This is a genomic window from Gottfriedia sp. NPDC057948, assembly GCF_042887255.1.
GTDB lineage: Bacteria > Bacillota > Bacilli > Bacillales > Bacillaceae_G > Gottfriedia.
Genome location: NZ_JBHVPN010000001.1, coordinates 539,070 through 596,740, shown reverse-complemented (window position 1 = coordinate 596,740; position 57,671 = coordinate 539,070). Strand labels below are relative to the sequence as shown.

The window sequence follows — 57,671 nt, the reverse complement described above, 5'->3', positions numbered from 1 at the left end:
AATTTAAATAGTCTGATAATCCACTATCTTTTAGAGCCTGGATCATTTCATCATCTGTCACCAATTCATTTCCTATACGAATATTATCAGCTAAACTACCATTTCTAAGTTGCACATCTTGCGAAACAAACGAGATCGCATCTCTAATCCACTTTGCATTTGCTTTTTCAATTGGTAAACCATCTACTTCAATTGTTCCCTGATTTAACGGATAGAAACCTAATAATAAATCTACAATTGTTGATTTTCCAGCACCACTTGGTCCTACTACAGCCACTGCTTCCCCTGGTTTCACATGAAATGACAATCCATTTAACACAAATTCTTCCTTCGTTGGATAGGCAAATTTAACATCTTTAAATTCAATTAACCCATTAACAGAATTTAATTTTTCCCCCTCTTGTACTTCAAATTCCGAAACTTCTTCAGCTAACAATTTTTCAGAACGATCTAATGCTGGACCAGTTCTACGTACTGATAGCCAGTTTCTTAGCATTCTTTGAATTTCATTAGCCGCAATGGTCACAAGTCCCCCTGCCGTATACATTTGTCCCGTTGTGATTTGATCATTTGAAATTAGTAAAACACTTATAAAATAGACTGCAGCTAAAGCAAATCCATTATAGCTACCGATTACGACAATTGATTGCATTCTTGCTTTTAATTCGATAATTGATTCCTTCATAAATGATTTACGGATATCGGCAACACTTTGAATCTCATAATCCGTTGCACCAAGAATTCTCGAAAGTTGGATTCCTGTTACAGATTCTCGTAATCTTTCTAAATAACGTGACGCTTCATTTCTAGCTTTAGCTGAAGCAATTCTAGTACGAGCTCCGACTTTATTAGAGGTCCAGTAAAATAAAACACCTAAAACTACACTCGTAATCATTAAATAAGGATTAATCCAAAGTAAGACAATACTATAAATCAATACTCCTTGCACAGAAGCCATAAAAGTAGAGCCTTCCCATGCTAAAAAGTTATGCAGAGTATCTGGGTCATCAGAAACTCGTGCTAATAATTCACCAGATTTAGATTGATGAAAATATGAATAAGGTAAAATTTGCAAGTGCTTAAATAAGCGTAGTTTTTGCCAGTTTGTAACAGATTTAGCAATATGATGACAAAAATATTCATCAATGACCATTAAAATTAAATCAAGGATTGCAGCAATTACAAGCAACCACATTAATCCCCATAGTAATGCATTGTCATGATTTGGGAGTATATGATCAATTAACCAACCAGTTCCTAGTGTTGGTATTAATGCTGCACAAACTTGACTTAAAGCAATGACAAATGAATCTGCAAATACCCATTTTTTATGAGGCTTGAGAAAGTTTATGACTCTTTTCCCATCGCCTATTTTTTTTGTATTTTTCTGCATCATACAGCACTCTCCTTTTCTAGTTCACTGTATTGTGCCATATATAATTGATAGTACTGACCTTTTAATGATAATAAATCTTCATGTGTACCTTGTTCAGCAATACGTCCTTTATCTAATAATAAAATACAGTCCGCATCCTTTACTGTTACAAGTCGATGTGCAATTGTAATTGTTGTACGTCCTGGGATTAACTTTTCAAGTGAAGATTGTACCTTTTCCTCTGTTTCTCCATCTAATGATGATGTAGCCTCATCGAAAATTAATACTGGAGGATGACGTAATATTGCTCTTGCAAGAGCTACTCGTTGTCTTTGACCACCAGATAATTTTAGGCCTCTCTCACCAACAATCGTTTCAAAACCTTCCTGTAGTGACTCAACTAAATCAGATAAGTCCGCTGCTTCAACAGCAAGCCCAAGTTCTTCATCAGTTGCATTAGGTTTGGCATATAGTAAATTTTGCTTTAATGTACTATTTAAAAGAAACGTTTCTTGAGAAACAACACCAATATTTTGGCGTAAAGATTGATAATCATGAGAAGATAAATCTTTATGATCAACAAAAATCGTTCCAGAAGAAGGCTCGTATAATCCGAGTAATAACTGAATTAAAGTACTTTTTCCCCCACCGCTTGAACCAACAATCCCAATATGTTGACCTGCTTTAATTGAGAATGAAACATCTTTCAGGACTTCTTCAGTTGAATTTGGATAAGTAAATCGAATATTATTAACTTCTATATCACCTTTCACTTCTCCAAATTCCGGTAAATCATCAGGTTGTTCTGCTGGTAAGTCGAAGTACTCATAAATTCTTTGAAGTGCTGGAATTGCTTGTTGAATTGTTAATGCATTTTCAGCTAACGAGCGGACAGGCATAAACATTGTTGGGATAAAACCTAGAACAGCAATTAATGTACCAACTGTAATTTCATGCTGCCAGATCGAGTATCCACCAATTAACATAATGACCCCTGGTGCACCATTATTAAACACATTTCCTAAACGCCAATTAACCTTCCCAATTAAAGCCAATCGAATAGCAAATCTTTTCCAAACAGACAGCTTATCTTCTAATTTTTTATTTTCTTTATCCTGTGTTTGAAATGTTCTTACTAGACGAACAGATTCAATACTTTCTTGCGTGTGATTATATAAATCAGCACTCATATCACGAGCTATAGCCCCCATTTTCCTTACTTTTTTACCAATCATAAAAGAAGGAACTAAATAAATTGCAAATACAATCAGCATGACTACAGCGGCTGGCCAATATAAAGGAAACACCGCTATAAATGCCGCAATTGCCGCAATTACTTGTTGAATAAAACGTGGTATAACTGTATTATTCAAATTTTGAACAGACTCTACATCATGCGTTAACCGATATAACATATCCCCGCGAGGTGTAGTTGAAAAAAACGTCATCGGTGCTTTTTGAAGCTTTGTAAATGCACGTAATTGCATATCTGTAATAACATCTAAACCAATTCTTACTTGAATAAATTCTTGTAATGATTCAAAACCGACCTTAAATAAGAATGAAAGCATAATCCCTAAAATTAAATAAAAGATAATTTTTGAATCAGGACCCCCAACAATCTCATCAACCAATTTACCAGTTAAAATCGGCGGAATAATCGCAAATGCGCCAGCAATTAATGAGCATGCAAAAGCAATGAGAAATACTTTCCAATACGGTTTAAAATGATTAACTGTTTCGATTAAAATTTTCATCTATTGCCATCCCCCTAACCTGTAACATTTTACAATATTTTCGAACTATTTTCACTATTTTAAATTCAGAAATTAGGTAAATAGGTTGTAGTAAAAAGAAAAAAACTTAATTCTTTATGCTAGTAACTTTCCTGTCCTTCCTGCCTCTCACGCCTTTCCTTATATTCTAATATTTAATAAAGTAACTTTCCTCAGTAAATTGATTGAATTTTCATACACTATTAGTCTTTAAAAACATAAAAAAATCTACAACTTAAGTCGTAGATTTTAAGATTTTATATTTGCTTCATTTTCTATTTCAATATTTTAAAATCATAAGAATGAACTGATTTCCCTTTTACTGACGACAAAATTTCCTCTACTCCATTCATTTGAACTACCTTTGTCTTTTAACCAGTTTCTAAAGAATATTGTTCAAAATAATATTTAACTTTCTTTTTTGAATCATACCTTACCACAAACATTGAATCATTTTTGAAATATGTTTGTTCTCCATAGCGATACGGACCTTTTCGTGGACTTTCAATCGTAAATTTCTTTTTTACTATATTCCTAGTAGTGTCAACTGTGTAAACATCCCCTAATCCATTTGCGAAGAAAAGCTCTTTTCCATAAATATAGATTGAATGATCAAGGCTGTAAGGACTTGTTGCATTCAATTGATTGATGGTTTTATTTTTATAGGAAACAAGATGTGATCATATCTTGCTTTAATGTTTTTTTATTTATTCGAACTAGTACTTCATTCTCATCCTTCAAATTCTCTTGTTTACTTTCCCCAAGTACAATGTAGTAATAATTTTCATCACTAACAATCTGTGACCTAGGACCGTAGCTGTTATAACCAGATCGCTTTTTAAGCTGAGTTAAATCTTTTATTTTTAGTTTGTTGTCGTCGAAACCAACTTTACGTAAATGACAAGTCTCATTATCTTCTGTTAAAATAATTATGTCATTTTTATCTACACCCGATGTATAAATATAATGGGGGATATTTCCTTTTTTAAATCCTTTGTCATTTCCATATAAAACATTTGAGGCATAACCATTTTTTACAAAACCTGAATTAAAAATAGTAAAATAAAGATTTGAACTTCTTAAATATCCTGTTATTTCCCCTGTATGTTGATACTTCATTTTAACTTCTTTATATTTATTCCCAATTAAACGTAGTGTTTCCTTATCCTCTAATAAAAGGTCAGATTCTCCTAACCCAACACTACCAAGTTCTAATCCTTTCATTTTATACCCTCTAGCAACACCTTCATCATCAACAAAGATCGCGATACTAATCCCTCTATCATCCATATCTTGATCCGCAGTAGAAGAATAATATAAGACGGCTTGTTTATCATCTAAAAAGTTACTCTTACGAATGGTCTCCTCTTTTACTATATTTGGAGAAACTCTAATCTTGTTAACAATAAAATAACAACTGAAAATAACAAGTAAGCAAGTTAAACATAGTATGATCTATTTATTTTTTCTTTTCATTTTTTTCCTAGACTATACTAGAAGGTAACTATTATTTTTTTGTTTGTATTTAAATATAAACAATGTTCATTTATAAAATAATAATTCCTTTTTTTATTTCAATATTTTAAAATCATAAGAATGAACTGATTTCCCTTTTACTGACGACAAAATTTCCTCTACTCCAAAAGGCAATAAGTCAAACTATTCAACTTATCGCCTTATAAAATTTATATTTTACGGACTAGAGTTGTATCTTTTGCATCACGAACATCCCTCGGATATACACCTGATCCTTTGTCTTTATCTAAATCTAAGTCAGCTTTTAACTTATATGCAGACCATACTAACTTTGCACAATTTTTATCACCAGTATGACTTGTATTACGATTATTTGCGAAATTGTAAGAATAGTCATCTTTACCTACTCGACTGTTTGCCCAATCGGCAGCTGCATTTCGTTTAGCAGTTGTAGTGTTAACGGATTTGACTTGTGCATCACCTTTGTCTACTAGTCTTTTTAAGTAATCTAATTTTCGAACTCCCACTTTTGGAACAGATTCGACTACTTTTTCAGCACTATAATACATTCCTACATGTCCATGATTTAAATAAGCAGTTTGTGATGCCGTATAGTAAATCTGGCCTTTTACTCCTTTTCCAACAGAATCAGTACCACCACCGCCCCCTCTAGCTTGCAATTTTTTTTCTGACAATCCCTGAGCTTCGTCTTGTTTAAGTTCACTAAAAAGTTGTTTTAATATAGCTTCTTGCGTATCACCAGTGTTTTTAGAAATGGATTCTACATCCTTTAACAATTCTTTTTCTGAAACATTAGGTTGTAATGCTAAAATTACTTTTACATAAGGTAAGTCGTTTGTATTAGCATAGCTAATAGGTGTGATAGAAAGGACTAAACTTGCAGATAAGACACTTACTCCGATTAATTTTTTAATTTAAACATCTCCTTTTACAAATATTTTCTGTATTTGAAATAGAGAGTGATAAGTGTTGTTTATTATTTTTACTGTCGAATCATTCTTCACAATTCTATACAAGAATATTATATAAGGAAAAGTTTACTAATATTTACTAAATTTTAGTCTCTTTTGTGACACTTTTTAACTTTTTGAAATTTGGATAAACACACTTCAATCCGTCATAGTACAGAGTGAAGTGAAAGATAAAGCTAGTAATTTTTAAAGAAAACTCGCGAATTTGAGAGTTTTTAGGCAAAGACAGAGGGTGTAGTTGCAATTATATTTTTACTAAAATTGGCTACTACGAGGAGCTTGCTTCACCGCTGCAAATTTATACTTTCTTTATGCGTAAAAAAATCTACAACCTAAGTCGTAGATTTATTTGTTTCATTCAGTTTGTACTCTAAGAATTCTTGAGATTTTCCTTTTGGGATACTCAAACTCTTAAATTCATCATTTTTTATTAATTTAGCAATATAAACAATTTGACCAATATGATTTCCGTAATGACTAATTTGTCTATGTATTGCTTGTAAAACAGTATGATCTTCACCACGAATTTTAATGGTTTTTAATACATCTTCTTCTTGTAGACTCTTTAGCGTGTTAAAAACAACATTCCATCCTTTATTCCAATCAGCTAATAACTCATCTTTTGATTGGTAAATCCCCTCGAACTCAACATCACGATTTCGCCATGGTTTTTCACCATCAGTCGTAAGAAAATCCGTCCATCTAGAAATCATATTACCACTCAAATGCTTTACAATTATGGAAATACTATTTGATTCACTAGATGGTTGTATGTGTAACTCCTCATTATTTAGCTGATCCATCGAACGATCACCAAGATTTTTTATCCCTTTGAATTCCTTTAAACTATTCGAAAGAAATTGTTTTGCGATTGACATACTTGACCCTCCAATTTTAAAGTTTCTTTCAATCAATTTTATGAATAGTTTAAAAACTTATTAATTATTTATCAAATAATTTGTTTGGGTATAAGATGTGAAAGAACAGTAATTTCGTTAGATTTTCAGGTGAAAGGTTATCATTTTGTATGATTTTTCTTGTGAATTCTGATCATTATAGGTGATTTTTAAGTTTATAAGCTTCTTTTATATGAATTTTCTATTGAGGAGCAGTCGGTTGAATGTGACTTTTATGGTTAATTAGCGATTTTACTATTTTTATTTACGGTTTCCGTTTTTTAATTTCTATTATCAAATTTAATTGCGATGGCCCAATTCTATTTGCCATTTCCGGTGCAGTCTACTTTCTAATTGCGCTCCAAATTATTTATCTGAATCCCAAATTCACCCCACAAAAAAAAGATGACTCAAAAAAGTCATCTTTTATTCTAAGTATTAAACTTCAACAGTCATCCAACTAGCATCTTGTGGATTTTTTCTCCATGCAGTTAGTTTTGCTACATGCTCTGCTTCAATTGAGCCTTGTTCTTTTGCTACTTCTACTAGTGTGTCATAGTCAGTTAGAGAATAGTAAGTTACGTCGTTTGCATCGAACTTCTCTACTGCTGCTGGTAGATTGTATGTGAAGATTGAGACTACTCCTAGTACTTCGCAGCCCGCTTCGCGTAAAGCTTCAACGCATGTTATTACGCTGCCGCCAGTTGAGATTAGATCTTCTACTACCACTACTTTTTGTCCAGTTTTAATTGGACCTTCGATTTGATTTCCTTTGCCGTGGCCTTTTGCAGAGCTACGTACATAAACCATTGGTAATTCCATTAAATCACTTGTCCATGCTGCGTGTGGAATTCCAGCAGTTGCAGTTCCAGCGATTACATCTACGTTACCAAATTTAGTTTGGATTAGTTCTACTAAGCCTTTTGCAATGTTTTTACGAATTTCTGGATAGCCAAGAGTAAGGCGATTATCACAATAGATTGGAGATTTGATTCCTGATGCCCATGTAAATGGTGTTTCAGGTTGAAGGCTTACTGCCCCAATGCTTAATAAGTTTGCTGCGATATTTTTTTTCATATTGTTACGCCCTCCCATTGTGCAATTACTTCTTCATATGCTTCTACTGGATTTTCGCTTTTTGTAATACTGCGTCCTACTACAATATAGCTACTTCCATATTGTCTAGCTTTCGCTGGAGTTGTTACACGTACTTGATCATCTACACTATTGTCTGCTAGGCGAATACCCGGTGTTACAGTAAGGAAGTTCTCACCTTTAACTGCTGTTTGAACTAACTCTACATCAAGTGGAGAGCAAACTACACCGTCAAGACCGCTTTCTTCTGTTATAGCAGCATATAGTTTAATCGAATCCTGTAAAGAAGATATTCCTTGTTCATGGATTACTTGTTCTTCTGAAGTGCTTGTCAGTTGAGTTACTGCAATTAGTAAAGGTCTTTTTTTACCATCTGGAGTGCCTTCTTCTAGCCCTTCTAATGCTGCCTTCATCATTTTCGTTCCACCAGCTGCATGAACATTAACCATGTCTACTTCTAGAGATGCGATATTTTTCATTGCATGTTTTACTGTATTTGGAATATCATGAAGTTTCAAATCTAGGAAGATTTGATGTCCTAATTCTTTTAATTCCTTTATGATCGCTGGACCCTCTTTGTAAAATAGCTCCATCCCTACCTTTACATATAGAGACTTTTGAAATTTTTTTACAAAATTCATTACTTCATCTTTTGATGAAAAATCAAGCGCGATGACCACTTGTGATGACATGTTGTTTCCAGCTCCTTCCAATACATTCTTCAATTGACTGATAACCATATTTTTGTAGCACTTCAGGTAGTTCATCAATGATTGTTGGACAAACAAATGGATCAACAAAGTTCGCTGTACCTACACCGATAGCACTTGCTCCTGCTAGGAAAAACTCTAGTGCGTCTTCTGCATTCATAACCCCGCCCATTCCAATGATTGGGATGTTTACTACTTGGCTCACATCATGAATCATTCGAATCGCTACTGGTTTTATTGCAGGACCTGATAATCCACCAGTTTTATTAGCTAGAATTGGTTTACCAGTTCTTAAATCTAATCTCATCCCTAGTAATGTATTGATCATTGTTAAACCATCTGCTCCTGCATTTTCAATTGCTTTTGCGATTTCAACAATATTCGTTACATTCGGAGATAATTTTACGTATAGCGGAACTTCGCTTACTTCTTTAACTTTCTTAGTTACTTCAGCCGCTGTTGCAGCATCCGTTCCAAATGCAATCCCACCACATTTTACGTTTGGACAAGAAATGTTTAATTCCAGTGCTTTTACATTACTTACTTTTGAAATTTCTTTTGCGACTGTTACATAGTCTTCAATAGTTGATCCAGCAATATTTGCAACGATTGGTACATCAAAATTTGATAACCATTTTAATTCACCGTTAATTACTTTTTCTAAACCAGGATTTTGAAGTCCTATCGCATTTAACATCCCCGCCTGAGTTTCAGCTACTCGAGGTGTTTCATTTCCGTATCGTGTTTCAACTGTTGTTGCTTTTATCATAATAGCTCCAAGAATACTTAGATCGTAAAGATTTGCAAACTCTCTACCAAATCCGAAGCAACCAGAAGCTGGCATAATAGGATTTTTTAAATCTAAGCCAGGAAGTTTTGTTTGTAATGAAATCATAGTACTACCTCCTCAGCTTGGAATACTGGTCCATCGCTACAAATTTTACGATATGACCCGTCTTCAGTATGGCATACACATGCGAAACAAGCTCCGATTCCACAGCCCATTCGTTCTTCAAGTGATATATAGCCATCCTTCGTACCTTTATACTGCTGCTGTAGAGCCTTTAACATCACAGTTGGACCACATGCAAAGTATTGATCAAATTGAAGCTCTTTTTCACGAATTACATCTGTTACAAAGCCTTTCGTACCAAGAGTTCCATCTACAGTTGCCATAAAAGTTGGTCCTAATTCTGAAAATTCTTTTTCATAAAAAGCTACATTACTTGATGCAAATCCTAACACATGTATTACATTTACACCACGAGCTTTAAATTGCTTCGAAAGTTCATACATCGGAGGTACGCCAATTCCACCACCAACTAGTAGTGCTGTATCTCCTTCTGAAAGAGTTTCAACATCATAACCTTGACCTAGAGGACCTAATACATCAACTTGTTGTCCAACGCTTGCTTCTTTTAAAAGCTTCGTTCCTTCACCTTCTGCGCGGAATATCATCGTGAACTCACTTTTCTCTTTGTCGATCGAACATATACTGATTGGTCTTCTTAATAGTGGCGTTAGTCCACCAGTCACTTTTATATGGACGAACTGCCCAGGAGAATGCATCTCCTGAACTAGTTCACCTTTTAATGTCATTTCGACAATTTGATGGGCAATTTCTCTGTTTGAGACAATTGTCATGAGTTCTTTTTTTATCATACTAATACGCCAGCCTTCATTTCTTTGTTTGGTAGTGCAGAAGTTGAGAATGTTAAGCTTTCAATTACTGATAATATTGCAGTTGCTGTATCTAGTGAAGTTAAGCAAACTACTCCGTTTTCAACTGATTCACGACGAATTCTGAATCCATCACGAGCTGGTTTTTTACCTTTTGTTAATGTATTGATTACAAACTGTGCATCCCCACGCTTGATCATATCTAGCATATTGTCTTCATGCTCGTTAATTTTGTTTACCGCTTTTACTGGTACACCGTGGTTTTCTAAATGATTTTTAGTTCCTTCTGTACCGAATACTGTAAATCCAATTTCATGGAAGCGTTTTGCGATATTTACTACTTCTTCTTTATCTTTATCAGCTACTGTAATGATGACTGAACCGTGTGTTGGGATTTGCATTCCCGCAGCAATTAGTGCTTTGTATAATGCTTTTTGAAGACTTACATCTTTACCCATTACTTCTCCAGTTGATTTCATTTCAGGGCCTAATGTTATATCTACTGAGCGTAGTTTAGCGAATGAGAACACTGGTGCTTTTACATATACTTCATTTTCTTCTGGGTGGTAGCCTGTTGCATATCCAAATGAAGCTAATGTTTGACCTAAGATAACTTTTGTTGCGATATTCGCCATTGGTACATTTGTAATTTTACTTAAGAATGGTACTGTACGGCTTGATCTTGGGTTTACTTCTAGTACGAATACTTCATCTTTATCTGTTACAACAAACTGGATGTTAAGTAATCCTTTAATATTTAAGCCTTTTGCAAGTTTAATTGTATAGTCGATTAATTTTTCCTTCGCAGCTTGTGATACATTTTGTGTAGGGTATACTGCGATTGAATCTCCTGAGTGAACTCCAGCACGTTCGATATGCTCCATAATACCAGGGATGTATACATCGATTCCGTCAGAGATTGCATCTACTTCAATTTCTTTACCAGTTAAGTAACGGTCTACTAATACTGGATGTTCTGGATTGATTTTAACTGCATTTTGCATGTAGTGAAGAATCTCTTCGCGGTGGTATACAATCTCCATCGCACGTCCACCTAGTACATATGATGGTCTTACTAATACTGGATAACCAATTTCATCAGCGATGTTTGCTGCTTCTTCAGGTGTCATTGCTGTTTTACCTAGAGGTTGTGGTACTCCTAATTGTTGAAGTGCTTCTTCAAACTTGTCTCTGTCTTCAGCACGATCTAAATCCTCAAGTGAAGTTCCAAGAATTTTTACACCACGTTCTACTAATTTACCTGCAAGGTTAATTGCTGTTTGACCACCGAATTGAACTACTACTCCCATCGGTTTTTCTAAATCGATAATGTGCATAACGTCTTCAATTGTTAATGGCTCGAAATATAGTTTGTCTGAGATACTGAAGTCAGTTGAAACTGTTTCTGGGTTGTTGTTTATAATAATCGCTTCGTATCCAGCTTCTTTAATTGCTCTTACACAGTGTACTGTTGCATAGTCAAACTCGATCCCTTGACCGATTCGGATTGGACCAGAGCCAAGAACTACTACACTCTTCTTATCCGTTACAATTGATTCATTTTCGATTTCGTATGTTCCGTAGAAGTATGGAGTTGAAGATTCAAACTCAGCCGCACATGTATCAACCATTTTATATACTGGAATGATTTGGTTTTGTTTTCTAAATTCGTATACTTCTTTATTTGTAGCATTCCATTGTGATGCGATGTAATCATCACTGAAGCCCATTTTCTTAGCTTTTAAAAGTACATCTAGTTCAAAATGGTTATCTTTAATTTGTTTTTCCATTTTTATGATGTTTTCAATTTTGTGTAGGAAGAAGAAATCAATTTTTGTAATATCGTGAATTTCTTCTAACGTCATACCTGTTCTCATTGCTTCAGCAACAATGTAAAGTCTTTCATCGTCAGCTTTTGCCATGCGAGTAATCATTTCTTCTTTAGTCAGTTCTTTTACTGCATTAAGCTCGATGTGACTTATTCCTAATTCTAGAGAGCGTACTGCTTTTAATAATGACTCTTCAAGTGTTCTACCGATTGCCATTACTTCACCAGTTGCTTTCATTTGAGTTCCTAACTGACGGTTTGCCGTTTCAAACTTATCAAATGGCCAGCGTGGAATTTTTGATACAATATAGTCTAATGCCGGCTCGAAGCAAGCATATGTTTTCTTTGTAACTGGGTTAATCATTTCATCCAATGTTAAGCCTACTGCGATTTTTGCTGCTAATTTTGCAATCGGATAGCCTGTTGCTTTTGAAGCAAGCGCACTTGAACGTGATACACGTGGATTTACTTCGATTACATAGTATTGGAAGCTATCTGGATCAAGTGCAAGCTGTACGTTACATCCACCTTCAATTCCTAAAGCACGAATGATTTTTAATGATACATTTCGTAGCATTTGATATTCGCGGTCACTTAATGTTTGAGAAGGAGCGATTACGATTGAATCTCCTGTATGAACACCAACTGGATCGATGTTTTCCATGTTACATACTACAATCGCATGGTCATTTGCATCACGCATTACTTCATACTCGATTTCTTTAAAACCAGCAATACTTTTCTCTAATAGACATTGTGTTACTGGGCTATTTTTTAATCCGCTAGCTACGATTTCTTTTAAATCTTCTTCATTATTACAAATTCCACCGCCTGTTCCTCCAAGAGTAAAGGCAGGTCTTACGATAACTGGGTAGCCAATTTCTTCTACGAAGTCATATGCTTCTTCTAAAGTATGAATGATTTCACTTTCTGGTACTGGCTCGCTTAAGTCGTTCATTAATGTTCTGAATAAGTCGCGGTCTTCTGCACGGTTAATTGCTTCTAGAGTCGTTCCTAAAATTTTTACTCCACACTCTTTTAACACGCCAGATTTATCTAAGTCTACCGCTAGGTTAAGTCCTGTTTGACCTCCTAATGTTGGTAAAAGTGCATCTGGGCGTTCTTTACGAATGATTCGACTAACGAAATCTACTGTTAGTGGTTCGATGTATACTTTATCTGCTGTTTGTACATCCGTCATAATTGTTGCAGGGTTTGAGTTTACTAGAATTACTTTGTATCCTTCTTCTTTCAATGCCTGACAAGCCTGTGTTCCAGCATAGTCAAATTCTGCTGCTTGACCGATTACGATTGGTCCTGATCCGATTACTAAGATTGTTTGAATGTCTACGCGTTTTGGCATTGTAAGTTCCCCTCTCGTTTCTGTGCTTCCATCATGCTAATAAATTCATCAAATAAATAGTTTGCATCTTCTGGTCCAGGTGATGCTTCTGGGTGGTATTGTACTGTGAATGCTGGGTAAATCTTATGTTTAAGTCCTTCTACAGTTCCATCATTTAGTGCAACATGTGTTACTTCTAAATCAGTTCCTTCGATTGAATCCGTTTCTACTGCATAACCATGGTTTTGCGAAGTGATTGCTACTTTTCCTGTTTCTAAATGTTTAACTGGATGGTTCGCACCACGGTGACCGAATTTAAGCTTTGAAGTATTTCCTCCATTTGCTAGAGCGAATAATTGGTGACCTAAGCAAATTCCAAATAATGGTACTTTACCTACTACTTCTTTAATCATTTCGATTGCTACTTGAACATCCTTTGGATCACCAGGTCCATTACTTAACATAATTCCATCTGGAGCTAGCAAGAATATTTCTTTTGCTGAGACGTTATAAGGTACAACTGTAACGTCACACTTACGGTTTGTTAATTCTCTTAAGATACCATGCTTCATACCGAAATCTACTAATACTACTCTGTGTCCTCTACCTGGACTTCTATAAGGTTTTTGTGTTGAAACTCGCTCAACATGGTTTGTAAATAGTGGTGTATTTGTTAGTTCTGCAACTACTTCATCAACATTTGCTTCCATGCTGCAGAATTTACCTTTCATCGTTCCAACTTCACGAAGCTTTTTCACTAACATACGTGTATCGATTCCTGCTAAACCTGGAATTCCTTTATCTTTGCAATATTGATCCAAGCTCATTTTGTTTCGGAAATTTGATGGATGCTCAGCATATTCTTTTACAATTAAACCATGAACTGCTGGTACGATGCTTTCAAAATCCTCTAAGTTGATACCATAGTTCCCTACTAAAGGGAAAGTGAACGTTATGATTTGTCCACAGTAAGATGGGTCAGTTAATACCTCTTGATATCCTGTCATACCTGTTGTAAATACGATTTCTCCTGTTGTTTCAACTTCGCTACCAAATCCTTCTCCTACAAAAACTGTTCCGTCTTCTAATATTAATTGACGCATCATACTGTTAGTTCCTCTCTTTCATATACTAATTTGCCATTTACCATTGTCATTACTGGCCAACCTTTACAGTTCCAACCATTAAATGGAGTGTTTTTACCTTTTGAAAGGAATGTTGTTGAATCGATTTCCTCTTCTAAATTTAAGTCGATTACAGTTAGGTCTGCTACTGCTCCAACTTCAATTTTCCCTCTGTTTAAGTTAAAAACTTCAGCAGGTTTAGTTGTTAAAAAGTTTATTACTTGTTGTAAAGTCATTTTGCCCGTTTCAACAAAATGAGTGTTTAATAATGGAAAAGCAGTTTCTAACCCTACAATTCCAAACGGTGCTAATTGCATTCCCTGAGCTTTTTCCTCTTCTGTGTGAGGTGCATGATCTGTTGCAATCATGTCGATTGTTCCATCAAGTAATCCTTCGATTAATGCTTCTCGATCGACTGCACTTCTTAATGGAGGATTCATTTTGAAATTTGTGTCTAAGCCTGGGATATCATCTTCACAAAGAATTAAATGGTGTGGCGAAACCTCAGCTGTTACATTAATTCCAGCACGTTTTGCATCGCGTACAACTCTTACTGATTCTTTTGTACTGATATGGCAAACATGATAGTGACAACCTGTAGCTTCAGCTAATAGTACATCTCGAGCAATTTGCACACTTTCACAAATTGAAGGAATTCCATTTAAACCATTTTCTTTTGAAAACTTACCTTCATGGACACAACCTTTTTGAATCAGTGTGTTTTCTTCACAGTGGGCAACGATTGATACATTTAGTTCAGCTGCTTTTTGCATAGCTTTGTACATCATTTCAGCAGATTGAACTCCTACACCATCATCTGTGAATGCAAATGCTCCATTTTCTTTTAAGCCTTCAAAGTCTGTTTGCTCTTCACCAGCTTGTCGGATCGTAATTGATGCATATGGTAATACATTTACGACTGCTGTTTCTTCTATTTTTTTGTTTAATGCGCTTATGTGCTCGATTGTATCTGGTACTGGTCGAGTATTTGGCATTGCAGCAATTGTTGTAAATCCTCCTCTTGCCGCTGCCTTCGTACCTGTTTCGATTGTCTCTTTATGTTCACCACCCGGCTCACGAAGATGCACATGAACATCTATTAAACCTGGTGAAAGCAATTTGCCTTCTAATTCAATTTGTTTTGCATCTTCATCAACGATTGTTTCAGCAATTACTGAGATTTTTCCATTAACTACTAATACGTCTCGATTTAGAAGTTCACCATTTTCTTGTAAGATGACACCGTTTTTAAACAAGTACTTCATTTTTCATCTCTCCCCATACTGTTGGTAAGGCTCTTTTTAACACAGCCATTCGTACAAATACTCCGTTTTCCATTTGCTTGAAGATTCTTGATTGCTTGCATTCAACTAATTCACTTGCAATTTCAACATCTCGATTAAATGGTGCTGGATGCATGATAATGCTTGTAGATTTCATTTTTGCTGCTCTTTCAACTGTTAGGCCATGTTTTTGTAAGTAATTTTCCATTATGTGATTTGTCTCTTCGTCATGTCTTTCATGCTGAACTCTTAATAGCATCATGACATCAACTTCTTCGACTAATTCATCTAAATTTTTATATGTTCCATAAGTATTGTTATCATCTTTCCATTCATCAGGACTTGCGAAGTATACTTCTGCACCCAATCTAGTTAGTGCTTCAGCATTAGAGCGTGCAACTCTTGAGTGTCTTAAATCTCCAACAATTGCTACTTTTAATCCTTCGAAGCTTCCAAATTCTTGTTTGATCGTTAGTAAGTCTAGTAGGCATTGTGTTGGGTGATTTCCACATCCATCGCCGGCATTCAGGATTGGCATTCCTGCATCTTTTATTTCTTGAAAATACTCGTCTTGTGTATGACGAATTACGACTGCTTCAACACCAATTGCTTGAAGGGTTTTAACTGTATCATATAAAGTTTCACCTTTTTGAATGCTTGAGCTTTCAACAGCTAGGTTTATAACTTCAAGACCAAGTTTCTTTTGAGCTACCTCAAAGCTAAAGCGTGTTCTCGTACTATTTTCAAAAAACAAATTTGCAACAAATGTCTGACGATTCAGGCTACTTATTTCTCCATTTGCAAAGCTTTGTGCTTGTTCTAGCAAATCTTGAATTTCTTCAATTGTTAAATCAGACATGGTTAATAAATGATTCATCCGTCATCCCCCTAAATGAATTTCATCTGTTTTATTTTTTTGGAGTCTTATCAATGTAAGAATTCCCCATTTAATTGTCAATTATGAAGTTAAGCTCTCGTCCTTATTTTCAGTTGTACGATCGCCACCAATATTTTCAGGTAGGACTAAATTTAGTACAACTCCGATTAAAGCTGATAAAGCCATTCCTTCTAATGCGAATTGTTTACCAATGTGTATTGCTGCTCCACCAATTCCTAGTACTAGAATGACTGAAGCGATAACTAAGTTACGTTGTTTAGCAAAATCAGTCTTGTTTTCTACTAGTACTCGTAATCCGCTTGAAGCGATGATTCCGAATAGTAGGATTGAGATACCACCCATTACAGGTGTCGGGATTGAGCTAATCACCGCTGAGATTTTTCCGATGAATCCAAATGACATAGCCAAGATTGCAGCACCTATGAATACGTATACGCTATAAGCTCTAGTGATTGCTAGAACACCGATGTTTTCACCGTATGTTGTTGTTGTAGGTCCTCCAATTAAGCCTGCTATCATCGTTGAAACTGCATCACCGAATAATGACTTATCTAATCCAGGGTCTTTAATTAAATCTTTCTCTACGACACTTCCTAGTACAACTTGGTGTCCAATATGTTCTGATATTGTCACGATTGCTACAGGTACGAAGATGATTAGTAACTGGAATGTGACATGTGGTGTGTAGTTAACAAATGGTACTGAGAAATCTGGGACTGCAATCCATTTTGCTTCTGCTATTTTTGTGAGGTCTACTACTCCAAAGAAGATTGATGTAATATATCCACCGATGATTCCTACTAAGATTGGTATGACTGATAAGAAACCTCTTGTAAATAATGCTGTTATGATTGTAATTGCTAATGTAATGAGTGCGATTGTGATTGATGTTGTGCTGTATTTATGGTTAGCCCCATTCATTGCCATTCCAACCGCTACTGTTGATAAGCTTAATCCGATTACGATAATTACCGGTCCAACTACGATTGGTGGTAATACTCTGAATAACCATTTCACGCCTACTTTGTTAATAATTAGTGCAATTACTGCGTAAATAATACCTGTGATGAAAACTCCTACGAACGCTGCACCAGGTTCTAAATTTGTTTTCGCGTAGATCATCGGAGCGATGAAGGCGAATGATGATCCAAGGTAAGATGGTACTTTACCTCTTGTAATTAGAATGAACACGATTGTTCCAATCCCACTTGAAACTAGTGCGATTGAAGGGTTTATGCCGATTAAGATCGGAGCTAACACTGTTGATCCAAACATTGCGAATAAGTGTTGTAAACTTAGGAAAATCCATTGACCTATATTCGGTTTTTCATTTATCTCTAGGACAGGTTTTTGTTTTATCATGTTGTTTCCTCCAATTTTCCCAATAAAAAAACTCTTTGTGATTGTACACAAAGAGTCCAAGTGCGTTGCTTCAATAAGGCAGCAACTAACTAGACCCTTTGTTAGCCTCTCTGGACCAAATTTAAAAGGGACTTCTATTTTTCAAATATACTTACTTTATCGTGGTCATCTGTTTCCTTTAATGCTACGACTACTTTTTCATTACTCGAAGTTGGAATATTTTTTCCAACATAGTCTGCTCTTACTGGAAGCTCACGATGTCCTCGATCTACTAAAACTGCTAATTGTATTTGTGCCGGTCTACCTAGATCCATAACAGCGTCCATTGCGGCACGAACTGTTCTACCTGTGTAAAGCACATCATCAACTAAAATTACTTTTTTGTTTGTTAGGTCAACAGGAACATTTGAACCCTTCACTAATGGTTCTTTGTTTTCTGTCTTTGTCGATAAATCATCTCGATAAAGAGTAATATCTAAATCGCCCATGATTACATCTTTACCTTCAATCTGTTTAATTCTTTCTGCAATTCGCTTTGCCAGATAAACACCTCTGGTTTTAATGCCAACCAAAACAACATTTTCAATTCCTTTGTTATTTTCTAGCATTTCATGTGCAATTCTTGTTAAACCACGTCTGATTGCTAGTTCGTCTAAGATGATTGCTTTTTCAGTCATTTACCTTACCTCCTACTTTTATAGTGTAGAAGCAAAAAACCCTCTTGCCCGATGGACAAGAGGGTAGCGCAAAAGGATACAATTATCCCTTTTCATTTTTCCGCTTCCTTCTCAACCTCACGGGGTTGTGTTAAAGGTTCATTCAACTGTCCTCATTATGACCTATGTTACGATCATTGTCAACAGTTATCTGCGTAATTGTTCAATAATATTTTCTAGTACTTCTGGAATAGGTGATGAAAACTCCAAATACTCATTTGTTCTTGGATGATTAAATCCTAAAACAGCTGCATGTAGAGCTTGACCATCTATATCTATTGTTTTACGTGGTCCGTACTTAGGATCACCAGCTAACGGGTATCCTATGTATTTCATATGAACACGAATTTGGTGAGTACGGCCTGTTTCAAGCTGACATTCAACTAAAGTAAACTCATCAAATCGCTCTAATACTCTAAAATGAGTCACTGCTTCTTTACTATTCTCTTCGGTAACCGTCATACTTTGACGATCACTTTTATCTCGCCCGATTGGTGCATCAATTGTGCCTTCCTCATGCGGAATTACCCCATGTACAATTGCAATATACTTACGTACAGTCGTTTTTTCACGTAATTGCTCTGCAAGCTTCTCGTGAGCTACATCATTTTTTGCAACCATTAATAAACCTGAAGTATCCTTATCGATTCGATGTACAATACCAGGTCTTAATACACCATTTATGCCAGATAAATCTTTACAATGATACATTAAAGCGTTCACTAAAGTACCCGTTTCATGACCTAATGCAGGATGTACAACCATTCCACGAGGTTTATTTACTACAATTACATCCGCATCTTCATAATAAATTTCCAGTGGAATATTTTCTGCTATCACTTCTAATGGCTTTGGATCAGGTACTGAAACTGATATTTCATCGCCTTGTTTTACTTTATAATTACGTTTAATTTTTTCACCGTTCACTAACACAAAATCTTCTTTTAACCATGTTTGTACTTGAGACCTTGACCACTCATCATTTTGAGTTGCAATAAACGTATCGATTCTTTCTAAATGTTGATCCTCTTGAACTGTAAAAGCAAAAACTGTCATTTCTTAACTCCTCTTTTATCTTCCAATAAAGTAATAATAAATAATAAAATAACACCCACACAAAGTGCTGAGTCTGCGATATTAAATACAGGGAAATCATAATTAAAAATATAAACATGAATAAAATCAACTACTTCTTTACGGAAGAATCGATCAATAAAATTACCAATCGCACCACCTAAAACTAATCCTAAAGATAAACCAAGGAAACGATCTCCTTTTGCGTGCTTTTGGATAAAGTAAATCACTGCTACCACAAAGACTAAAGTAATTAAATAGAAGAAGCCCATTTTTCCTTGGAGCATTCCCCAAGCCGCTCCTTGATTACGATGTGATGTTATGTAAAAAATATTTTTTATAATCTCAATATTTTCTCCTAAATACATCTTCTTTAAAACGGCTAGTTTTGTCAGTTGATCAATTAAAATGACAATTACCGCAATAATATATGCCATATTTATCCCCTACCTTATTAGATATCTCATCAAATTTTAGCATAGGGGAAAGGTTTATACAATGAATAGTATTAGTAATGATTTCTTACAAAACTAAAATCCTCTAACGTTCGACCTGTTGGAAGCACTTTTAATTTTTCAATTGGAATGGCTTGCCCAGTCACTTCACAATAACCAAATAATCCATGGTCAATTTTTTGCAAGGCAATCTCAATATCATATAAATCATTTTGCATGTCTTCAACGAGAATATGGTGTTTATTTGTCTCCTCGAAAATCGAATGATGCTGCTCAATTTCAGTAGAACTTATTGGTTCAGAAAATAAACGATGTAGCAATTCATTTTTAATTAGTTCAAGCTCTTGTTTAATATAGAAAATTTCATTGCTCCTCATCTTCTTCACTCCCAATTTTTTTATGTATAAATACTTTTCCCTCAAACTGAAGTCCATAATAGGTGAAACTTTTTCCTTTAAAGGAAATGGCTAAAGATATTTCCATTCATAATTGTGATATAAAGTAATAATTGCTCTTTAATATAGATTTTCTTTTTAAATAGAAAAAGAAAACCCGCTTAGGCTCCATGTCCTTTTGCGAGTTTTCCTTATATCTTTCAAAAATTTCAATTATTGATTGAGTAGTATTATTAGTCAGTGAATTGTTGCGTCCAATAAGTTCCTACTTTACCTACTCCAAGTTGTTTAAAGTTAGCGCTCATGATGTTCGCTCTATGACCTGGTGAATTCATCCAATCAGTCATTACTTCATTTGCAGTTGTTTGACCATGTGCGATGTTTTCACCTTTATAACCACCATTAAAGCTTAATGTTGAATGATACATATTGTTAGCATTACTCATTGTTTGTGACCAGCTTTGAGCTGTTCCATTTAAATAGCTAGATAGTGTTAATGGCTTTAATCCACCTTTACCACGCTCGATATTTACTAAGTCTAAAATTTGTTGTTGAATCGAGGAATTTGAGCTAGCTGGTATAGATGGGTTTGAAGATGGTGTTGCTGGTGTTGCCGGATTAGATGGTGTTGTTGTCGTATTTGTTGGTGGTACATATTTTACGTATTTTTTAAGAATGTATCTTGTTTTACCTTTATAGCTAACTTTTACAAATGATCTATTGTAACCTGAGTAGTTAATTTTTTGATTTTTAGCTAGATATCCAACTGTTTTAGCGTAATTGCTTGCTCTGTCTTTTACAGCTACTTTAGTAGCAGTTACTGCACCTGAAGTTGCTCCAGCAAATGTTGATCCGAATCCAAAAACCATTGGCGCAGCAATCGCAATTCCTAAAACTGTTTGAGTTACTTTTTTGATGTTTTTATTCAAATTGTATTCCCCCAATGTTTGTTTTTAGTTGTTGTTATCGCTTACAAGAACAATCTTACATCAACACATACATACATACAACCTAAAAATAAAAAAAGGAAGATTTTACTAACGATCATCCTTTTTCATCTTCGAATTCTTTTCTATATTCTTCTTTAAGAATTTCTCTTACATCATCTCTTTTAATAAACTCTTTCACAAATTCTCTAATTCCATGTTTTCTCATTTCCTCAAGCATTTCATTCCTAATTCCTTCTATATGAACAGACTGATCTATTTCTTTTTTTAGGATTCCTTTAATATCTGGTTCTTTTATTCCTAAAAGGTAATATGATCGCTTGATACTTTGTTGTATACTTGAACGACTTTTCTGTTCTAGGTCAGCTATTTCTTGGTAACTGTATCCTTTTTCCCTTAAATCTACTCTCTTCTTCATTAAGTCAGTTAATTTATTCCAATTTGGATTATTTTCATAATTCATTAAGTATTAACCTCTTATATCTTATTTTTAGTACTGTATACATAACATACACCAATACATACTTTTTTACAATTTTTGAAAAATATTAATACAAATCTAAAATTAAAAAAAGAGTCGAAAGTTTAATCTTTCGACTCTTTTCTTAAGTGCGTTTAAACACTTTAACGATTACATATCTTTTACAACACTAGCACAACGTAAGCAAAGGGTTGGGTGTGCTTCATCTTTTCCAACTTCTTCTGTAACTACCCAGCATCGTTCACAAGTTTCACCTGTCGCAGGAGTTACTTCGATACTTAACGTATCAAATTTTTGCGCTGTTTCAGGAGCTTGATCATCGCTATTTGCAATTTCTACTTGAGAAACAATTAATAATTGTTTGAAGTCTTCATTTATAGAAATTAATAATTCAGCTACTTCTGCATTAGGATAGATTTTAACTGCCGCAGTTAGAGATTTACCGATTACTTTTTCATTACGTGCAACTTCAAGTGCTTTTAATACGTTATCACGTAAATCCATGAATTTTTCCCACTTATCTTCTAAGCTTTTAGTATCGCCGAAATCTTTAACGTCTGGCATTTCAGTTAAGAAAATACTATCTACAGTAGTTCCTGCCATATGTGACCAAACTTCTTCAGCTGTATGAGGTAAAATTGGAGCAACTAAACGAGTTAGTGCTTGTAATGACTCATGTAATACTGTTTGAATTGCTAAACGATCTTTATTCGTTTTTGGCTCGATATATAAAACATCTTTTGATAAATCAAAATAGAAAGAACTTAATTCTGTTGTACAGAAGTTTTGAATTGTGTGGTAAACATTAGCAAATTCGTATTTCTCGTATGATTCACGAACAGTTTTAACCACGTTGTTCAATTTAACTAGCATGTATTGATCTAATTCGCGTAGCTCTTCATATTTTAAAGCATCTTGTTCTGCGTTAAATCCATCTAAGTTTCCTAGTAAGAAACGGAACGTATTACGGATTTTACGGTATACTTCAGCAACTTGTTTCATTAATGCGTCAGAAATACGAACATCTGATTGATAATCTACAGAAGCTACCCATAGACGTAAAATATCTGAACCATATTGATTCATAATTTTTGATGGTAGAACGATGTTTCCGATTGATTTACTCATCTTGCGACCTTCTCCATCTAAAACGAAGCCATGGCTTACTACAGCTTTATAAGGAGCTTGACCTGTTACAGCAACGCTTGTACTTAATGAAGAGTTAAACCAACCACGGTATTGGTCAGAACCTTCTAAGTAAATATCAGCAGGGAAAGATAATTCATCACGAGTGTTTAAAACCGCTTGATGTGATGAACCACTATCAAACCATACATCCATGATATCTTTCTCTTTAGCGAAGTTACCATTTGGTGAACCAGGATGTGTAAATCCTTCTGGTAATAATTCTTTCGCCTCTTTTTCAAACCAAATATTTGAACCATGCTCTTTAAATAAGTTCGAAACATGTTCAATCGTTTCTTCAGTAATAATTGCCTCTCCGTCTTCAGCATAAAATACTGGGATTGGAACTCCCCATACACGTTGACGTGAAATACACCAATCTCCACGATCACGAACCATGTTGAATAGACGAGTTTCTCCCCAAGCTGGGAACCACGTAGTATCTTGAACAGCTTGCATTAATTGTTCACGAATTGCTTCAATTGATGCAAACCATTGTGCTGTTGCACGGAAGATAATTGGCTTTTTCGTTCTCCAGTCATGTGGATAAGAGTGTGTGATAAATTGTAATTTTAATAAAGCACCTTTTTCTTCTAATGCTTTTGTAATTTCTTTATTAGCTTCATCATAGAATAAACCTTCAAATCCAGGAGCTTCTTTTGTTAGAACACCTTTTTCATCTACTGGACAAAGCACTTCTAATCCATATTGTTGACCTACACGGAAGTCATCTTCACCATGACCTGGTGCAGTATGAACACAACCTGTACCAGCGTCAGTTGTTACATGATCACCTAAAATAACAACTGATTGGCGATCATATAATGGATGCTTACAAACGATTCCTTCAAGTTCAGAACCATTAAAAGTCTTTTCAACTACTGCATCTTCCCAACCTAGTTCTTTTGCTACAGATTCTCTTAACTCACTAGCAACTACAAACTTGTCACCATTTACAGATACTACATCATAGCTTAAGTCAGGATGTAAACATACAGCTAAGTTAGCTGGGATTGTCCATGGTGTTGTTGTCCAAATAATGAATTTCTCTCCACCGTTTAGAACATTTTTCCCATTTTCAACTGCAAAGGCAACATAGATTGATGCTGAACGCTTATCTTGGTATTCGATTTCCGCTTCTGCAAGTGCAGATTCACTTGATGGAGACCAATATACTGGTTTTAGACCTTTATAAATTAATCCCTTAGTAGCCATTTTACCGAATACTTTAATTTGTTCAGCTTCATATTCTTTTTCAAGAGTAATATATGGTCGGTCCCAATCACCTAAAATTCCTAAACGTTTAAATTGTTCTTTTTGACGCTCTACTTGCTCGTAAGCATATTCTTCACATAGTTTACGGAATTCTGCTACTGACATTTCTTTACGATTTACTTTTTTATTTGCTAATGCTTGTTCAATCGGTAAACCGTGAGTATCCCAACCTGGAACGTAAGGAGAACGGTATCCATTCATATTATAAAAACGTACAATGAAATCCTTTAATACTTTATTAAGTGCATGTCCCATATGAAGGTCACCATTAGCATAAGGTGGTCCATCATGTAATATGAATGACGGTTTTCCTTCGTTATTTTTTTGAACAGTTGCATAAATATCTTTTTTGTTCCACTCTTCTTGAATTTGTGGCTCACGTTGAGGTAAATTTCCTCTCATAGGAAATTCAGTTTTTGGCATAAGTAACGTATCTTTGTACTCCATTTGCTTTCCTCCATTTTTAAACTTAATTGTTCTAAAGCTAGCTTTTTTAGGCAAGTCAACTATTCTATACCAGCTTACTTTACATTTTTAAATTCCACATTAACGCATTGTATCCATCTTACAAGCCTTTTATTAGTGGAGTTGTCTATTATGTATAATAAATCGGATAAGACGCAAAAAACCTTTCTCATCCCAAAAAGGGACGAGAAAGGTTCCCGTGGTACCACCCTAATTGACAATAAATTTCATTAACTTATTGTCCACTTAGCATTCGTAACGTGAATGATCCGTCTTTTCTTACTCATTTTCAGAAAAGCACTCTAGGGTGATTTTCCTTCTATTTTCTATATCAAGCTTACACTATCCTTGACTCGCTACCTAGATTTATAGAAGTACTCTTCCCTGTCACCGATTTACTATAATATCTAATAAATTATATGTAAAACTTTACAAATCGTCAAGGCTTATACGACTAGTTTGCGATTTCTTCTGTTTCTTTATCGTCTAAAATATGATCCCAATCTTCATGACCTAACATTTCTAATTGAGTTTCAATTGCCATTCGTAAACGAGTTCTGAAAACTTTCGATTGCTTTTTAAGCTCTTCAAATTCCATTGTAACTTTTCTTGATTTAATTAAAGCTTCATTGATAATACGATCAGCATTTTTCTCCGCTTCTTTAATGATCAATTTAGCTTCTTTTTGGGCACTACCTTTTACATCTTCAGCAGCTTCTTGCGCAATTAAAATTGACTTATTTAAAGTTTCTTCTATAGTAGAAAAATGCTTTAATCTTTCTTTCATATCAAGAATTTGTTCTTCTAATTGTTTCTTCTCACGAATAACTAATTCATAATCTTTAATGACTTGATCTAAAAACTCGTTAACATCATCTTCGTCATAGCCACGAAAACTTTTACCAAATTCTTTATTATGAATATCAAGTGGTGTTAAAGGCAATTAAGCCACCTCCATGTATGTATGTTCTTTATTAATAGGTTATAATAAAATTTCGACAGTTTCTACGTTTTTCCTTCTACAATTTCTGACTATTTTTTAACACCGTAGTTTATCCGCCATTTTTCTTTTTTTGATAAGCCATCAATTGTCATCAACATTCCTCTACCAAAACCTTTGACAGAGAATAAATCTCCTTCTTCACATAAAAACGAAGTAGAATCAATAACTCGCTGATTTACCTTAACGTGTTCGGCTTTAATTAAGCTTTGTGCTTTTTGTCTCGATATATTATAGAATTCACTCAATAGGACATCTAATCTTAGTGATGATACAGTCCCATTATTAGTTTGCCAAACATCATCTGATTCAATCAATTCTTTAAATGTAATTCTCATTAATTTAATTGGCGATTTTCCTACAGTATTTAAGTTACTTTCTACAAAACTTGCTATTTCATCAGCAACAATTAATTGGATCATATCATTTTTAATTAGAATATCACCAAATTTTCCTCTTGTGATTCCTAAAGACATTAATGTTCCCAATACTTGTCGATGAGTTAAAGTGTGAAATTTTGTTGCATAAACTAAGTCAAATGCAACTAAAGAATAATCCTCTTCAGCAGGTGTATAAAAACTCGGATAAATAATCGCACGTTTTCGTTCACAATCCTCACGACCACCAAAAAAGGCGACAAAACACTCCCCTTGATTACCGATAATTGATTGCATAATCATTTGTTCTCTTAAATCAAGAAAATCTGTCAACTTAATAGAATAGCGTTCAATTGCTTCTTCCTTCCAACTGAGAACCTTGTCTACGAAAACATGCTCTTCTTTTCGAAAATGATCATAAATACTCATCGATGCAATCCTCTTTTTCATTAAACTATCAATATTAATTAAAAAAGAGAACCTATTAGATTCTCTCTTTAAAAGTAATGAGAAATACTTGCTATTCCATATCCAGCAAATTCTAAAGCAAACAATGCAATAATTGGTGAAAAATCAAACATACCGATTGACGGAACAATTCGACGGAACGGCTCTAAATATGGTTCTGATAACCTACCAATTAGACGACCGAAGCCTGATTGTCTTATTTGAGGGAACCAAGATAAAATGATATGAATTACGATGACATATCTATAGTATTGGATTAATTTGTATAAAATTAAAAAAAGTATATCCATTTAATTACCACCTTTTAATGGAATTGTCTTCCTCAAATAACATATCTGTAATCGTTCCAGAAATATCAATATTATCAGGTGTACAAATAAACGTATTTGTACCAATTTTTTTTATATCTCCACTTATTGCATAAACTGTACCACTTAAGAAATCAACAAAGCGTTTAGCTTGATCGATTTGCATTTGTTGTAAATTGATCACAACTGCTTTTTTTGATTTTAAATGGTCTGCAACATCTTGTGCTTCTGCATATTCACGCGGCTGCGCTAATACAACTTTTGACGACAAAGAAGCTCCTCCTGGTATACTTACTAATTTTTGCTTTGATGCATTTCGCTCATGGTTAATTTCTTCATTTACATGTTTAGAAAATTGTTGTTGTTGATGCTTTTGTTGATATTGTTTTTGTTGCTGCTGTTGTTGCTGTTGTTGCTGTGTTTGCTGTTGTTGCTCTTCGTATTCATAATCATCTTCATACTCATCTTCCATTGCAAAAAAGTTTCTTACTTTTCCAATAATACTCATTTTCTCTACCTTCCCTTTCCTACTAAATCAGTACCTATTCTTATGAATGTAGCACCTTCTTCTATTGCTATCTCAAAATCATTAGACATACCCATTGATAATTCAGAACATGAAATATTTGCAATCTGTAGATTTTTTACTTTTTCTTGTAATTCCTTTAATCCTTTGAAACTATTTCGAATGATTGTTATATCCTCTGTAAATGGTGCCATTGTCATTAACCCTACAACTTGTACCTTATCAAATTCTGAAAGCTGTCTAGCAAATTCAATTACATCATTTGGATGTATGCCATGCTTTGAGTCTTCTCCAGATACATTGACCTGTATGAAACATTTTAATGGTTCTGCTGCTCTTTTTTGGATCTCTTCTGCTAAGGATAGTCGATCTAAAGAATGTAGGTAGTCTATTTTATGTATGACGTCTTTTACTTTTCTAGTTTGAAGTGAACCAATAAAATGCCAAACAACATCACTTTTAATGTGTTCTTGTTTTTCCTTTAGACCTTCAAAACGGTTTTCGCCTAATTGAAGTATACCTTCAGCTAAAACTTCTTTAGCCACTTCAGTAGATACTTGTTTAGTAACTGCTATTAGAGTGACTTCATCATTTCGATTTGCTCTTACTTTAGCTGTATTAATTTGTTCACTAATACGTTCATAATTTTGTTTGACTGTCATGATGCTATTTCCTCCAACCAATATAACTCATCATTCTTCCTGTTTTTCCACCATCTCTACGGTGAGAAAAAAAGATGCTCGGGTTACAACTTGTACAATAATTTGTCATTATGATATTTTCTTCACTAATGCCCGATCTAATGAGTAATTGTTTGTTTGCTTCTTTTAAATTCAATTTGAATTTCCCGTTTTGTAAAGTGGTTAAAATATTATTAGGAATCTTGTGTTCAAAAGCATCGTTTAGCTTATTCATCACAAAATCATCCACTTCATAACAACAATCACCAATTGATGGCCCGATTGCAACTTGGATATTTTTAAGTTGTAAGTTTTCTTCTTTAATTAATTTTTCGATTAAACGTCCGCCAATGTTTTGAACAGTACCTTTCCAACCTGCATGAGCTAAACCAATAAATTTACTCGTTGGTTCAAGGAAATACAATGGAACACAATCTGCATAACAAGAAGTTAATAAAATATTTTCCTCATTCGTATAAAAACCATCTGTTGTCTCGATGCTAGTTTCATAATCAGTAACACCTTTGCCACAATCTTTTTTAGTTACTTTCATGACATTATTCCCATGAACTTGTTCAGAACAAACCCATTTCGATTTTGAAAACTCTAATTTACTCGCAAGGAGTTCTCTATTTTCTACCACAATATCCTTCGAGTCATTTACATGTAATCCAAGATTAAAAGAAGTGAAACAACCTTGGCTAACTCCATCATTTTTTGTTGTAAATCCTGCAACTAAATGTTTGTATGAGTCTTCCCAAGGTTGAATCATAAAAGTACTTTCAGTCGATTGAATGAAGCTCTCTTTCATATTTATAAGACCTCACAGAAACTAATTTAGTAAATATATGTAAACCAGTTGATGGTTTCCTATATTTTACCATAGATTTCACATTTTTGATTATTTTTGACAAAACACACTTATTTTTTTCACTTTCGAAAATAAAATTAGCTGCAAGGAATCGTATTCGACGTGGTAGCCAATCTTAAGAATAAAGTAAAAGTACAATTACGCCCCATTCATCGCCTTAAAACTCGTCAGTCAACGAGTTTTTTTTATGTGTATTTAACTGGACTTGCTTGGTTTTCATCCAAATCCACAGATGAACGATATTTTACCAAAATAACATCTTCACCTATTTTCACAATATCATTCCAATAAATTGTCATTTCCTCTTCTTTACTAAAAAAATTTAAACCCTTCCCTGGCTTTGTTAAAATAATCGAAGTGATTTTTCCATTTGATTGATCAATATCTAAATCAACAATATTGCCTAATTTTTTTCCATCGGCAACATTAACAACATCTTTAACTTGAAAATCTGAAATTCTGGCCACTTAACTTCACCATCCTTTTTATAAAATATATGAAGTAAGGGCCAAACATCATGATAAAATTCAAATAAAAATGTGTTAGACAAGGTTGTTCGATGCTTATCCATTGTCTAACACATTAATATCGTATTTTCATTCTTCCAGTTTAACTATTTAATAGTTACTGGATTATTTAGTTTATATTTGTTTTTATTTCATTCATTATAATAAGCATTTCATTATACAGGAATTGAAGCTTGATTGAAGTCAGGCTTCATTTACGGTATCTAGCTCCTAGAGGCTATAAGCCAATTTCGGTAAAGGTTAAATCCTACTTTACTTTCTTTTTAGAAATTACTCTTTATTCAGGGAAAGAAATAGTATGATGTCTAGCTGCGGCTCCTAACTCCTCGAGGTCATAAGTCTAAGCCCGATGAAAGTAAAAAGCAACTTTCCTCGGTCTTCGCCTTATGCTTGTCGGGGCTGAACAGTCGCCTCCGCATTTCTCTATCCCTGTATATTTTTGTTCATTTGTTTTATTGCTGATTTTTCTAGTCTGGATACTTGTGCTTGGGAAATTCCGATTTCTTCGGCAACTTCCATTTGTGTTTTTCCTTGGAAGAATCTTTTGGTTATGATCATTTTTTCTCGATCGTTTAGTCGTTTCATTCCTTCACGTAGTGCTAGTTCTTCAACCCATTGCTCGTCCTTATTTTTATCATCACTTAGCTGATCCATTACAAAGATTGGATCTCCGCCATCGTTATATATCGGTTCAAATAACGAAACTGGGTCTTGAATTGCATCTAATGCAAAGACGATTTCTTCGTGTGTTACGCCTAGTACTTCTGCGATTTGAACAGGAGTTGGTTCTTTTGAATTCTCTGCTAATAATCGCTCTCTTACTTGTAATGCTTTATAAGCGATGTCTCTCAATGATCTAGACACTCTTATTGGGTTATTATCCCTTAAATATCTTCTTATTTCACCAATAATCATAGGTACAGCATACGTCGAAAATTTTACATTTTGGCTTAAATCAAAATTATCAATAGACTTCATAAGGCCTATGCAGCCTACTTGAAATAAGTCATCCACAAATTCTCCGCGATTATTGAAACGCTGAATAACACTTAGGACAAGTCGCAAATTGCCGTTTACGATTGTTTCTCTTGCGCTTCGATCACCGCTTTGCATTGCATGAAATAACTTACGCATCTCATCATTCTTTAAAACTGGAAGCTTTGATGTATCTACACCGCATATTTCTACTTTGTTTCGTGTCATGATGTTCCCTCCTACTTGGAGTTGCTGTACTATAGGTAAGTATCTCCTTCGGTGGAAAATTTATGCACAAAATAAAATATACAAATATAATAAATTCAGGACTAAAACAGCATAGCAAATAGAGAAAAAACTAGGATTTTCTAAGGGGAATTAATGAAATTTACCAGGTATGAATTATGAAAATATTTTTTAAAATTATTTGGATATCCTTCTTACATAGAAAAAACCGATTAGTATTTGAAAAAATCAAATCTAATCGGTTCTTATATTTTAAACCATTTTATTAAATTCTTTTCGAAGCCTTTTAATAATACGTTTTTCTAATCGGGATATATATGATTGCGATATTCCAAGCATATCAGCTACATCTTTTTGGGTTTTTTCTTCAGTTCCATCTAGTCCAAATCGTAGTTCCATTATTTGTTTTTCACGATCATTCAGTTGATCTAATGCCTTTGTTAATAATGATTTATCAACATTGGCTTCTAAGTCCTTCGTTATGATATCGTCTTCTGTACCTAATACATCAGAAAGTAATAATTCATTTCCATCCCAATCAATATTTAATGGTTCATCAAATGATACTTCAGAACGGTTTTTATTATTTCTACGTAAATGCATCAGAATTTCATTTTCGATACATCTCGAAGCGTAAGTAGCCAATTTAATTTTCTTTTCAGGATTAAAGGTATTAACGGCTTTAATCAATCCGATTGTACCAATGCTAATCAGATCTTCAATATTAATGCCTGTATTTTCAAACTTTCTAGCAATATAGACTACTAATCGTAGATTTCTCTCAATTAATAGTGATCTAGCACCTAAATCTCCATTCGGTAGTTTCTGTAAAAGCTTTTCTTCTTCTTCCCTTGTCAAAGGAGGTGGTAATGCTTCACTTCCCCCAATGTAATATACTTCGTCGGCTTTCAAACCAAGCTTTACTAATAGCTTATACAAACCTAACTTTAGTTTTAAGAACAATCGATTCATTTTCTACCTCCTATGCAATTTCATTAATTGTTCCCTGCATCATTTTTGGATGAAGGATACATTCATATAAATTGTCTGAAGACAAAGTAACATGACTCAATCCAACCAAAACCGAACTCGATGAATACCATTTCCCATTAATTTTCAATTTAACAACAGTAGGTTTTATTGCGATGAGGAATTGATTACTTTGACCAATACTTTTATAAGGTATATAAGTTCCTTGAAAAAAACTTAAGACATCGAGTGCTTCTGTATTATGTAATGTATTTCCAGGGTCTCTAACTAACTTAACTAGTTCGATAGGTAAACCATAATCACTAGTGGAACAATCTAAAATAATAACTGGCTTCCTAGAAAGTGGTTCATGTAGAGAGTTACCACTATCCATTAACCCTCTAATTTTAATCGAAGTGTTCCGCCACACAATTTCCATTTCATACATTTCATTCAATTTCCATTTGGTAAACGAGATCTGATTAATCGATTTTCTAGCGTAAAATATGACAATTGGTAGCATTCCAATTACGAAATACCAGCTTACAGGATCACCATAAAAGGATGATTTGGTTAAATTTGATTCATTAGTAGCAAATAAATAATGTAAGCCTAATAATGCGCCACCTAAAATGAATGTTGAAAAATAGAAGATACTTAATAGCTGTAAAAAAGTGATAATCCGTTGCCTTCCAAATGCAAAAAATACGATAAAAAACGATAATAATATTTTCATAAAAGGTGAGCCAAAAACATATGCATAAGGAGTAAACGTCATTAGAACAACGATTGAACCTAATAATGCCCCTAACAATGACCGCAAAATAGATACATTTCTTTTTAGAATTAAGCCTGTCAACTGAATGATCAAGAAGTCCATTAACAAGTTTAATAACCAAACAAGATCGCCATATATCACCAATTTTGTTCGCCATCCTCTATAGAATATTCATTTATATGTAAGTATAGGATGAGCACGGTAAGAAGTCTGTCAAAAAAAGGAAGCTTTATTGAAGAGTTTTTCGACAATACATTTTCGAAATATGAATTGGACAGGTCAATATTATATAGAAATCTTTCACTTTATTTCTATTAAACTGCCCAATAAGGAGTGAGGATTTGGATAGCTGGATATTTCATTCACCCATTTTTGAGTTTGACGGAACAAAACCATCAATAAGACAACACTCTGCCTGGAAAGGTCACGCTAAATTTGCTTACGATTTAGTTCAATTCGTGAAACCAAGAAAAATTGTAGAATTAGGTACCCACTTTGGCTTTTCTTTTTTCTGTTTTTGTCAAAGTGTGAAAGATCAAAATCTGTCATGTGAATGTTTTGCAGTTGATACTTGGCAAGGTGATCTGCATAGTGGATTGTATAGTAATGATGTTTTTGATACCGTACATGAAGTTGTTCAAAAACATTACCAAAAAGAAGCTAAAATGTTATGTAAGTCTTTTGATGAAGCAATTGAGAATTTCGAAGATAATACGATCGACATACTTCATATTGACGGGTTTCATACTTTTGAAGCTGTGCTACATGATTACACTACTTGGCTTCCAAAAGTATCTCAAGAAGGTATTGTTTTAATCCATGATACAGAAGTACGATTACAAGATTTTGGGGTTTATAAATTTTGGGAAGGCATAAAACAACAACTCCCATCTTTTGAATTTACACACTCACATGGTTTAGGTGTTTTATTTCCTAAAGGCTGTAACGAAAAGTTCAAGAGTGTCATTAGCGATCTAACTAATTTACAAAATCACTACTCGAAAGAATGAAAAAAACCAAGATAAGAGAGTCATCTTATCTTGGTTTTTTTACATTTATTAGCGTCTTTTACGATTACGTAAAAACGCTGGAATATCTAAGTCATCAAGACTAGTTACATTCTTAGTCGTTTCAACAACCGGAGCTTCTTCGCGAATTGGTTCGCGTTTAATAGTTGGTTGCGGAGCCTGCGTTGGTGTTGAAATTGTTTGTCTCGCCATTGGTTTTGGAGTAGGCGGTGCTGTAATAACACCTTCAAATCCAGTCGCAATAACCGTTACAATAATTTCATCCTTTAAGTTTTCATTGATTACAGAACCGAAAATCATATTTACTTCAGCATCACATGCAGTCGAAACGATATCTGCTGCTTCCTGCACTTCATATAAGCTTAAGTTCGTTCCACCAGTGATATTCATAAGTACACCTTGTGCACCATTAATTGAAGTTTCTAATAATGGACTAGAAATAGCTTTTTTAGCTGCTTCTGCCGCACGGTTTTCTCCACCAGCAACACCGATACCCATTAATGCAGAACCTTTATTAGACATAATTGTCTTAACATCTGCAAAGTCAAGGTTAATTAATCCCGGAACAGCGATTAAGTCAGAAATACCTTGAACCCCTTGACGAAGTACATTATCTGCTTCGCGGAATGCTTCTAGCATTGGGGTATTACGATCAACGATTTCTAATAATCGGTCATTAGGAATAACAATTAAAGTATCAACGCTTTCCTTCATTGCAGCAATACCAGTTGCCGCTTGAGTTGAACGCTTTCTACCTTCAAATGTAAATGGACGAGTAACTACACCTACAGTTAATGCACCTAATTCTTTTGCTACTTGTGCAATTACTGGAGCTGCACCTGTTCCTGTACCTCCACCCATTCCAGCAGTTACGAATACCATGTCTGCTCCTTTAAGAGCTTCTTGTAATTGTTCTCTACTTTCTTCTGCTGCTTTTTTACCTACCTCTGGATTAGCTCCTGCCCCTAAACCACGAGTAAGTTTGCCACCGATTTGCATTTTCACTTCAGCTTTTGATAGATTAAGAGCTTGTGCATCAGTATTCACAGCAATAAAATCTACACCTTGTACTCCATGTTCAATCATTCGGTTAACTGCGTTATTTCCTCCGCCACCTACACCAATTACTTTTATCTTCGCTAAAGCATCTACATTTGTATCAAAATCTAACATGATTGATCCCCCTACTTTTCAAATTCATCACAAATTTAATCCCATAAATATTTAAAAATGCTTTTAACTTTACTCATGACGCGCTCTTCATCCTGCTGTTTTGGTTTTGTATTTGAATTTGAAACAGCTACAGGTTTTCGTTCATTTGATTCGAATGCAATATTAGAGCTAAGTTTTTTTCCACGCATTTTTGATTTATAAAAAGCATACTTGATTAGACCTACACCAGTAATGTATTGTGGTTCTCTTACACCTATATAATCTGGTGTTGCAACCCTTACATTATTTTTAAATACCCTTTGAGCTAAATCGATTACACCAGTCATTGTTACTGTACCACCAGTTAGAACAAATCCACCTGGTAAATTGCTTCCCCTCATCCTTACAAGCTCATTTTGAACCAAAATGAAGATTTCTTCTAATCTAGCTTCAATAATATCGGAAATTTCTTGCTGACTGTATTGTTGATGTTGTTCACTACCCATTATCGGTACACTTAATACTTCTTCAGGTAATGCAGTATCATAAAAAGCATGTCCAAATTTCACTTTAATTTTTTCTGCATCTTCTGTTGAAGTTTTCAGACCAATTGATATGTCTTTTGTAATATGGTCTCCTCCAACAGGTAGGACTGAAGTAGCCATTAATACACCTTCTCTAAAAAGAGAAATTGTAGTTGAGCCTCCACCGATATCAACAAGTGCTACACCTAAGTTTTTCTCATCCTGCTTTAGTCCTATCGTACTTGCAGCCATAGGTTGTAGACATATATCCGTTACTTCTAACCCCGCTCTTTCAACACAACGAAGTATATTATGTACTAGAGTTCTTGAACCAGTAATTAATGTACCTTCCATTTCCAACCGTACACCAATCATTCCTCTTGGGTCTTTTACCTCAGAAAGGCCATCAACAATGTATTCATGTGGAACAACATCGATAATTTCTCTTTCCGGTGGTATAGAAATTACTTGAGCCTGATCCATTACTCTTAAAACATCTTCATTGTCAATTTCTTTATTTTCTTTAGAAACTGCTACTACGCCGTTAGTACTAATCAATTGCACTTGATTCGCACTAACCCCTACAATTACTTTGTCAATATGAATGCCAACCATTCTTTCTGCTTGATCAATTGCTTTTTTGATTGATTTGACTGTTTCATCTATATCAACTATTGACCCACGTTTTAAGCCTGAAGATTTAACATTACCAACACCGATAATGTTAAGTGTGTCGTTAACTAGTTCTCCTATAATTACTTTAATTGTTGAAGTTCCAACGTCAAGACTCACATAGATCTCATTGCTGTTCATGATGGCACCTCCTTTTTCTCTCTATCTATTATAATCGAGCATCAATTCATTCTTAAATATCATATATGACATCTATTCAACATTTACGGGGTTTTTCCTCTTTTTTAAGCTTGATTTTTCATAATCTTTTTAATTTTTTTCATTAATTTCTATTTAACTACTAGTCTACACTAACATGTAAAGTTAAAAAAGACTTGAAAGTACTTTTAACTAATGTTAAATCGACTATTTAGGATCAGTACTATAAGGAGAGAAATACGCACCAACTTCTAAATGGATTACCCCTTTTTGATCTTTAGGTATTGACTTTAAAATTAATGGGTAATTTGACATTTTATTTGAGAATTTTCGTATCGTTGTCCTTACTTCATACCCTTCATTCGTAAAAACCGTTATTAACAAAGGATCATCCTTGCTTGGAGTATAATCTATTTCAGAAATTGATTGAAATATACTTTGTGGCATTTTTTTCAATTCTGCAGCCATTTCCTGCAACTCGTCTCCTTGTTTCCAACCAATTAAATCAGGTGCTGTAGTATTTCCTAGTGAATTTTTCTCTTTAATAAGGACTCCGCTTTCTAACAATAGATACTTTTTCCCACTGAATAAACCTTGTCCAACAGGCTGAAATTCTTTTACATCAATTTCTACTTTATTAGGAAATCTTTTATGTACGATTGCAGATTGAATTGTGTTTTGACTTTCAAGCTGATCTACTACCCTTTTTGACCTAATTGTCAAAAAGCTATCATCAACGCTAACATCGGCTAATTTTTGAATTTCTTTATCAGAGTACAGTTGGTTTCCATTAATGACTAAGTGAATTTTTGAACCAATTGATGTTTGGAAATACAATACACATAAAAGCAAAGAAAAAAACACAAGAATTGTGACCAGTATTCGCAAATTTGCTTTTTTACGTTTTTTATTACGTAAAACAGGTACACGGTCTTCTAAACTAATAATCTTATTTTCCTGCATAAATATGCCTCCATTATCAATGTTCAACTAAAAATACCTTTTTAATTTACTTTTGCTTACGAAGTAATTTAAGAATATTGAACTACTCATGACTAAAGTTACGAGATTCTTGGGAACAAAGCATACTTGTTAGCATATTTCTTAACTAGCAGAGGTTTCTTTTATTTACCAAGCTATCCCCGTAGTCCCCATGGTTAAGTGTTCCTAACGCTAGGTGAAACGCACTTTGCTTGATTTTATACTAAAGGGGTATTACGGTTGTTCTCTTTGCGACTTTCGAGAGGTATTGGCGAACGACAGCCACCAAACAAGTCAACAAGCACCATACTTGAATTCGTTCTAGTTCAAGTGTCCGATATGATTTTATCTTATACTTCATGTCGGTTACTAGTATAGTAAAATAATATGACGTTTTTTTAATACTATATTACATCCGAAGTCGATTCATCTCATAATTTAAATCACGAGTGTTCTTGACTTAATAATAGAATAATAAAAAATAGAATAGCAAATGAATGCCATTCTATCTTGGTCATCATATGCTATGTAAATTATAGCATATAATATGATTAGTTTTGAAGAAACTTACATTTTTTTCCCAACAATTTCTACCTCTGTTTCAAGTTGCACATTAAATTTTTCTAATATAACTTTCTTAATAAATGCTATTAAGTCTAGTACATCTTTTGAAGTGGCATTTCCAGCATTTACAATAAAGTTGCCATGCATTTCAGAAACCTTCGCACCACCAATTTGATATCCTTTTAAATCAGCACGTTCAATTAAATTACCAGCATACTGTGGTAATGGATTACGGAAAATACTTCCAGCACATGGATAATTCCAAGGTTGTGTTTCTCTTCGATAATCTTTGTTTTTTTGCATTAAAGCAGTTGAAGCTTCTTTTGATCCTTCTTGAAGCTGAAGTTCTGCTTCTAATACAAATCCTTTACGTTTATGTTGTAATACTGAAGTTCGATATGAAAAGTCTAATTCTTCATTTGATAACCATTCCATTGTTCCATCAGGAAATAGAATATGTGCTCTAGAAGTAATATTTGAAAAATCTGATTGATGAGCACCTGCATTCATATATACACCGCCACCAACACTACCAGGAATTCCACTTGCAAACTCTAGACCAGATAATCCTTTTCTACTTAGTTGAGTAGCTAAACGAATAACTGAATATCCTGCACCTACAACTACTTTTGTACCCTCTACTTCAATATGGTCTAAGCAATCACTTATTTTAATTACGACACCTTCAATGCCTTGATCCGATACAAGTAAATTTGATCCTCTACCAATTACAGTCACATTTACACCATGTTCATTTGCAAGGTTAATAATCTCTTTAATTTCATTCACAGTTTTAGGAATGACCAAATACTCAGCTGGTCCTCCAATTTTCATTGTCGTATGATTTGCTAAAGGCTCATTTATTAGAAGACTCGAGTCATTTAATATTTCCTTTAATTTTGATTCAAACATTCGTTATTTTCCCCCTTTAGCTTATAGTATCCTCTATTACATTTTTATTTTATTTCAAACTTGTTCGTGCAAGTTCATTTACTTATTTTCTCTAATACATTTACTAGTTTTTTTGCAGCATCTGGTACACCCATTTTTAATGATGCATTTTTCATCTCTTCAAGTTTAATAGGATTTAGTAATACTTTTTCAATTTCAGTTACTAAATATTCACTATTAAAGTTTTTTTCCAATATAACAATTGCCGCACCATTTTTCTCAAGTGATCTAGCATTAACTTCTTGATGATTATTCGTTACATATGGGCTTGGTATTAGAATACTAGGTTTTCCTAATGCAGTTAATTCTGCTAATGTAGTTGCCCCCGCTCTTGATACGACTAAATCCACTTCTCTTAATATTTCAGGCATATTATGTAAAAATGGCTTAACCACTACATTTTCTGGGTTACCTACTTTATTTATTTCCTCAATGACAGAATCGTAATGTACTTCGCCTGTTACATAAATCATTTGGTAATCTTTATCACCTAATTGATTGACACTTTTTAAAAAGGCTTGATGAATCGGTCTTGCTCCCCTCGAACCACCAACAATTAGTACTGTGCGTTTACCTGATTTTAATCCTAATGTTTCTAATACTGCTGGATTTGATTCTCCAAGTACTTCAGAAGCCCTTGGGTTTCCAGTAAACACTACTTTCTCCTTATTAAAATAGTCAGCAACCTCTTCAAAACAAATTGCAACTTTTGTGACATAACGATTTAAGAACTTATTTGTTAGTCCAGGTATACTATTTTGTTCATGTATAACTGTCGGAATCCCTAGTTTTGCTGCTGCGTAAACAACAGGACCACAAACATATCCACCGGTTCCAACGACTACATCTGGCTTAAATTCACGAATTATTTTCTTACTATCTGATACACCCTTTAAGAATCGATAGACTGTTTTAAAATTCTCTAATGATACGCTTCTCTTGAACCCTGTAATAACAATAGATTTAAAAGGTATGTTTGCTTTAGATACAATCCCTTTTTCTAATCCATTTTCTGTACCAACATATAAACATTCTACATTGGAATCTTGTTTTTTTAACTCTTTAATTAGCGCAAGTGCTGGATAAATATGACCACCAGTACCCCCACCACTAACTAAAATTTTCATAAAGATCCTCCTAAATTACAATACATAAATAACTTTAAGCAGTTTAAGTAGTTATTATACCAATTTTATCACAATCATTCTAATTGTTTTTTCTATAAAAATAAAGAAAACCTACCAATTGGAAAGTAAATAGGCAAGAACATATTACTTTACTACATAAAAAGGACCGACTCATTTTTGAAATATCCAAGTACCCCTTGTACTTGTTTCAATTTGAGTCGGTCCTTTTATGTACGCGCATGTCTACTAATATTTAATAATACACCTACGGCTAATAGCATTAATGTTAGAGATGAACCACCATAGCTTAAAAATGGTAATGTAATCCCTGTAACAGGCATTAAGCCTATTACAACGCCAATATTAATCATTACTTGTATTGCAATCATTGAGACAATTCCTACTGCTAAAAAAGTACCGAATAAATCAGGCGCACTTAAAGCAATTCGGATCCCTCTCCAAAGTAATAAAGAGAATAATAAGATGACAAAAGTTCCGCCAATAAATCCTAATTCTTCTGATAGAATCGCAAAGATGAAATCAGTTTGTGGTTCAGGCAAATACATAAACTTTTGTCTACTTTGTCCCAATCCTAAACCAAATAATCCACCAGGACCAATTGCATATAGTGATTGAATAATTTGGAATCCAGTTCCTAATGGATCAGACCATGGATCTAGAAATGATGTAATCCTTTTTATTCGATATGGAGCAGAAGCTATTAGGCCAACAAATCCTGCAACCCCAACAATACCCAATCCCATAAAATGAGAAATTCTTGCTCCTGCTACGAATATGATGATTACACAAGTACCTACCATTACTGTACCTGTTCCTAAATCTGGTTGAAGCATAATTAATCCAAATGCTAAAAACACAAGACCTAATGTTGGTACAAGACCCTTTTTAAAAGACGTAATATTTTTCTGGTTATCTGCTAAGTATTTTGATAGAAATACCATCATTCCAAGTTTCATAAACTCAGAGGGCTGGATCGAGAATGCACCGATTCCAATCCAACTTCGTGCACCACCTCGTACTAGACCAACTCCTGGTACAAGTACAAGTACCAACAAGATAAAACAAGCGATTAATATTTTTTTTGCATGTGTTTTGAAAAGCCAGTAGTCAATATTTGAAACAACAAACATTCCAACTACTCCAACCCCAGCAAATAATAATTGCCGTTTAGCAAAAAAGAACGAATCATGAAACTTATATGATGCCCATATTGCACTAGCACTGTAAACCATAATCATACCTACTGTTAATAATGATAGCGTAACGAGAACAAGAATCATGTCAGGACTATTTTTCTTTGTTGGCACTTAAATACACCTCAACTTTTGAATTAAACAAGCCTTACATTAACTTATGCACTGCTTGTATAAATTTATTACCACGTTCTTCAAAAGTCTTAAATTGATCCCAGCTTGCACAAGCAGGTGACAATAAAATAATATCTCCAACTTCTGAATGAGCGAATGCTTCATTTACAGCATCTTCAACATTATCTACCGATTTTACTGCTTTCATTCCTGCTTTTTCTGCTGATTCAATTAATTTTTCTGCTGTTTGACCATAAGTGACCATTATTTTTACATTTTTAAAATAAGGAATTAAATCGTCAAACCCATTTCCTCGATCTAATCCACCAGCTATTAAAATGACTGGTTTTTGAAAAGAAGAGATTGCTTTTTGTGTTGCTAAAATATTAGTAGCCTTTGAATCATTATAAAACTTTCTCTTATTTATTTCTGTAACAAACTGAAGTCGGTGCTCAACTCCAGTGAAAGTTGTTAATACCTTTTCAATTGCATCATTTTCAACATCTAAAAGTTTAGAAATTGCTACTGCTGCTAATATATTTTCTAAATTATGTTTACCTGGTAAGACAATTTTTTCAACTTCAATCACTTTTTTCTCTTTAAAATAAATAAAGCCATTTTGAACATATGCACCATCTTGCATAATTTTAGTTGAAGAGAATGGAATAATTTTCGCTCTAATTTGAGAAGCCATTGCCATTACATTCTCATCATCAAAATTAACGACAGCAAAATCATTTTCTGTTTGATTTTTAAATATATTGGCTTTTGCCTTAATATACTCATCTTTTGTACCATGATAGTCTAGATGAGCTTCGAAAATATTTGTGATTAATGAAATTTTTGGTCGGAAACTTTCGATTCCCATCAATTGAAATGAAGAAAGTTCAGTTACAATAATATTATCTTCATTTGCATTTTCAGCAACTTCACATGCAACAGTACCAATGTTTCCTGCAACAAGTGGTTTTTTATTGCCTTCTTGTAACATATTTAATACTAAAGTTGTCGTTGTCGTTTTCCCATTAGAGCCTGTAATACCGATAAATGGTGCTTCACTTATTAAATATGCAAGCTCTATTTCCGTATAAATCGGAATATTACGCTTTACAGCTTCTATTAATAATGGATTCGTATATGGAATTCCTGGATTTTTGACGATACAAAATGGTTGGTCATCTACTAATGAAAGTGGATGCTCACCACAAACTACGTTAAAACCTTCACTTTTTAGCTTTTGTGCGATTTCATTTTGTTCAAAAGGAGTTCGATCATTAACAGTTACAGTCGCACCTAATTTTTTTAATAATCTACTAGCTGCATAACCGCTCTTTGCCATTCCTAATACTAATACATTTTTATTTTGAAAATTCGATATGTTATTCAATTACATCCACACCTCAATATAAATTCCTAATAATGCAAAAAGTAATCCTACAAACCAAAATGTTACTACTACACGCCATTCTGACCATCCAGATAATTCATAATGATGGTGCAGAGGGCTCATTTTAAATACCCTTTTACCAGTTGCTTTAAAAGAGGCAACTTGAATCATTACTGATAGCGTTTCAATAACAAAAATACCACCAATAATAACAAGTAAAATTTCTAAGTGTGTAACGATTGCAATTGCAGCAAGCGCCCCACCTAATGCTAATGAGCCCGTATCTCCCATAAAGACCTTTGCAGGGTGTGCATTAAATACTAAGAAACCTAATACAGCTCCTACAACTGCTATTGAAAATATTGCCACATCAAGCTGGTGTTGGTTATAAGCAAGTACTGCATATGCACCAAATGCGATTGCTGCTGTACCTGACACAAGTCCATCTAATCCATCTGTTAAATTTACAGCGTTTGAAGTACCAACTAGCATAAAGATAATTAATAATACATAGATAAAGCCTAAATCAAATGAATAATGTGTCCCTGGTATCGAAATAGATGTAGAGATTCCCATAGCACGGATTGCAAAAAAGACAATGATTGACACAATAACTTGGCAAATGAATTTTTGTTTAGATGTTAGTCCTAGGTTTCTTTTTTTAACAACCTTAATATAGTCATCTAAAAATCCAATTACTCCAAAACAAATTGTGACAAATAATAATACATATGTACGTGTTGATAAAACATCAAAATACATAGAAATTAAAAGTGCAGATAAACTTAAAGCAATTAATATGATAATCCCACCCATAGTTGGGGTTCCTGATTTCTTTTTATGAGATTCTGGACCTTCGTCTCGAATACTCTGTCCAAATTTAAGTTTTCTTAAGTACGGTATAAAAATAGGCGATAAAATGACTGCAATGATAAATGCTGTAATCATAGCAACTAAAATTGACGGTTCTAGCATTATACGCCCTCCTTTCTAAGTTCTCTTCTTTGTTGTTAATAGTTTAATTCTTTTATAAAGAATTATGAAATCAATTTTTCACATTACAAAGAAGAGGATACTATCCTCTTCTTTGCAAAATAGCTTCTTTAGCTTCTTCAACATCATCAAAATGTGAAACATTCGTTCCTACAATCTGATATGTCTCATGACCTTTACCTGCAATAACAATAATATCATGTTTTTTTGCATTTTGAATCGCAAATGTTATAGCTTTTTTACGATCTTCTATTACCGTAATATTATTATGCTCTAATCCGCGTTTCATGTCTTCTAAAATTAAAGTTGGGTCTTCCGTTCTTGGGTTGTCAGATGTAAAAATCGCTTTTGTTGAAAGATCCGCTGCAATCTCACCCATTAGTGGTCGTTTTGTACGGTCACGATCTCCACCACAACCAACAACAGTAAAAATATCATTTTTTGCAAATTGCTTAACAGTATTTAATACATTTTCTAAACTATCTGGTGTATGCGCATAGTCTACAATAACTGTAAAATCTTGCCCAGCATTAACGGCTTGGAATCGTCCTGGCACTCCTTCAATCGTCGCGACCGCGTCTAGGATTGTCTCCATTTCTATATTTAATGCGATTCCTGCACCAATTGCCGCTAACACATTATATACATTAAATGTTCCAATAAGATTCATTTCTACAACATATTGTTTATTTAAAAAATGTAATGTGAATCTAGTACCAGCATTCGTTAATTCAATTTCATCAGCAAACAAGTCAGCTTCATTACTTAAACCATATGTTATTAGATTTGCTTGTGTAAACTTCATATATTCTTCAGAAGCAGAATCATCATTATTTAGGATCGCAAATTTAGGTTTTTGCGTTGAGAAGCTATTACCCAATTGAGAGAATAATAAACCTTTAGCTTTTTTATATTCTTCCATCGTTCCATGATAATCTAAGTGATCTTGTGATAGATTTGTAAAAACAGCAATGTCATATTCACAGCCATGAACACGCCCTAAATGTAAAGCATGTGAAGATACTTCCATAACTGCCGTATCCACATTTGCGTCAACCATTTTTGCAAACATTGATTGTAAAGTTAAACTATCAGGAGTTGTATTTTTTGTTTCAAAAATCTCTTCTCCTATTTTCATACCAATTGTACCAATGACACCTGTTTTTTTCTTATTGTGTTTAACAATCTCTTCAACAATATATGAAGTAGTGGTCTTACCATTCGTACCAGTAATCCCAACTAGATTTAGTTTTTGTGTTGGGTTTTCATAAAAGGCATTACCAACAACAGCCATCGAACGATTTGTGTCTTTCACATAAGCTACTGGTACATTCGATTCAATTGGTTTTTGTGCAAGGATCGCAACTGCCCCGTTTTCAATTGCTTGATTTACGTACTTGTGGCCATCAACTGTATATCCTTCAATACAGATGAATAAATAACCTGGTTTTACATTTCTTGAATCCATTTCAACCCCAGTGATTTCCGGATTTTCAGATGGAAGATTCACTAAAGGCTTTAATCTTGATAGTAAAGTATGAAGTTTCATAGTAATTCCTTTCGTATTCACTAAATCATTTTTTATCTTTAGTTTTAGATTTAGTTTCTTCTTTCGTTCCTAAATAAATTCTTATTTTAGAACCTTCTTTTAGTTTAACTCCTGCTTTTGGTGCTTGGTCAACGACAATATTTCCACTGCCACTATATTCAATAGTAAAAGTATCTAGCAAAGGTTGCAAATCTTTTTTCTCCAAACCAATTAAATTTGGCACTTCATATGTTGGTGTATCACCGTATACGAATTTTTTTGGGATTTGATTTTTTCTAGGTGGTACGCCTAAAACTTGCATACTATCACGAATAATATTCCCTACTATTGGAGCAGCTACAACTCCCCCAAATTGAACAGTGCCTTTTGGATTATCAACTGCAATATAAACCACTATTTGAGGATCGTCAGCCGGTGCAAAGCCTACAAACGATACGATAAAGCTACTATCATCGTATCGTCCATCTTTTACTTTTTGCGCTGTACCAGTTTTACCACCAACACGATATCCTTCCACAAATGCACCTTTACCAGTACCTTGTGCAACAACACTTTCTAGAGCTAATCGTACCTTTTTAGATGTATCTGGAGAAATAACTCGTCTTTTTGCAATTGGTGTTTTTCGACTTACTACTTCGTTTGTAACCGGATCTACAAACTCTTTGGCTATAAAAGGTTGGTAAAGAATTCCTCCATTAATAGCAGCTGATACTGCTGCAACTTGCTGAATTGGTGTAACTGATACACCTTGACCAAAAGCAGTTGTTGCTGCTTCAACTGGACCGACTCTATCCATGCTGAATAAAATCCCTGATCCTTCACCTTGTAGATCAATTCCTGTTTTTTTGCCGAAACCAAAGTTACGAATATAGTTAAATAAACGATCTTCTCCTAGGCGATTACCTAATTCTACAAATCCTGGGTTACAAGAATTTTGAACTACCTCTAAGAAAGTCTGAGAGCCATGTCCACCTCTTTTATGACAACGCAAACGAGCACCAGCTACTTCAGCAGCCCCATCATCATAAAAATGCTCTTTATTCAAATCTACTAATCCCTCATTTAATGCGGCTGCTAGTGTAATAATCTTAAATGTTGAACCTGGCTCATAATTTGACCAAACAGGTAAATTTCGATTATATACTTCAGGCGAAACATTTTTAAAATTAGTAGGATTGAAGCTTGGACGACTGCTCATTGCAAGTATTTCTCCCGTATTTGGATTCATCGCTATTCCAATCATTGAATCCGGATTATATTGAGCAGTAGCATTATTCATTTCTCGTTCAAGAATTGTTTGTATTCGCGAATCAACAGTTAATTTTAAGTTTAAACCATTAATTGGTGGAATATAGTCGTCTGCAATATTAGGCATTCTTTGACCTTTAGCGTCAGAATAAAATTGTACACTACCTTTTTCACCACTTAATTGCTTATCATAATAAAGTTCTAATCCGTTTAAGCCCTGATTATCGATTCCAGCAAAACCTAAAACATGAGAAAGATAGTTACCAAATGGATAATACCTTTTAGAATCCTCTGCTATGTATACACCAGCTATGTTAAGATCTCGGATTTGTTTAGCTTTCTCATTTGTAATTTTTATACCTTCTGTTCGAATGTGTTCCATACTAGATCTTTTCGTTAAAATTTTATAAAGTTTTACTTCGGAGATTTTTAAAATTGGGGCAAGTTTTTCAGTCGCTACCTTAGGATCTTTAATTTGCCTAGGAACGACTAATACAGATGGAGCACTTTTATTAGTAGCAAGAGCAACACCATTACGATCTAAAATTTCACCACGCTTTGGTTCAAATGGAATGTCTCGACTCCACGAATTTTTCGCTCGCTCAGTTAAAAGATCACCCATAGCAAATTGTACATAACCAAGCCTCGTTGCAATAATAGAAAAAATTAATAAACCACCAATGAATACAAAAAATAATCGTTTTCGAACTGTTACATTAGATACTCGCATCGAAACGAACACTCCTCTACATTATGTTCGTTTCAATATATGCTTGTACCAAATACAATAGACCTTCTAGCTTGTTATTGTCCTAGAATGGTCTATTGTTATTTTTATTTAATTGATCTTATTTTAGCCATTTTACTCTTGTACATCTACTTTTACATCTTTTTCTTCATTAGTCGTACCATTAGGTTTATTTAATTCAATCGTTAAATAGTCATGATCCCGTAGCTCTGAACCTTCTTTAATACTCTGGCTTGTAACAAATCCAGATCCTTTGGAGGAGATTTTTAGCTTAAATAATTTACCTAAACGGTTAACATCCGATTTTGACCAACCAATAATCGATGGCATTGTATTTGTTCCATTTGTCTTAAGATAAATTTTTGTACCTCTGACAACTTGAGTTTTTGACTTAATTGATTGACCAGTAACTTCTAACCCATTTCCTAATAATACAGGTTTTAATCCCTCAGATATAGCTAAAGATTTTGCTTCATCTAAAGTTAGACCCTTCAAATTCGGAATTTCTATACTTTCTTTATCGATTAATTTGTCTACTTTAGCATTTTCAACAGGCTCAACCTTCATATACTCTAATGCGCCTTTAGTCACTGTTCTAAATATTTCAGAAACACCATCTGAACCGATTTCAGTCGCTTCAAGCTTCGGACGAAGCATCGCTACATACACGACTAATTTTGGATTATCAGCTGGTGCCATACCGATAAATGAAAATAAGTTTTGACCACGTCCTTTAAGATATTTCCCGTGATCGTCAACAACTTGGGCAGTACCAGTTTTACCTGCGACAGTATAACCTTCAATCGCATAGTTATGCCCAGTACCATGTGGCGCAGTAATAACCGTTTCTAATAACGCTCTCTCTCTTTTTGCTGTTTCTTCTGAAATTGGATTACCAACAACCTGAGATTTATAGTCTTTAATGACTTTATTCGTATCATGATCGACAATTTTATCTACAATATATGGTTTCATCATTTTCCCATTGTTAGCAATAGCACTTGCAGCTTGGATAATTTGAATTCCAGTTACTGTGGATCCTTGTCCAAAAGCAGTTGTTGTTTTTTCAAGTGGATAATTAAATACTAATTTACCACTTGATTCACCTGGAAGATTAATATTAGTTTTTTGAGTAAACCCGAAGTTTTTATAGTATTGTAAAAAGCGATCTGCACCTAATTTTTCATTAAGAAGAATCGAAATACCTACGTTTGAAGACCTTTGAATCCCTTCGTCAAAAGTAATTGAACCCCACCCGTTACGATTTACGTCATGGACAGTGCCTCCACCTGGTACTTTATATCGACCTGATTGGAAATATTCATTCCCATTATAAACGCCTTCATTCATTGCAGCCCCTAAAGTGAATATTTTCATCGTAGAACCTGCTTCAATTGCATATGAAATCGGGTCATTCGTGTAGTTTGTAATGTCATGAATATTCGGATTGAAGCTAGGACGATTACTCATTGCAACAATTTTACCGGTTTTTGGATCAGAAACGATTGCCATAATCTTTTCTGGCTCATATTTTTTTTCAACGCTAGTCATTGCGTCTTCTAGTAAACTTTGAATCTTTGTATCTACTGTTAAATACACATCATCACCATTATGTGGAGGAGTAACCTTCTCATTTTCATATGGAAGTATATTTCCTTTTCGATCACGTAAAAAGCTTCTTTTTCCATCCTTTTCGGTTAATTCATTATTCAATGCTTTTTCTAATCCCATTTCTCCTATTAGGTCACCATTATCATCTACATTCGTATACCCTAACGTATGAGAAGCAAATACACCATTTGGATAATATCGCTGCTGTGATGGAGTAAAAACAATACCAGGTAGCTTTAATTTCTCAATTTGTTCTTTTGTGCTTTGAGAAATATTTTTTCCACCTGGTCCTAATTCAACTTGATATTTTGGTTTACCTAATTTCGCTAAAAGTTCCGATTCATCGATATCTAAAATTGATGATAATTCTCTAGCTGTTTTTTCTTTGTCTACTACATGCCTTTTCACTTTTGAGTTTTTGGAGGCTCTTGGATCTAGAACTGCCGACACGGTATATGCTGTAACCTCTTCCGCAAGTGGAACTCCGTGTGAATCATAGATTGTTCCTCTTTTTGCTGGAATTTTTTGAGATGTATTGTAATTTTCATCCGCATAAACTTTTAAATTTTTACCTTCAACTGTGTCTGATAATTGTATATAGCCAAGTCTAGCTACAAGTGATATAAAAAGGAGTAAAGTACCTAGAAAAAACCAACGAATACCATAATTTGTGTATTTATTCTTTTTCTTACTCATATCACAATCTCCTACTTGCTAGTGTCGGTAAACTTTACATTGTTACTATCAATATTTAAACCTAACTCTTTTGCTTTTTGCCATATGCGCTCATATGTGCTTAATTCGTCAATCTTCATTTTAAGCTCAGAGTTACGCTGTTTTCCATCCGCTATTTCATTTTTCACATTTTGAATTTTTAAATTTGTATCATATATTGCCGCTTGAGTTTTAATGATTTTTGTCCCCATAAAGAAGCATGCAAAAATAAATACTAAATAAAGTATTTTCTCAAAAGGTGTAATTTTTGATACTTTCTTTTGTTTTTTCTTGTTAGAAGGTCTTTGTTGTAAATCAGTAACTTGATTTTGTTGTAGCTTTCTAGCCAAATTACTCATTATTTTCCCTCCTTATAATTTTTCTGCAACCCTTAACTTTGCAGATCTTGCTCTCTTATTAAATTCGACTTCTTCATCTGTTGGTAAAAGTGGCTTTCTTGTCACTAATTTCAACTTCGGCTTAAACTCATCTGGAATAATTGGTAAACCTGGTGGTAACGGCGGAAGCGAACTAGCTTCTTTAAAAATCGTTTTACAAATGCGATCCTCTAATGAATGGAATGTTATTACACTTATTCTACCTTTAGGTTTTATTAGAGTAATTGCATCCTTTAGAGCTTCCTCAAATACTCCTAGTTCATCATTTACAGCTATACGAATTGCTTGAAAAATTCTTTTAGCAGGATGTCCACCAGTTCTTCTTGCAGGTGCAGGAATTGCATCTTTAATGATTTCGACTAACTCAAAAGTTGTTTCAATCGGTTTCTTAGCTCTTAATTCTTCAATTCTTCTTGCAACTTGTTTAGAGAATTTCTCTTCTCCATATCGGAAAAATATTTTCACAAGCTGCTCATATGGCCAGTCATTTACAACTTCATATGCTGATAATGTTTGTTCTTGATTCATGCGCATATCAAGTGGTGCGTCTTGATGAAAACTAAATCCACGTTCAGCAACGTCTAGTTGTGGCGAAGAAACACCTAAGTCAAATAAGATTCCATCAACTTCATAAATGCCTAAATTATGAAGTTCTTCTTTTATATGTTTAAAATTACTTTTTACAATTGTTAATTGGTTTTCATATTTATTCAATCGCTCTTTTGCATGTCTAATTGCTGTTTCATCTTGGTCAAAAGCGATTAATCTACCCTTTGATGAAAGTTGAGATAGTAAGTATTCACTATGACCTCCACCGCCAAGTGTACAATCTACATAAATGCCATCTTCATTTATATCTAAAGAATCCACAGTTTCTTTTAATAAAACCGTAATATGTTCAAACATGATGCTTTCACTACTTTCAATTTGTTAATTTTTACAAGTCAAATCCAATTAAGTTTTCTGCCAACTCACCAAATGACTCTTCTGATTCATTCATATATGTATTCCAAGTTGATAAATCCCAAATCTCAATACGATTTGTAACACCAACTACTACACACTCTTTTTCTAATTTTGCATAACTGCGTAAGTTAGGTGTTATATTAATTCTCCCCATCTTATCCATCTCACATTCCATAGCTCCTGAGAAGAAAAAACGAGTAAATGCTCTCGCATCTTTTTTTGTTAATGGTAGTGTGCGCAGTTTATCTTCAATTACACTCCATTCGGCCAATGAATAGCCAAATAAGCATTGATCCAAACCTCTTGTAACAATGAAGTTTTCACCAAGCTTGTCTCGAAATTTTGAAGGTATAATAAGACGTCCTTTTACATCGATATTATGTTGATATTCACCGATAAACATCCTATTCCCCCACTTTCTAACACAAACTTACCACATTCCCCCACTTCTTACCACCTTTTCTAAAAAATTCTTTAAAAAATCAAAAAATCCTGCTAACAGTTCAGCAGGATTTCATTTTTATTATAAAATTCAGCTTTTTTCAAAGAATTGTTTCAACTTAATTCATATTAATAAAGGCAATATTTTTGATGCTTAAATTTTTACAATTTGATGAGCGTAATCCCATGATAATTCTAAATCACAAAGCTCATGAACAAAATCAAAACCATATTTATTAATATAGTAGAGAATGTTTAGTGCTCGCTCCTGTGGTTTCCCATTAGGAGAAATTGAACAGATGATTCGATTCCACTTTTCAATTTGTTCTTCATTTTGCTTTAAAATTGTTTCTTCTATTTTTCGTTCTAAAAGTAAAATTTGTTCTTCTATTTTTACATAATTCTTTATAGAAAAATCCTTTAAGTTAGGTGTTACTTTATTCGTTACATCTTGAAGAGGTTTATGCAATTCTTCTAAAGACTTTTTAGCATGACTAAACACTTCTTTATAGTCTAGCTTCACTTGATCGTTAATCCATTCGACTTTCTTCTCTTCTAATGATGTTTTCAGCACATCATTAATATCTAATGAAAAATCTTCTAATGCAGATACGATATTTCTTTCAAAAATAGTAAACATATGTCTTAAAAACACAGGTGGCATTTGAAGGTTAAATAGATTAAAAATGTCCTTTAACTCAGCCCAATAAGCAATCTCACCAGGGCCGCCGACAAATGCTAATGTAGGAAATAAATACTCCTGCATGACCGGTCTAGTAACAACATTATTACTTAATAAGGCTGGCTGTTCATTTGCGATTTTGATCAACTCAAGTTTAGAGAATTGATAATTCTTATTTTTTGTTTGAAAAACATCTTCATTTTCAGACACTTCAAGTAACTGTCTACCTTCATTACTATGGTAAAAAAGATGAATGCTCTGTTCAGAAATTTGAAGTGTTTCGTGGTACCCAGATTTTATTAATCTGCTTTTCGTATCCTTTAAAACCCCTCTTACGTTCTCTTGCTTTTGAATCATTTCTTTAAATAAAGATGATTCCAACTCACGGACATTCGGATCGTCAGCATCAATTAAGACAAGTCCCTCTTTTTTGAACAATTTAAAAATAATTTTCGCAAAAAAATCTACGTAAGTAGTAGATTGCTCAATCATCGAATATAGTTCTTCAAGTAAATCTTTCGAATAATTCGTTTCATCAAAAGTTTTAACTATTTTATCAATCCACTTTTTCATTTCCTGTTGATCTAATTCTGTTTTAGAAGCAGCATGGGAATAAGTCGTTTTTTGATAAAAGGTTTGTTTTTTTACTGTTTTGTTCTCAATTGTATGAATATGGTTAATTTCATCTATATCATGGTCTTCACCGGCAATCCAAAATACTGGTACGACTGTTAGACCATGATCCTTTTCATATTTCTTAGCCAATTGAATAATTGAAATAATTTTATGTATAGAATACAATGGGCCAGTTAATAAGCCAGCTTGTTGTCCACCAATTACCACAAATGAATCTTTATTAAGTAATTTTTTCAAATTTTCTAATGATACATTACTAGCATGATGCTTATGATGAAACTTCTCTAGTGCATTAACTAATCCTGTGCGATTATAAGAACGCTCCATTATATTTTTAATTCTATATTCCATTTCTTCCTTTACTAATGGATTTTCACCAAAGAAAGAAGAAATTACTTCATTTCCATTTACAAAATCATTCAGCAATTTATTTTGCCCGTCTAAATGGACTTTACTAATTTGCATTACGAACTTCCTCTCTCGCTCTTCAGTTAAGCATTATACTCAGTTATTTTTAATACTAAACCAGCCAACACGGTAATACAGTGAAGAATAATAAACAGAATACATGACATTCTCCAAAAACCTTTTAGTAGCTTAGTAAACCGAATATCTCTTTTTGCTTTCCATTGAAGAATAATACTAATAAATAAGATAACCAATAATAAATTAATTAATATCCAACCTGTTGCAGTTGGAAAAATCATATTTAAAACAAAATAAAATGAACTAATATATAGAATTGTAGATAAATCTAGCGTAAAAAGCAAAAGTTTACGCTTGTTATTTTTAAAAAATAATTTCAAAAACATATAGATAAATATTGTTGAAAAAATCGGAAATTCAATTAATAGTGAAATAAAGAAAATGAAAAATTTTTCCAAAAAGAATTACCCCTTTTTCTTCTCAAGTCCTTTTATACTATTGTACACAAGTTCAATTGTCGGTACATTTATTTTTTTATTAATTGCCAATTTTTTAACAAATCCTAACATACTTTCAATTTCTGTTTGTCTACCGTGAAATAAATCTCGATTCATTGATGAGTAGTTTTCTTTCGTTTTCTCGCATATTTCTACTAATTTATCCCACTCTTTTTGGTTATTTAAATCTAGGATCGTTGCAACCTCTTTAAATAATAATTTACAAATTGGTTTAAAATACTCATTAGTGATTAATTCACCATTGCGAACGTTCAATATAGAAGTTAAAGGATTAATAACACAATTTATTAAACACTTTTGTTTAAGTATATACTCCCAATCATCTTGGCTTTTGATTGGAAACTCAGCTGTATGTAAACTTGATAAGCGATTTAATGCATCTATTTTCCCCTTTATTTGACCAATTCGAATTATACCTTTACCAGTATGTGTGATTTCATTCGGAGAAGTTTTTAATGCACCGTGTTCAACGATACCTATAAAGCAATTTGGAATGGGTAAATTTTTAACGATATCAATATGAGACATTCCATTTTGAAGAAATAATATATTCTCACCCTCATATTGATTTAACGTGTTAACAATTTGATTTAAATGATATTGCTTAACACAAACTATTAATAGCTCGAACGTGTTTATTTTAGGTAATAATTTTTTTGCTGTTATACACATTTGTTTCGTTTTTTCATCTACTGAAAGTATAACACCTAAGTTATTTATAAGATTTGCCTGTTCTTCTGTTCTCGTAAACAATGTAACATTATGTTTATTTTGATACAAATACGATGCTGTAAGAAGACCGACGGCACCACCACCAATTATGCCTATTTTCATTGATTTCTCCAATCGAAAAATTATTTTTCCACTATTATCTTTGTGATAATAAATTTACACCGAATCTATCTTTTTTTAAATTTAATTGTACGATATAATTATATTTATAATATTAAAAATTTACATTCTTTTTAAGGGGGAGCTTTTTTGAACATCAAGATAGAACGTTTACAAATAAATTTTAAAACACTTGAACAATTTCAGCAATTTTCCGGTTACGGTTTACAAGAGCTATCAATGCTTGAAGATCTTGAATCAAATTTAATTGATAACGAGTTTCAATCTCCTTTCTATGGTATATACTTAGGCAAGGCACTTATTGCCCGAATGAGTTTATATACACATAGTGAAAATAATGAAGAAATAATTGAAATTAATAAAATGGAAGTTCTACCTTATTATCAAAAGAATGGGTACGGAAAAGAATTAGTAAATTTCGCTAAATCCTTTAAGAAAACAATTAAAACGATACCAAGAGCAAATTCTAATGAATTTTGGAAAAAACAAGGTTTCATTGAGGCAGATTCTGAATTTGTCATTTGGAAACCTGAAAATAAATAAAGACAAAAAACTCAACACCCCTATAGGAGATGTTGAGTTTTTTCATTTTATTTTACCTTCGTGTCATTTTTAGAACTAACATTTACTATTTTTCGTTTTTGATCTAAAAAATCAAATAAATGTTCATATTCACTTTGGAGCTCATTTAGTTTTTCAACTAGTTGTTGTTTTTCAATTTTCAATTGTTCATTTTCTTGTTTATATTTTAATAGCTTTTTTTCTAAAGATTGTATATCTTTAATTCGTCCACTAGCATCAACTTTTAATCTCAAATATTCAAGGAATTTATATACTGACTCAAAGGTTATTTCGGAATGGCCTTTTTCTGTTGTAGCTTCTTCGTGAATCTCATTCGTAATTATTTCCGAATCGTGCGTTGGTTCTACCTCATTTGTGGGAACAGCTTGTTTTTTACTACTATTTTTTGCTTTTTCAATTTCTTCTTTGTAGAACTTTCTAACATAAGAATTCCATCGGTAACCGCAAGCAGCAGCAGTCCTTGATAAGTTCTTTGCTACTACTTTAAATGCCATTAATTGAGTTGACCCTTCATTTATCGTTTTTAAAACTACTTCAGCTAAGTAGTTATCTTCATCTTTTGTCCATGCATCCTGGCGATTTGCAACCATTTGCAATCCCCTCCAATTTCTTATGCAATAAGCAGATTTTACTAATTCATATGCACAAAAAAATGAAGGTAGAAGATTACTTTTCCAATTTATTTGTAAATTGTTCGATATTTTTTATATGTTCATCTGAAAACCAAAGTGGCATAGCAGAAATAACTTCTTCTTCCATTCTTCTCTTAAGATTTTGCTCAGTCCATTTACGAATAAGTATTTTTTTATTTTGATGATGAATTTGTGCTGGAATACCTCTAGCTAAACTAATAAAGCTTTCATTATGTAAACTTGTTAAATCTTTTGATAGTTCATGTATAAAGCCGATCTTCTTAGCTTGAAATGCGGTGTAAATATTTGAGGATGATAGTAATGTAATCCAATCTTGATGACTCATTTTTTCTTGAAGCACGGTACCTCCACCCCAAGAGGTTGGAATTCCCATTCTTCCTTGAATAAATCCTATTTTCGCATTGTGACTCGCGTATCTAAAATCGAATGCACTTGCCAGTTCGCAGCCGCCACCTAAAGCATAACCGTTTATAAAACAGATTGTAATTTGAGGTAACATAGCAATTTGATAAATCACATCACACATTTTTAGATTAAAAGATTCCAATCCATTTAAATTATTTTTAAACTTTAAAATTGTGTTTAAATCTCCACCGGTACAAAAATATTTCATACCTTCCCCAGTTAATACAACTAGTTTACTTTGGGATTTCATTCGGATTTCTCGGATAATTTCAGAAAGTTTTTCTACCGTATTTTCATCAATGCAATTCCCGTATTTAGGCCTATTTAAAAATATATAATCTATTTCATCTCTTTGATAAGTAATTACTTCAGACATTGGAATCCCTCTCTCTATACCTAGTTTCCTATTAGTTTTTATTATACTATACAGAAATTGAAATGGGCAGAGGGAAGAGGAAGCATGGTTTTAGAGGATTCGATCATAGATAAACTACGTTTAAGGGCAAAAGGAAAAGCACATAGTTTCCTATGTGCTCATTCAAAGACTAGCTTATTTGCTAAGTACTTGTTTTCCTTTGTAGTGTCCGCATGATTTACATACGCGGTGTGCTAATGTTAATTCACTACAGTTTGGGCATTCAACCATTCCAGGTACCGCTAATTTAAAATGCGTACGACGCTTTCTTTTTACAGTTTTGGACGTTCTTCTTGCAGGTACTGCCATTGATCCCACCTCCTTAAAGTGAGTGTTTGTTATGAAGCCGGTTATCCGGTACTTCTCAATTATCTTGTTTGTCAAAAAATTTTGCTAAACCAGCAAGTCGAGGGTCAATTTTTTGCTCTACTTCGACATGTTCCCTAACTTCCCAATCTGTTCCTGATGTTGGAGCTGTTTCCTTCCCCTCAACATCCTCTGCAAAAACCTGCATTGGAATCTCGGCTAAGATACATTCCTCAATCACTGGGGTTAAGTCTAACACGTCACCCTCTAGGATGTGAAAATTCTCATCTTCACTTTTCCATTCAGATGTTGTAAAAAATGTTTCTGTTGTGGTAATCGACAAAGGATATTTTACATCAACTAATGTTCTTACACAAGGTAAAATTAAATATCCAGTTATTGTTAAATGAAACGTATAACGGTTCGTTCCAAAATCAACTCGTCCAGTAACTCGAATTGGAGAAACCTCTCGAATATCAGTATTACGTTCCTTTATTTGACTTACATCAATTGTCTCATCTAAATTTAAACCTTTATGTCTTAATTTCTGCAACTGGTGCACTGACCATTTCATAAATAAACCACCTCAAGGCAACAATGAAAATTATATATTCTTTATAATCACTTGTCAATATTTTTTCTTTACACTTCAGAAAAGCGGAGGCGACTGCTTAGCTCCGACAAGCATAAGACGATTTTTGGCTAAGATTTGCTCTTTAATCTTAGACGAAAATTGGCTTATGACCTCGAGGAGTTAGGAGCCGGAGCTAGACATCTTTTTTACTTTTTTGACTTAGCCCCGACTAGCATAAGACGATTTTTAGCTAAGATTTGCACTTTAATCTTAGATGAAAATTGGCTTATGACCTCGAGGGGCAAACGCCTGGAGCTGGACATCAAACATACTTCTTTCAATGATAGAAAATTTATTTTAAACTACAATAAATAATTAACTTAGCTCCGACAAGCATAAGACGATTTTCACTAAGATTTGCTCTTTAATCTTAGCCAAAAATTAGCTTATGACCTCGAGGAGTTAGGAGCCGAAGCTAGACAACTCTTCTGCTTATTTTTTAGAATATCTCCATTCAGCTAAAAGAA

General features: G+C 33.8%; 55 protein-coding genes and 1 other annotated feature (1 of these 56 only partly in view). Of the genes, 2 read left to right on the top strand and 53 right to left on the bottom strand.

Annotated elements, in window-relative coordinates:
* From ACFVRR_RS02785 to spoIIGA, 32 genes are all read right to left on the bottom strand, one after another.
* Positions 1 to 1,396, bottom strand: the 5' portion of a protein-coding gene (locus ACFVRR_RS02785) for an ABC transporter ATP-binding protein (RefSeq protein WP_387324425.1). The gene continues 380 nt to the left of window position 1, outside the view; only the first 1,396 of its 1,776 coding nucleotides appear in the window; it begins with the start codon at positions 1,394 to 1,396; its stop codon lies off the left edge, out of view.
* Positions 1,393 to 3,132 (bottom strand): ABC transporter ATP-binding protein, encoded by a 1,740-nt coding sequence (locus ACFVRR_RS02780; RefSeq protein WP_387324422.1) that lies wholly within the window; start codon positions 3,130 to 3,132, stop codon positions 1,393 to 1,395. Before ACFVRR_RS02780 ends, ACFVRR_RS02785 begins: the two co-directional genes overlap by 4 nt.
* A gap of 389 nt (positions 3,133 to 3,521) precedes the next feature.
* The gene (locus ACFVRR_RS02775) at positions 3,522 to 3,791 is read right to left on the bottom strand and encodes a hypothetical protein (RefSeq protein WP_387324420.1); all 270 of its coding nucleotides are present in this window, start codon (positions 3,789 to 3,791) and stop codon (positions 3,522 to 3,524) included.
* A 19-nt stretch (positions 3,792 to 3,810) separates the two neighbouring features.
* Entirely contained in the window at positions 3,811 to 4,440 is a 630-nt protein-coding gene (locus tag ACFVRR_RS02770) for a hypothetical protein (RefSeq protein ID WP_387324417.1), read from the bottom strand.
* Positions 4,441 to 4,835: 395 nt separating this feature from the next.
* Complete coding sequence (locus ACFVRR_RS02765) at positions 4,836 to 5,561, bottom strand: YiiX/YebB-like N1pC/P60 family cysteine hydrolase (RefSeq protein ID WP_387324944.1); 726 nt, start codon at positions 5,559 to 5,561, stop codon at positions 4,836 to 4,838.
* Positions 5,562 to 5,950: 389 nt separating this feature from the next.
* On the bottom strand, positions 5,951 to 6,496 hold the full coding sequence (locus ACFVRR_RS02760) for a DUF1572 family protein (RefSeq protein WP_387324414.1): 546 nt from the start codon (positions 6,494 to 6,496) through the stop codon (positions 5,951 to 5,953).
* Positions 6,497 to 6,952: 456 nt separating this feature from the next.
* Positions 6,953 to 7,591, bottom strand: a complete 639-nt coding sequence (gene pyrE, locus ACFVRR_RS02755) for an orotate phosphoribosyltransferase (RefSeq protein ID WP_088013014.1) — start codon at positions 7,589 to 7,591, stop codon at positions 6,953 to 6,955.
* Positions 7,588 to 8,301, bottom strand: coding sequence for an orotidine-5'-phosphate decarboxylase (gene pyrF, locus ACFVRR_RS02750; RefSeq protein WP_387324412.1), 714 nt, complete (start codon positions 8,299 to 8,301; stop codon positions 7,588 to 7,590). Before pyrF ends, pyrE begins: the two co-directional genes overlap by 4 nt.
* Entirely contained in the window at positions 8,273 to 9,214 is a 942-nt protein-coding gene (locus tag ACFVRR_RS02745; RefSeq protein ID WP_387324409.1) for a dihydroorotate dehydrogenase, read from the bottom strand. The genes pyrF and ACFVRR_RS02745 overlap by 29 nt, the downstream gene beginning before the upstream one ends.
* Entirely contained in the window at positions 9,211 to 9,981 is a 771-nt protein-coding gene (locus tag ACFVRR_RS02740; protein ID WP_097975559.1) for a dihydroorotate dehydrogenase electron transfer subunit, read from the bottom strand. Before ACFVRR_RS02740 ends, ACFVRR_RS02745 begins: the two co-directional genes overlap by 4 nt.
* Positions 9,978 to 13,190 (bottom strand): carbamoyl-phosphate synthase large subunit, encoded by a 3,213-nt coding sequence (carB, locus tag ACFVRR_RS02735; protein WP_387324406.1) that lies wholly within the window; start codon positions 13,188 to 13,190, stop codon positions 9,978 to 9,980. Before carB ends, ACFVRR_RS02740 begins: the two co-directional genes overlap by 4 nt.
* Positions 13,175 to 14,275 (bottom strand): carbamoyl phosphate synthase small subunit, encoded by a 1,101-nt coding sequence (locus tag ACFVRR_RS02730; RefSeq protein ID WP_387324403.1) that lies wholly within the window; start codon positions 14,273 to 14,275, stop codon positions 13,175 to 13,177. Before ACFVRR_RS02730 ends, carB begins: the two co-directional genes overlap by 16 nt.
* Positions 14,272 to 15,558 carry a dihydroorotase gene (locus tag ACFVRR_RS02725; RefSeq protein WP_387324401.1) on the bottom strand — a complete coding sequence of 429 codons (1,287 nt, stop codon included), beginning with the start codon at positions 15,556 to 15,558 and terminating at the stop codon, positions 14,272 to 14,274. Before ACFVRR_RS02725 ends, ACFVRR_RS02730 begins: the two co-directional genes overlap by 4 nt.
* A complete protein-coding gene (locus ACFVRR_RS02720; protein ID WP_387324398.1) occupies positions 15,542 to 16,453 on the bottom strand; it encodes an aspartate carbamoyltransferase catalytic subunit in 912 nt (303 codons plus the stop codon). Before ACFVRR_RS02720 ends, ACFVRR_RS02725 begins: the two co-directional genes overlap by 17 nt.
* Before the next feature lie 81 nt (positions 16,454 to 16,534).
* Positions 16,535 to 17,833: a solute carrier family 23 protein gene (locus ACFVRR_RS02715; RefSeq protein ID WP_387324941.1), complete on the bottom strand. Its 1,299-nt coding sequence runs from the start codon at positions 17,831 to 17,833 to the stop codon at positions 16,535 to 16,537.
* 137 nt (positions 17,834 to 17,970) lie between these two features.
* A complete protein-coding gene (gene pyrR / locus ACFVRR_RS02710; RefSeq protein WP_056471028.1) occupies positions 17,971 to 18,513 on the bottom strand; it encodes a bifunctional pyr operon transcriptional regulator/uracil phosphoribosyltransferase PyrR in 543 nt (180 codons plus the stop codon).
* Positions 18,514 to 18,699: 186 nt separating this feature from the next.
* On the bottom strand, positions 18,700 to 19,608 hold the full coding sequence (locus ACFVRR_RS02705) for an RluA family pseudouridine synthase (protein WP_387324396.1): 909 nt from the start codon (positions 19,606 to 19,608) through the stop codon (positions 18,700 to 18,702).
* On the bottom strand, positions 19,605 to 20,063 hold the full coding sequence (lspA, locus tag ACFVRR_RS02700; protein ID WP_069035614.1) for a signal peptidase II: 459 nt from the start codon (positions 20,061 to 20,063) through the stop codon (positions 19,605 to 19,607). Before lspA ends, ACFVRR_RS02705 begins: the two co-directional genes overlap by 4 nt.
* Before the next feature lie 71 nt (positions 20,064 to 20,134).
* Complete coding sequence (locus ACFVRR_RS02695; RefSeq protein ID WP_387324394.1) at positions 20,135 to 20,458, bottom strand: TraR/DksA family transcriptional regulator; 324 nt, start codon at positions 20,456 to 20,458, stop codon at positions 20,135 to 20,137.
* Between the two features lie 251 nt (positions 20,459 to 20,709).
* Complete coding sequence (locus ACFVRR_RS02690) at positions 20,710 to 21,405, bottom strand: CAP domain-containing protein (protein WP_387324391.1); 696 nt, start codon at positions 21,403 to 21,405, stop codon at positions 20,710 to 20,712.
* A 115-nt stretch (positions 21,406 to 21,520) separates the two neighbouring features.
* Positions 21,521 to 21,886 carry a hypothetical protein gene (locus ACFVRR_RS02685; protein ID WP_387324389.1) on the bottom strand — a complete coding sequence of 122 codons (366 nt, stop codon included), beginning with the start codon at positions 21,884 to 21,886 and terminating at the stop codon, positions 21,521 to 21,523.
* A gap of 168 nt (positions 21,887 to 22,054) precedes the next feature.
* On the bottom strand, positions 22,055 to 24,811 hold the full coding sequence (gene ileS / locus ACFVRR_RS02680; protein ID WP_387324387.1) for an isoleucine--tRNA ligase: 2,757 nt from the start codon (positions 24,809 to 24,811) through the stop codon (positions 22,055 to 22,057).
* Positions 24,812 to 25,006: 195 nt separating this feature from the next.
* Positions 25,007 to 25,229 (bottom strand) — a binding site (T-box leader).
* 54 nt (positions 25,230 to 25,283) lie between these two features.
* Positions 25,284 to 25,772 carry a DivIVA domain-containing protein gene (locus tag ACFVRR_RS02675; protein ID WP_069035609.1) on the bottom strand — a complete coding sequence of 163 codons (489 nt, stop codon included), beginning with the start codon at positions 25,770 to 25,772 and terminating at the stop codon, positions 25,284 to 25,286.
* An 89-nt stretch (positions 25,773 to 25,861) separates the two neighbouring features.
* Complete coding sequence (locus ACFVRR_RS02670) at positions 25,862 to 26,635, bottom strand: YlmH family RNA-binding protein (protein ID WP_387324383.1); 774 nt, start codon at positions 26,633 to 26,635, stop codon at positions 25,862 to 25,864.
* A gap of 68 nt (positions 26,636 to 26,703) precedes the next feature.
* A complete protein-coding gene (locus ACFVRR_RS02665) occupies positions 26,704 to 26,964 on the bottom strand; it encodes a YggT family protein (protein WP_387324380.1) in 261 nt (86 codons plus the stop codon).
* A 4-nt stretch (positions 26,965 to 26,968) separates the two neighbouring features.
* Complete coding sequence (locus ACFVRR_RS02660; RefSeq protein ID WP_387324377.1) at positions 26,969 to 27,490, bottom strand: cell division protein SepF; 522 nt, start codon at positions 27,488 to 27,490, stop codon at positions 26,969 to 26,971.
* 5 nt (positions 27,491 to 27,495) lie between these two features.
* Positions 27,496 to 28,170, bottom strand: coding sequence for a YggS family pyridoxal phosphate-dependent enzyme (locus ACFVRR_RS02655; RefSeq protein WP_387324375.1), 675 nt, complete (start codon positions 28,168 to 28,170; stop codon positions 27,496 to 27,498).
* A gap of 4 nt (positions 28,171 to 28,174) precedes the next feature.
* Complete coding sequence (pgeF, locus tag ACFVRR_RS02650) at positions 28,175 to 28,999, bottom strand: peptidoglycan editing factor PgeF (protein ID WP_387324372.1); 825 nt, start codon at positions 28,997 to 28,999, stop codon at positions 28,175 to 28,177.
* A gap of 245 nt (positions 29,000 to 29,244) precedes the next feature.
* On the bottom strand, positions 29,245 to 29,526 hold the full coding sequence (locus tag ACFVRR_RS02645; protein ID WP_069035603.1) for a YlmC/YmxH family sporulation protein: 282 nt from the start codon (positions 29,524 to 29,526) through the stop codon (positions 29,245 to 29,247).
* A 483-nt stretch (positions 29,527 to 30,009) separates the two neighbouring features.
* Complete coding sequence (gene sigG / locus ACFVRR_RS02640; RefSeq protein WP_098861858.1) at positions 30,010 to 30,789, bottom strand: RNA polymerase sporulation sigma factor SigG; 780 nt, start codon at positions 30,787 to 30,789, stop codon at positions 30,010 to 30,012.
* A gap of 270 nt (positions 30,790 to 31,059) precedes the next feature.
* Positions 31,060 to 31,779 carry an RNA polymerase sporulation sigma factor SigE gene (sigE, locus tag ACFVRR_RS02635; protein WP_069035602.1) on the bottom strand — a complete coding sequence of 240 codons (720 nt, stop codon included), beginning with the start codon at positions 31,777 to 31,779 and terminating at the stop codon, positions 31,060 to 31,062.
* Between the two features lie 10 nt (positions 31,780 to 31,789).
* The gene (spoIIGA, locus tag ACFVRR_RS02630) at positions 31,790 to 32,695 is read right to left on the bottom strand and encodes a sigma-E processing peptidase SpoIIGA (RefSeq protein WP_387324939.1); all 906 of its coding nucleotides are present in this window, start codon (positions 32,693 to 32,695) and stop codon (positions 31,790 to 31,792) included.
* A 200-nt stretch (positions 32,696 to 32,895) separates the two neighbouring features.
* On the opposite strand from spoIIGA, the gene ACFVRR_RS02625 reads away from it, so the two are divergent.
* A complete protein-coding gene (locus ACFVRR_RS02625) occupies positions 32,896 to 33,564 on the top strand; it encodes a class I SAM-dependent methyltransferase (RefSeq protein WP_387324367.1) in 669 nt (222 codons plus the stop codon).
* 48 nt (positions 33,565 to 33,612) lie between these two features.
* Here ACFVRR_RS02625 and ftsZ read toward each other — a convergent pair whose 3' ends face one another.
* The 17 genes from ftsZ to ACFVRR_RS02540 form a co-directional block, all read right to left on the bottom strand.
* Positions 33,613 to 34,755 (bottom strand): cell division protein FtsZ, encoded by a 1,143-nt coding sequence (ftsZ, locus tag ACFVRR_RS02620; RefSeq protein WP_335489584.1) that lies wholly within the window; start codon positions 34,753 to 34,755, stop codon positions 33,613 to 33,615.
* Between the two features lie 35 nt (positions 34,756 to 34,790).
* Positions 34,791 to 36,071, bottom strand: coding sequence for a cell division protein FtsA (gene ftsA, locus ACFVRR_RS02615; protein WP_097975597.1), 1,281 nt, complete (start codon positions 36,069 to 36,071; stop codon positions 34,791 to 34,793).
* A 225-nt stretch (positions 36,072 to 36,296) separates the two neighbouring features.
* Positions 36,297 to 37,052, bottom strand: coding sequence for a cell division protein FtsQ/DivIB (locus ACFVRR_RS02610; RefSeq protein WP_098231882.1), 756 nt, complete (start codon positions 37,050 to 37,052; stop codon positions 36,297 to 36,299).
* Between the two features lie 585 nt (positions 37,053 to 37,637).
* Positions 37,638 to 38,546, bottom strand: coding sequence for a UDP-N-acetylmuramate dehydrogenase (gene murB, locus ACFVRR_RS02605; RefSeq protein ID WP_387324363.1), 909 nt, complete (start codon positions 38,544 to 38,546; stop codon positions 37,638 to 37,640).
* A 74-nt stretch (positions 38,547 to 38,620) separates the two neighbouring features.
* Positions 38,621 to 39,712 (bottom strand): undecaprenyldiphospho-muramoylpentapeptide beta-N-acetylglucosaminyltransferase, encoded by a 1,092-nt coding sequence (murG, locus tag ACFVRR_RS02600; RefSeq protein ID WP_387324361.1) that lies wholly within the window; start codon positions 39,710 to 39,712, stop codon positions 38,621 to 38,623.
* Positions 39,713 to 39,939: 227 nt separating this feature from the next.
* The gene (spoVE, locus tag ACFVRR_RS02595) at positions 39,940 to 41,013 is read right to left on the bottom strand and encodes a stage V sporulation protein E (RefSeq protein ID WP_056471191.1); all 1,074 of its coding nucleotides are present in this window, start codon (positions 41,011 to 41,013) and stop codon (positions 39,940 to 39,942) included.
* A 61-nt stretch (positions 41,014 to 41,074) separates the two neighbouring features.
* Positions 41,075 to 42,427 (bottom strand): UDP-N-acetylmuramoyl-L-alanine--D-glutamate ligase, encoded by a 1,353-nt coding sequence (gene murD / locus ACFVRR_RS02590; RefSeq protein WP_387324359.1) that lies wholly within the window; start codon positions 42,425 to 42,427, stop codon positions 41,075 to 41,077.
* Positions 42,428 to 43,402 carry a phospho-N-acetylmuramoyl-pentapeptide-transferase gene (gene mraY / locus ACFVRR_RS02585; protein WP_387324356.1) on the bottom strand — a complete coding sequence of 325 codons (975 nt, stop codon included), beginning with the start codon at positions 43,400 to 43,402 and terminating at the stop codon, positions 42,428 to 42,430.
* A gap of 100 nt (positions 43,403 to 43,502) precedes the next feature.
* Positions 43,503 to 44,969: a UDP-N-acetylmuramoyl-L-alanyl-D-glutamate--2,6-diaminopimelate ligase gene (locus ACFVRR_RS02580; protein ID WP_387324353.1), complete on the bottom strand. Its 1,467-nt coding sequence runs from the start codon at positions 44,967 to 44,969 to the stop codon at positions 43,503 to 43,505.
* A 25-nt stretch (positions 44,970 to 44,994) separates the two neighbouring features.
* Complete coding sequence (locus tag ACFVRR_RS02575) at positions 44,995 to 46,947, bottom strand: stage V sporulation protein D (RefSeq protein WP_387324350.1); 1,953 nt, start codon at positions 46,945 to 46,947, stop codon at positions 44,995 to 44,997.
* Between the two features lie 132 nt (positions 46,948 to 47,079).
* Complete coding sequence (locus ACFVRR_RS02570; protein ID WP_387324348.1) at positions 47,080 to 49,272, bottom strand: penicillin-binding protein; 2,193 nt, start codon at positions 49,270 to 49,272, stop codon at positions 47,080 to 47,082.
* An 11-nt stretch (positions 49,273 to 49,283) separates the two neighbouring features.
* Positions 49,284 to 49,649: a cell division protein FtsL gene (ftsL, locus tag ACFVRR_RS02565; RefSeq protein ID WP_387324345.1), complete on the bottom strand. Its 366-nt coding sequence runs from the start codon at positions 49,647 to 49,649 to the stop codon at positions 49,284 to 49,286.
* A 12-nt stretch (positions 49,650 to 49,661) separates the two neighbouring features.
* Positions 49,662 to 50,594 carry a 16S rRNA (cytosine(1402)-N(4))-methyltransferase RsmH gene (gene rsmH, locus ACFVRR_RS02560; RefSeq protein WP_248266462.1) on the bottom strand — a complete coding sequence of 311 codons (933 nt, stop codon included), beginning with the start codon at positions 50,592 to 50,594 and terminating at the stop codon, positions 49,662 to 49,664.
* A 31-nt stretch (positions 50,595 to 50,625) separates the two neighbouring features.
* Entirely contained in the window at positions 50,626 to 51,057 is a 432-nt protein-coding gene (gene mraZ / locus ACFVRR_RS02555; RefSeq protein ID WP_025672272.1) for a division/cell wall cluster transcriptional repressor MraZ, read from the bottom strand.
* Between the two features lie 192 nt (positions 51,058 to 51,249).
* The gene (bshC, locus tag ACFVRR_RS02550; RefSeq protein ID WP_387324340.1) at positions 51,250 to 52,878 is read right to left on the bottom strand and encodes a bacillithiol biosynthesis cysteine-adding enzyme BshC; all 1,629 of its coding nucleotides are present in this window, start codon (positions 52,876 to 52,878) and stop codon (positions 51,250 to 51,252) included.
* Between the two features lie 26 nt (positions 52,879 to 52,904).
* Positions 52,905 to 53,297 (bottom strand): DUF3397 family protein, encoded by a 393-nt coding sequence (locus ACFVRR_RS02545; RefSeq protein ID WP_056471117.1) that lies wholly within the window; start codon positions 53,295 to 53,297, stop codon positions 52,905 to 52,907.
* 6 nt (positions 53,298 to 53,303) lie between these two features.
* Complete coding sequence (locus ACFVRR_RS02540; RefSeq protein ID WP_387324337.1) at positions 53,304 to 54,191, bottom strand: 2-dehydropantoate 2-reductase; 888 nt, start codon at positions 54,189 to 54,191, stop codon at positions 53,304 to 53,306.
* 147 nt (positions 54,192 to 54,338) lie between these two features.
* Here ACFVRR_RS02540 and ACFVRR_RS02535 point away from each other — a divergent pair, with 147 nt between their 5' ends.
* Positions 54,339 to 54,752: a GNAT family N-acetyltransferase gene (locus ACFVRR_RS02535; RefSeq protein ID WP_248266466.1), complete on the top strand. Its 414-nt coding sequence runs from the start codon at positions 54,339 to 54,341 to the stop codon at positions 54,750 to 54,752.
* A gap of 47 nt (positions 54,753 to 54,799) precedes the next feature.
* Here ACFVRR_RS02535 and ACFVRR_RS02530 read toward each other — a convergent pair whose 3' ends face one another.
* The 4 genes from ACFVRR_RS02530 to ACFVRR_RS02515 all read right to left on the bottom strand — a co-directional run bounded on the left by ACFVRR_RS02530 (position 54,800) and on the right by ACFVRR_RS02515 (position 57,144).
* Positions 54,800 to 55,381 carry an RsfA family transcriptional regulator gene (locus ACFVRR_RS02530; RefSeq protein ID WP_387324334.1) on the bottom strand — a complete coding sequence of 194 codons (582 nt, stop codon included), beginning with the start codon at positions 55,379 to 55,381 and terminating at the stop codon, positions 54,800 to 54,802.
* A gap of 76 nt (positions 55,382 to 55,457) precedes the next feature.
* On the bottom strand, positions 55,458 to 56,225 hold the full coding sequence (locus tag ACFVRR_RS02525; RefSeq protein ID WP_387324332.1) for an enoyl-CoA hydratase/isomerase family protein: 768 nt from the start codon (positions 56,223 to 56,225) through the stop codon (positions 55,458 to 55,460).
* A gap of 174 nt (positions 56,226 to 56,399) precedes the next feature.
* Entirely contained in the window at positions 56,400 to 56,573 is a 174-nt protein-coding gene (gene rpmF, locus ACFVRR_RS02520) for a 50S ribosomal protein L32 (RefSeq protein WP_025672195.1), read from the bottom strand.
* Between the two features lie 55 nt (positions 56,574 to 56,628).
* Positions 56,629 to 57,144 (bottom strand): YceD family protein, encoded by a 516-nt coding sequence (locus tag ACFVRR_RS02515; protein ID WP_097975625.1) that lies wholly within the window; start codon positions 57,142 to 57,144, stop codon positions 56,629 to 56,631.
* Positions 57,145 to 57,671: the final 527 nt, after the last annotated feature.

Coding starts and splice junctions, on each gene's coding strand:
- ACFVRR_RS02780 (WP_387324422.1), bottom strand. CDS start 3,132: ATGAAAATTTTAATCGAAACAGTTAATCATTTTAAACCGTATTGGAAA.
- ACFVRR_RS02770 (WP_387324417.1), bottom strand. CDS start 4,440: ATGGATGATAGAGGGATTAGTATCGCGATCTTTGTTGATGATGAAGGT.
- ACFVRR_RS02760 (WP_387324414.1), bottom strand. CDS start 6,496: ATGTCAATCGCAAAACAATTTCTTTCGAATAGTTTAAAGGAATTCAAA.
- pyrE (WP_088013014.1), bottom strand. CDS start 7,591: ATGAAAAAAAATATCGCAGCAAACTTATTAAGCATTGGGGCAGTAAGC.
- pyrF (WP_387324412.1), bottom strand. CDS start 8,301: ATGTCATCACAAGTGGTCATCGCGCTTGATTTTTCATCAAAAGATGAA.
- ACFVRR_RS02745 (WP_387324409.1), bottom strand. CDS start 9,214: ATGATTTCATTACAAACAAAACTTCCTGGCTTAGATTTAAAAAATCCT.
- ACFVRR_RS02740 (WP_097975559.1), bottom strand. CDS start 9,981: ATGATAAAAAAAGAACTCATGACAATTGTCTCAAACAGAGAAATTGCC.
- carB (WP_387324406.1), bottom strand. CDS start 13,190: ATGCCAAAACGCGTAGACATTCAAACAATCTTAGTAATCGGATCAGGA.
- ACFVRR_RS02730 (WP_387324403.1), bottom strand. CDS start 14,275: ATGATGCGTCAATTAATATTAGAAGACGGAACAGTTTTTGTAGGAGAA.
- ACFVRR_RS02725 (WP_387324401.1), bottom strand. CDS start 15,558: ATGAAGTACTTGTTTAAAAACGGTGTCATCTTACAAGAAAATGGTGAA.
- ACFVRR_RS02720 (WP_387324398.1), bottom strand. CDS start 16,453: ATGAATCATTTATTAACCATGTCTGATTTAACAATTGAAGAAATTCAA.
- pyrR (WP_056471028.1), bottom strand. CDS start 18,513: ATGACTGAAAAAGCAATCATCTTAGACGAACTAGCAATCAGACGTGGT.
- ACFVRR_RS02705 (WP_387324396.1), bottom strand. CDS start 19,608: ATGACAGTTTTTGCTTTTACAGTTCAAGAGGATCAACATTTAGAAAGA.
- lspA (WP_069035614.1), bottom strand. CDS start 20,063: ATGGCATATATTATTGCGGTAATTGTCATTTTAATTGATCAACTGACA.
- ACFVRR_RS02695 (WP_387324394.1), bottom strand. CDS start 20,458: ATGAGGAGCAATGAAATTTTCTATATTAAACAAGAGCTTGAACTAATT.
- ACFVRR_RS02685 (WP_387324389.1), bottom strand. CDS start 21,886: ATGAATTATGAAAATAATCCAAATTGGAATAAATTAACTGACTTAATG.
- ileS (WP_387324387.1), bottom strand. CDS start 24,811: ATGGAGTACAAAGATACGTTACTTATGCCAAAAACTGAATTTCCTATG.
- ACFVRR_RS02670 (WP_387324383.1), bottom strand. CDS start 26,635: ATGAGTATTTATGATCATTTTCGAAAAGAAGAGCATGTTTTCGTAGAC.
- ACFVRR_RS02665 (WP_387324380.1), bottom strand. CDS start 26,964: ATGGATATACTTTTTTTAATTTTATACAAATTAATCCAATACTATAGA.
- ACFVRR_RS02660 (WP_387324377.1), bottom strand. CDS start 27,490: ATGAGTATTATTGGAAAAGTAAGAAACTTTTTTGCAATGGAAGATGAG.
- ACFVRR_RS02655 (WP_387324375.1), bottom strand. CDS start 28,170: ATGACAGTCAAACAAAATTATGAACGTATTAGTGAACAAATTAATACA.
- pgeF (WP_387324372.1), bottom strand. CDS start 28,999: ATGAAAGAGAGCTTCATTCAATCGACTGAAAGTACTTTTATGATTCAA.
- sigG (WP_098861858.1), bottom strand. CDS start 30,789: ATGACACGAAACAAAGTAGAAATATGCGGTGTAGATACATCAAAGCTT.
- sigE (WP_069035602.1), bottom strand. CDS start 31,779: ATGAATCGATTGTTCTTAAAACTAAAGTTAGGTTTGTATAAGCTATTA.
- ftsZ (WP_335489584.1), bottom strand. CDS start 34,755: ATGTTAGATTTTGATACAAATGTAGATGCTTTAGCGAAGATAAAAGTA.
- ftsA (WP_097975597.1), bottom strand. CDS start 36,071: ATGAACAGCAATGAGATCTATGTGAGTCTTGACGTTGGAACTTCAACA.
- ACFVRR_RS02610 (WP_098231882.1), bottom strand. CDS start 37,052: ATGCAGGAAAATAAGATTATTAGTTTAGAAGACCGTGTACCTGTTTTA.
- murB (WP_387324363.1), bottom strand. CDS start 38,546: ATGTTTGAATCAAAATTAAAGGAAATATTAAATGACTCGAGTCTTCTA.
- murG (WP_387324361.1), bottom strand. CDS start 39,712: ATGAAAATTTTAGTTAGTGGTGGGGGTACTGGTGGTCATATTTATCCA.
- spoVE (WP_056471191.1), bottom strand. CDS start 41,013: ATGATTCTTGTTCTCGTTACGCTATCATTATTAACAGTAGGTATGATT.
- mraY (WP_387324356.1), bottom strand. CDS start 43,402: ATGCTAGAACCGTCAATTTTAGTTGCTATGATTACAGCATTTATCATT.
- ACFVRR_RS02580 (WP_387324353.1), bottom strand. CDS start 44,969: ATGAAACTTCATACTTTACTATCAAGATTAAAGCCTTTAGTGAATCTT.
- ACFVRR_RS02575 (WP_387324350.1), bottom strand. CDS start 46,947: ATGCGAGTATCTAATGTAACAGTTCGAAAACGATTATTTTTTGTATTC.
- ACFVRR_RS02570 (WP_387324348.1), bottom strand. CDS start 49,272: ATGAGTAAGAAAAAGAATAAATACACAAATTATGGTATTCGTTGGTTT.
- ftsL (WP_387324345.1), bottom strand. CDS start 49,649: ATGAGTAATTTGGCTAGAAAGCTACAACAAAATCAAGTTACTGATTTA.
- rsmH (WP_248266462.1), bottom strand. CDS start 50,594: ATGTTTGAACATATTACGGTTTTATTAAAAGAAACTGTGGATTCTTTA.
- mraZ (WP_025672272.1), bottom strand. CDS start 51,057: ATGTTTATCGGTGAATATCAACATAATATCGATGTAAAAGGACGTCTT.
- bshC (WP_387324340.1), bottom strand. CDS start 52,878: ATGCAAATTAGTAAAGTCCATTTAGACGGGCAAAATAAATTGCTGAAT.
- ACFVRR_RS02540 (WP_387324337.1), bottom strand. CDS start 54,191: ATGAAAATAGGCATAATTGGTGGTGGTGCCGTCGGTCTTCTTACAGCA.
- ACFVRR_RS02530 (WP_387324334.1), bottom strand. CDS start 55,381: ATGGTTGCAAATCGCCAGGATGCATGGACAAAAGATGAAGATAACTAC.
- ACFVRR_RS02525 (WP_387324332.1), bottom strand. CDS start 56,225: ATGTCTGAAGTAATTACTTATCAAAGAGATGAAATAGATTATATATTT.
- rpmF (WP_025672195.1), bottom strand. CDS start 56,573: ATGGCAGTACCTGCAAGAAGAACGTCCAAAACTGTAAAAAGAAAGCGT.
- ACFVRR_RS02515 (WP_097975625.1), bottom strand. CDS start 57,144: ATGAAATGGTCAGTGCACCAGTTGCAGAAATTAAGACATAAAGGTTTA.